Source organism: Lyngbya sp. CCAP 1446/10 (assembly GCF_026130175.1).
Classification (GTDB): Bacteria; Cyanobacteriota; Cyanobacteriia; order Cyanobacteriales; family Microcoleaceae; genus Microcoleus.
Map to the genome: position 1 here is coordinate 1 of NZ_JAIGNI010000002.1, position 57,671 is coordinate 57,671.

Genomic DNA, 57,671 nt, shown 5'->3' on the forward strand with positions numbered 1-57,671 from the left:
GAGAGTGGGAGAGGGGGAGAGTGGGAGAGGGGGAGAGTGGGAGAGGGGGAGACTTTTTCCTTTTTACTTCTTCGCTTTTTCTTCTGACTATTTCCCTCGTCATTCTTCCTCATAATTCTTCCTCATAATTCTTCCTCATAATTCTTCCTTCTTCCCTCTTCCTTCTTCCCTCTTCCTTCTTCCCTCTTCCTTCTTCCCTCTTCCTTCTGACTAATAACTAGCGATTTCTCGACGATTCTAACTTAGACAACCGCTCTTTAATTTTGAGCACATCCTGCTTAGTTTCAATTGCCAAAGTTGCTAAATTGTCAAACATCGGGTCTCCCGAAAGCATTCTAGAATTTGTCCTGCCCGAACCAGGGCGGTTTGGAGACTGAGGCCGGTTCACTCCAGAACCTTGAGACTGCAAACTGTAGATTTGTCCCCGGAGTTCAGCAATTTGACCTTCTAATTGAGTAATCCGAAAGTCTAATTGACTGGTCGATTGAGCTGGCGTAAAAATTGGCGAAATAGTAATTGCTAACAAGCAAGCAAGACACAGAAGACAGATTTTTGTGGCGCGATGGCGAATAATTTTTGGCATAGCTTGAATGATTTAAATTATACCATTTGTACAATAACAAATCGCTGATATTTTTGCTCTCTATCAGAAGTATGTTTTATGCCAACTAGGAACGTATTATTTGCATTAATATCAAAAGTTACCAATATTTTGTCGCTTAACATGAGCCTCTCGATCCCCCCTAACCCCCCTTGAAAAGGGGGGGACAAGAGCTTCAAAGTCCCCCTTAACAACGGGGGGACAAGAGCTTCAAATTCCCCCTTAACAACGGGGGATTTAGGGGGATCTACACTCAGATCAAAGCGAGATTTGTGATGGATTTTAGTCTTAACTTGACACCAATAGCTGTGTCCCTACCTAATTAAGAATCTTCGCCCCAAACTTTTAGCTGAACATAAACTAATATCAAAGCTATAGCCATCAGAAAAGTTGCGGCTGCGGCTGCATAGCCAAAATCAAATTGCGAAAAAGCTTGCTCGTAAATATAATAAACTAGCAAATTAGTAGAGTTCAAAGGGCCGCCGCCGGTGATGACGTAAACTTGCTCGAAACTCCGCAGGGTAAAAATAGCTGTAGTCACCGTAGCGAATACTAAAGTCGGCCGCAAACCGGGTAAAGTGATGTACCAAAATTGTTGCCAAGCATTAGCTCCATCCAATTCGGCTGCTTCGTAACGATTTACCGGAATTGCTTGCAATCCTGCTAAAAATACTACCATATTAAAGCCTAATTGTTTCCAAACACTGAGCAAGATTATGACTGGCATTGCCCAAACTGTGCTACTCAGCCAAGGAATTGGATTTAAGCCGATCGCCCTTAGCATATCATTCACCGGCCCATCGGTTTGAAACAACCACCGCCAACCCAAGCCAACGGCAACTAAAGAGGTAATCGAAGGGATAAAATAAGCGGTGCGGAGAGCTCCGCGCCAAGCAAACGAGCGATTTAGCAAAACTGCCAAACCCAACGGAATGACTAAACTGGGAATGACTGTGGCGGTAGTAAAATAGATCGTGTTTTGGAGAATTTGCCAAAAATCCGGGTTAGTGACTAGGCGCGAGTAGTTGTTCAAACCAATCAAACGTACTCCCGACTGGGTAAAGCTGCCGCTGGTAAAGCTGAGGTAGAATAAATAGGCGATCGGCAAAATCAAAAAAGTACCCAAAAACAGTAAAGCTGGGGCTAGAAATGTCCAAGCTGCGATCGATTCATTGTCCAACCAGTTAAAACGCCCAGATTTCATCGGAACCATTGGCTTATAAATTTTAGCTTTTAGTTTTAAATGGTATCACAATATAGGTCAATCTCACAATGAATCTTCTCGATATATTGGCGAATTTACCCACTATAGAAACTGAAAGGCTCCTGCTCCGAAAAATTACCTTAAACGATGCCAGTGATATGTTTGAGTATGCCTCAAATCCCGAAGTATCAGAATACACAATGTGGTCAACTCATGTCTCCATCGAAGACACTAAATACTTTCTCAAGTCTCTGACAAAAATGTACAAAAAACGAGAGCTTGTAGATTGGGGAATTGTCCACAAAGCTGAGAAGAAATTGATCGGTACTTGCGGATTTGTGGAATGGAGCATGACGCACAGCCGCGGGGAAATTGGCTACGCACTTTCTGGGAGATATTGGGGCGAAGGATACATGAGCGAGGCTGTCAATGCAATTATTGAATTCGGGTTTCGGGAAATGTTGTTAAATCGAATTGTGGGTAGATGTGAAGTTAACAATATTGCTTCGGCGAGGGTGATGGAAAAGGTGGGGATGCAATTGGAAGGGATTTTGCGACAGCAGCTATTTGTTAAGGGCAGATATTGGGATCTCAAAATTTATTCGATTCTCAGGGAAGAGTTTTTTAATAATGTTGTTGTAGAATCTAATTGATTATTTTTGATAGTATTTAAGTTGATCCACCTAATTCAAGGTAAAATACGGATCGCTAAAAAGCTTTCTATGTCTGTCTTCTTCCTTCTTCCTTCTTCCTTCTTCCTTCTTCCTTCTTCCTTCTTCCTTCTTCCTTCTACTTATGACACTTAATCAAGCATCTGCTAATTCCTTCCCTAGCCTGATTTCTCCTGAGATTAGCTTTCCTTCTACCTCTCCGGCTCATCCGCCCTTAAAATTAGGAATTTTAGCTTCAGGTAGCGGCAGCAACTTCGAGGTAATTGCCGAAGCCATCCAAAAGGGACAACTTAATGTTCAAATCCCAGTATTAATTTACAACAATCCCGAAGCGAAAGCCGCGGCCAGAGCCAAAAAATACGGCATTCCCTCGATTATGCTCAATCACCGCGATTGCAAAAGCCGCGAAGAATTGGATACAAAAATTGTTAAAACTTTCCAATCTCATGATGTAGAATGGGTAGTGATGGCAGGTTGGATGCGTATCGTCACCAAAGTTTTGCTCGATGCTTTTCCAGACAAAGTTATTAACATTCACCCCAGTTTGCTGCCGAGTTTCCCAGGAATTCGCGCCGTCGAACAAGCACTCGCCGCCAAGGTGAAAATCACCGGATGTACGGTGCACATCGCTCATTTGGAAGTAGACAGCGGGCCGATTTTAATGCAGGCTGCTGTGCCGATATTGCCTGATGATACGGCTGAAACGCTGCACGCGAGAATTCAGGTGCAAGAGCATAAAATTATGTTAGGCGCGATCGCACTTATTGCCGAATCCCATCAAAAACATTGTGACTAAAAACCTTGCCAGTGCTGCATCTGTCCCCGAATTGCCCGTCAGCGACTCACCCGAAAGTGGCCCGCCGCTGACTGATTCTAATCGCCTGAAATTAATACTCAAAGAAAGGCTGAAAAAGAACATCGGCATCAAGGGAGAATTTTATCTGCCTTGCTTGCCATCAATGTTAGACGACTATTTTAAATTACTCTCAGACTTCCTAAATATCCTCGGACAAAACCTCGACGCTGCTCAATCCGAAAACTTGCGAACATTAATCGCCAACGCCTTAGTAGAAGGATTCAAAAATTCCCCCCACGCTAATCTCATAGTCTCATACTTTCCCGCCAATTCCCAAACCGGTTTAGCAGGCGGCATTACTCTCAATACCAAGATTGAAGTCGAATCAATGGCCCAGAAATATCATAGCTGGCCGGATATTCGTCCCGAACCTTTATTTGGTAGCCATCCTGATGCCAAAGTCATCGCTATTGCCGCCGAATTAGGCCAACCGGGTAAAGCAGCTATTTTAGATGTCGGTGCGGGCCCAGGGCGCAATAGTCTGCCTTTAGCAAGGTTAGGACATTCCGTGGATGCGATCGAGCTAACGCCCATATTTGCCGAAAAACTATCATCCGCAGCCACCGCCGAAAATTTGCCGATAAATGTCACCCAAGGCGACGTTTTAGATCCATTATTGAGGATGCAAACCTATCGGTATAAATTAGCGATTGCTACCGAAGTTCTCTCCCACTTCCGCTATCCCGAACAAGTCCGCTTATTCCTCGGCAAAATGTCCGATGCTGTGTTAAGTGGCGGCTTTATACTATTCAGCACTTTCTTAGCCGTCGATGGGTACGAACCCGATGAGATGGCAAAACAAATGTCTGAATTGTGTTGGTCTTATTTAATTACCAGACAAGAATTGCAAGCAGCAATCGAGGGTTTACCGTTAGAAATTATTTCTGATGAATCGGTGATTGAATACGAACAAAAACATTTGGCTGATTCTGCGTGGCCGCCGACTCCTTGGTTTGTGAGTTGGGCCAGCGGGCGCGATTTATTTCCAGTGCAAGAAACGCCGCCGTTGGAGTTGCGGTGGATACTGGTTAAACGGTTGTAGAGAGTAGTGCCTGTGTCAGATTGTAGCTGCTTGATGATTGATAAAATAACGCACTCGCTCCGCATCATCCGACAAATTTTAGCTAGTAAGGTGCGTCAGATTGTAGCTTGTCGATTTTTGATAAAATCACGCACTCGCTCCGCACCCTACGGCAATTTTTCCTAATCTACCTAGTTTTATTTTTGGTTTTTCTTTAAATATGCTTTTGGCACTAAAGCATCTCTTTCAAACTTGATAAATCAAAATTTTTTGTGCCCTGATAGTCAAAATACTTGCCTTTTCTATCGACTAAAACTGTTTTAATTCCCAACTGCTCAGCTCCCTCAATATCATCTTCCATTGAGTCACCAACCATTAAAACTTGTGATGGTTCTATATTTAAATCATTCATAACAAATTCAAAAACTTTACAGCTAGGTTTGCAAAGGCCAATTTCTTCACTAATATAGATTTTCTTAATATATTGAGCTAGCTTTAAAGCCTTGATTTTATCCCTTTGCCCGTCCGAAGGTCCATTTGTAAGAATAGCAGTATTAATTTCTTTTTCTTCTAAAGTTTTTAGTAAGGGAATCACATCATCAAATAATGTTATTGCGTGATTAGCCTCTTTCATGTAAATAGAATTCAGTGCTGAAGAAAACGCTAAAGGATTTTGGTGAGCGCCTTGTATAACATCAGCATAGCGACGCAACCTATACTCGTCCCTTGAAATAACTCCATTAATAAATTGTCGGAACAACGTAGGTTCTATCAAGCTATAACTATTCCAGAATTGATTAACATCTATCCCAGATAATTCAATAACTCGATTAACAAGACTTATTGCGTTTTTTTTAGCTTTCTGATAATCACAAAGTGTATCATCTAGATCAAAAATGACGTATTTTATTATAGTCAATTATTTCTTCTACCCTAATTGTTCATCCCAAATTATACAAAGTCCAACACCAACTGTTCCCGATCGATATAGCTCGTAGTAGGGTGCGTCAGATCGTAGCTTGTCGATTTTTAATAAAATCACGCACTCTGACGCACCCTACGAGAATTTTTCGAGGTGAAAAATCTAATTCTCAATCTCAGAAGCCCGCAATTGTCCGCAGGCTGCATCGGCTTCTAAGCCGCGAGAATACCGCACACTAACTGCAATTTTCTTCTCCTTCAAAACCGTAACAAAATTGTTGATTCGATTGGGAGTTGGTCGCTGATATTCAGCTTCCTGAATCGGATTGTAAGGAATTAGATTGACGTGACACTGAAAACCGCGCAACTGACTTGCTAACTCGGCTGCGTGTTCCGGTAAGTCATTTACATTAGCTAACAGCACGTATTCAAAGCTTAATCTGCGTCCAGTCGATCGCACATACTCGCGGCATTCTGCCATTAACTCACCCAAAGGATAAGGGTGGGCGCTAGGAATCAACTCTTCGCGCAGTCTTTGATTGGAAGCGTGGAGGCTGACGGCGAGGGTAACTTGCAGTTGATGTTCGGCTAGTTGCGTGATGCGATTGCGGATTCCGACTGTGGAAATGGTGATGTTTCGCTGTCCAATTCCTACGTCTTGATTCAAACACTTGACAGCAGCTACGACGTTATCGAAATTCAGCAGCGGTTCGCCCATACCCATAAATACGATGTGGCTGACTCGGCGGCCGAAATCTTGCTGTACTGTCAGGACTTGATCGACAATTTCGTTTACTTCTAAATTGCGCTTGAAACCGCCTTTACCCGTAGCGCAAAAATCGCAGCCCATCGCGCAGCCAACTTGCGCCGAAACGCATACTGTCAGCCGTTTGTCGGTGGGAATGCCGACGGTTTCAATGATTTGACCGTCTGCTAATTTTAGGAGATACTTTACTGTGGCATCCGGTGCGACCGATCGCAAATGAATAGTCGATCGCCCGATCGGGATTTTAGCAACAGTCTCGCGCCACTGTTTCGAGAATACAGAAATATCGGAGAGCGATCGCGCCCCTTTCTCATAAATCCATTGGTACAACTGCTTTCCGCGATAAGCCGGTTGTCCCTGCTGCTGTACCCACTCCGTTAACTCAGCCAAACTCGCGCCCAGCAAAGGCGGAATTTTACCAGACTCAACAGCCAAAGCAGCAGTCTTGCGAGACTGATTCGCATCCCTGGAATTACCAGAAGAGTACACCTGAGAAACGGAAGTAGAAGGCATAGGTCATCAGAAAATTTACTGTCACTCTATATACTAAAACTTCTCGACCAAAACTGCCGAGAATCCTCCTCAAGGTACTTATGCAGAAGACCGGGCGGTTGAAACCGCGTCTATACAGACAAAACCCGATCTCAGAGGGGTTGAAGACCGGGCGGTTAAAATTGCGTTACTTTCTTCAGTCCCTCTGAGCTCGGACTTCGTTCGTGTAGACGCGGTTTCAACCGTACGTCCTCATTTGTGTAGACGCGGTTTCAACCGTACGTCCGATCTGTCCGCAACCAAGTTAAATTTTGGCAAAATTCCCGAAATATTGCATCTAAATGACCGCAGCCACCTAAAATAAACTCTGTAGTTTGTTAAAGGGTGTGCAAATTTGACAGCTTTCCAACACAATTAATGCAATTTCTATGGCGCTAAATATTCTCGCCCTACCCCTAGGGTTTCAATTTACATCCCCAGGCCCGATTATCTTTCAACTCGGCCCCGTAGCTATCCGTTGGTACGGGCTGTTGATAGCTTCTGCCGTCTTGATTGGAGTCAGTCTGTCTCAATATTTGGCCGAAAAGCGCCGCGTTAACCCAGAATTGTTGGGCGATTTAGCAATTTGGTTGGTTTTGGGTGCTATTCCCTGCGCTCGAATTTACTATGTGGCTTTTGAGTGGCAGCAATACGCCCAGAGGCCTGAAGATATTCTGGCGATTTGGAAAGGCGGAATTGCCATTCACGGGGCGATTTTGGGCGGCACGATTGCAGCTTTAATTTTTGCGAAAATCCAGCGAGTTTCTTTTTGGCAATTAGCAGATTTAGTAGCGCCTTCGGCAATTCTTGGTCAGGCGATTGGACGCTGGGGAAATTTCTTTAACTCCGAAGCTTTTGGCAGTCCTACGGATTTGCCTTGGAAACTCTATATTCCGCCAAACAGCCGCCCGATCGGCTACGCTAATTTTGAATACTTCCACCCCACATTTCTCTACGAATCTTTGTGGAATTTGACAGTATTTGGGTTGCTTATAACTTTATTTTTCCGCGATTTGCAGGGCAAAATTCGCTTAAAAACTGGTGCTTTGTTTTTGGTTTACATCGCAGCTTACAGTTCCGGTCGAGTCTGGATTGAAGGGTTGCGAACTGATAGTTTGATGTTTGGGCCGCTGCGGACGGCGCAAATGGTAAGCTTGACTGGGATTGTTTTAGGATTGGGTGGGTTGGCTTGGCTTTATTTGCTCGATCGACCTTTGCCAGATGTGATATCAGCCACGGGCGATCGGGCAAATTCCACTCACAAATCCCCAGAGGATCAATAAAAAACCCCAGAGAGGTTAGTCTCTAGGGTTCAAACCAGGGTGCATCTACCATCCCTTACTTCCAGCCAAAATAGGTGCATCCGGAAGCGCCGGTAAATTTAGCAAACTTTTTTAGCAGCCATGAGTTTGACAGAGATTCCATCCCTAATTCCAGGGGTATACATTGTAGGTGCAGGCCCCGGAGACCCGGATTTGTTGACTGTTAAGGCTCAAAAACTACTGGCTGCGGCCGATGTCATATTATTTGCCGATTCTCTAGTCCCTGAGCAAATTTTGGAGGGAGTGCGCGCGGATGCTGAAGTGATCCAAACAGCGGATAAGACTCTCGAAGAGATTGTACCTTTGATGGTGGAGCGAGTGCGCGCCGGCAAAAGCGTCGTTCGCCTCCATTCCGGCGATCCCTGTCTCTACGGCGCAGTCGGTGAACAAATGCAGGCTTTGGCTGAAGCGGGAATTGCTTTTGAGGTAATTCCGGGAATTAGTGCTTTCCAACTTGCGGCAGCTAAACTTAAAATTGAGTTGACAGTTCCGGGAGTTGTGCAGACAATTATTTTGACCAGAATTAGCGGCCGCACGGAAGTGCCGGAACGTGAAGAATTAGATAGTTTGGCGGCTCATCAAGCGAGTTTGTGTCTGTATTTGAGCGCGCGCCATGTCGATCGAGCTCAAGCTCAGTTGATGGAACATTACCCATCGGATTTACCAGTGGCGATTTGTTATCGTTTGGGCTGGCCGGATGAAAAAATTGTCCTAGTTCCTCTTGACAAAATGGCGATCGCTACTCGCGAACATAATTTGATCAGAACGACGATGTATGTGATTAGTCCGGCTTTGGGTAAAGAGGCCCAAGGGCGATCGCGCTTGTACCATCCAGAGCACGATCGGCTTTTCCGATCGAAGGAAGAAGGAAGAAGGAAGAAGGAAGAAGGAAGAGGGAAGAAGGAAGATTAATTCCCGATTACCAATTACCAATTACTAATTACCAATTACCCATTACCCATGAAAGATTTAACTCGCAGAGAATTTATGACTATCACCGCATTAACCGCCGGATTTGCCTTAGCAGTTCATCCGATTGCTGCGGCAACTATTACCACAGATACAACTAATTTAGTTGCAGGTGAAGTGAAAATCCCGGTGAAAGACGAGTTCATTCCAGCCTACAGAGCCATGCCCGCTACTGGGAGCAATTTTCCAGTAATTTTAGTAATTCAAGAAATCTTCGGAGTTCACGCCCACCTTCAAGATATTTGCCGCCGTTTTGCTAAATTGGGCTATTTAGCGATCGCCCCAGAAATGTTTGCCCGTCAAGGTGATGTTTCTAAAATCACCGACATTCAAGAAATTATTAGTACAGTTGTCTCCAAAGTTCCCGACGCTCAAGTTATGTCCGATTTAGATGCTACCGTAGAGTGGGCGCAAAAGTCAGGAAAGGGCAATATTGATAAGTTGGGAATTACCGGATTTTGCTGGGGAGGGCGAATTGTTTGGATGTATGCCGCCCACAACCCAAAAGTCAAAGCTGGCGTGGCTTGGTACGGGCGTTTGGTTGGCTCTTCTACGGCTTTGACTCCCAAACATCCGATAGACATTGCAGCAACTTTGAAAGTGCCTGTATTGGGGCTTTACGGCGACAAAGACGAGTCAATTCCCAACGATACCGTCGAGAAAATGCGGCAAGTTCTCAAAACAGGCAGCAGCGGTTACGAAATTGTGCTTTATGCAGATACGCCGCACGGTTTTAACGCTGACTATCGCCCCAGTTACCGGGAAAAAGAAGCTGAGGATGCTTGGAAACGGATGCAAGATTGGTTTAAGAAGCACGGAGTTGTTTGAGAGTTTTAAATGTTGAGTTGTGAGTTAAAATTTACTAGCTTCTCGCTTAAAAATGTTTAGTTAACGAACCGCGAAGACGCGAAAAGCGCGAAGTTAGAGAAAGAAGAGAAAAAGGTAATATTGCCGATCGCTCTTAAGACAGTTGGGTTTGTGAGCCGGACATTGGTAAACTGGGCTGTGTAGAATTATCGATCGACAGGTAAGCCCGTGTTAGACGAACAAGCTAAAAAGACCATCCTCCGCAAAATCCCTCACGGATTGTACATCTGCGGTGTCAAAGACGGGGAGGAAGTCAACGGTTTCACCGCTAGCTGGGTGATGCAATCTTCCTTTACCCCTCCCTTAGTCGTCAATTGCGTCAAGCAAGACTCCAAATCCCACGCCATGATCAAAGCCAGCGGTGTCTTTGCTTTGAGTTTTCTGGAAGAGGGACAAAAAGAGTTAGCCCAGAAATTCTTTAAGCCGCAGCGCCGCGTTGGCAATAAATTTGAGGATGTAGAATTTTATGCTGGGGCGGAAACTGGCTGTCCGATTATTTCGGACTCTCTGGGTTACATCGAGTGCAATGTTGTCGGTGCTGTGGAACACGGGGATCACACGGTTTATGTGGGAGAAGTTATCGGTGCAGGGGTTCACCGCGAGGGATCTCCGTTGCAGTTAGAAACCACTGGTTGGAATTACGGCGGTTAAAGACTTGGCAGTTGGTAACTGGCAGTTGGCAGTTGTCAGTTGTCAGTTGTCAGTTGTCAGTTGTTAAGAAAGGCGAGTTAAAATTAATAAAAAATCGGCGATAATTTTGTCGGCATTTTCTTCTGTCAAAATTGGTACGTGTACGAAAATACATTTGGTGCTAAGTTGAGAATCTGCAAGGTGTTTTAAAACCGCATAATATAGGGCTTCGCATACAAATTTTCCGGCTTCGTGACTGATTTCTGTGGTTGCTAAATCAGCGATTAATGATTCGAGATTGACTGCTGTTTTCAGCATATCTGTATCGCAGCAAGCGCAGGATTCTATGGTTAATTTTTGTCTGCTTTCTGCCATGCCGCAGCAGATAATGGTGTCGGGTTGGATTTGGTTGATTTGGGCGATCGCCAAATTGGGCGCTGACTGAAAATCTACGGGCAGTTTCCTCAAAAAAGTCAGGGAATCAGCCAAAGATTGAATTTGAGAAATCTTGGCTAATAAGTCGTCAGAAGAGTTTGATTTCTGATGGGGAAGCCAAGTATTAAATGATGTTAATAAAAATTTGGTTGTCATAAATGATTGGGAATTGGGAATTGGGCATTGGGCATTGGGCATTGGGCATTGGAAGTAACAAATAACCATTCGACCCTTCGACTACGCGAGCGGGGACAGCACTAATGACTAATGACTAATGACTAATGACTAATGACTAATTACTAATTACTGATGACGTTTTGTGCAATAATACCGCTATCGATCATATAAGGCAAGTAAGTCAATGTCTGTCATCGCAGTAGTAGACTATGACATGGGCAATCTGCACTCGGTCTGTAAAGGCTTGGAAAATGTGGGTGCAGTGCCAAAAATTACGGATTCTCCGGCTATAATCGAGCAGGCGGATGCGGTGGTTTTGCCGGGAGTGGGTTCGTTTGACCCGGCAATGCAGAATTTACGATCGCGCAATTTGATAGAACCGATAAAAAGTGCGATCGCCTCTGGGAAACCTTTTTTAGGCATTTGTTTGGGTTTGCAAATTCTGTTTGAAAGTTCCGAAGAAGGCGTAGAACCGGGATTGGGCGTGATTGCGGGAAAAGTACGCAGGTTTCGCTCGGAACCGGGGTTGACAATTCCACACATGGGATGGAATCAATTGGAATTTGCTCAGCCGAATCTGCCACTATGGGAAGGTTTACCCTCTGAACCTTGGGTTTATTTCGTGCATTCTTATTATGTTGATCCGGTTGATTTGGAAGTGCGATCGGCAATGGTGACTCACGGTAGTCAAAATGTGACGGCGGCTATCGCTAAAGGCAATCTGATGGCTGTGCAATTTCACCCGGAAAAGTCTTCGACTACGGGATTGCAAATGCTGTCAAATTTTGTCAGTCTGGTGAGGGCAAAGGTAGCTGCTTAGGCGATTTGTGCAAAACCCGGTTTGTGGTATGAACCGGGTTTTTAGAGTTTTCAAGGATACCATGATCGAAAAAAAATGCAACTGTAAATCTGCTCCAAACCCATATCCAGTAATTCATCCATAATTCTAAATTTTGAAATAGTAAATCTACCTAATTCAACGTAAAATACGGATCGCTAAAAAGCTTGATGTCTTCTTCCGTCTTCCTTCTTCCTTCTTCCTTCTTCCTTCTTCCTTCTTCCTTCTTCCTTCTTCCTTCTACTTATGAGTCTGAGAATTTGCGGCAACCGCCAAATCAAAACTCTGCCGGGACTGGCAACTCGCCCGACACTGGCGCGAGTCAGAGAGGCTTTATTTAATATTTGGCAGGGGACGATCGCAGATTGTAGATGGCTTGACATTTGTACCGGCAGTGGTTCGATGGGTGCAGAGGCTTTGTGTCGCCAAGCAGCGAGTGTTACTGGTATCGAACAGTCGGCGAAAGCTTGTGCAATTATCCGCGAAAACTGGGAAAAAATAGCAGATTCTTCTCAAGAAGTCCAAATATTGCGGGGAGACGCGATCGCAAAATTGACGGCACTAGCGGGACAGCAGTTCGATCGCATTTACTTCGATCCGCCCTACGCCAGCGACTTGTACGAACCTGTGTTAAATGCGATCGCCAGCCAAGAAATGTTAGCACCACACGGCGAAATCGCGATCGAACACAGCCCGGAGCGATCGACACAACCGATACCTGGCCTAGAAATTTGCCGCCAGAAAGTGTACGGCAATACAGCATTAACCTTCTATAGCCCAATACGGTTCCGATAAGAAGACGGGGCGGTTGAAACCGTACGTCTTATCTTCAGTCCGCGGAGGCGGACTTCGTTTGTGTAGACGCGGTTTCAACCGCCGTCTTATTGTCAACTGAACTGAGCAATCCCCGAAATAAATCGAGTTTACGCTGAAAATAAAGACTTTCAGTTGTAACATAAGTTGCAAAGTGTGAGTGTGAATATTCCTAAAGGAGTGAATATGGTTCAGACACCTTCGCGCCATCGTGGTAGCGAATTTCCGGCTGCTAACTCAGTACAGCCAGCCAAACGCGATAGTATTCTGTTGGGAAATAGCCTCTCCCTACCAAATACTAAACTCTTTGGCACAGACGGCATTCGCGGGAAAGTTGGAGAATTGCTGAATGCACCCCTAGCCCTGCAAGTTGGCTTCTGGGCTGGACAAATTATGCGCCAAAATGCCCCCAACCAGGGCCCGGTTATTTTAGGGCAAGACAGCAGGAATTCCAGCGATATGCTGGCAATGGCACTGTCAGCGGGTTTGACAGCCGCCGGTTTGGAAGTGTGGAATTTGGGATTGTGTCCGACTCCCTGCGTTGCTTATCTGGCAAGCATTTCGGATTCTGTCGGCGGTGTGATGATTTCGGCTTCTCACAATCCCCCAGAAGATAACGGGATTAAGTTTTTTGGCTCAAACGGCTCTAAGCTGTCGCAGCAGTTGCAGGAACAAATCGAAGCGGGAATCCGGGGGGCTAAGGTTCCGGTTGCTAGTTTTGCTTTGGGACAACACTACCACCGCCAGGAGTTGGTGAAAGATTATGCTGCTTCTGTCTCTGATTCGCTGCAACAGATGAATTTGTCGGGAATGCGGGTGGTTTTGGATTTGGCCTGGGGGGCGGCGGCGGGTTTAGCGCCGGCGGTGTTCGAGCAAATGGGGGCGGATGTGATCTGTTTGCACAACTCTCCAGATGGATCTCGCATTAATGTTAACTGCGGTTCTACTCATCTCGAAAGTTTGCAAGCGGCGGTTTTGGAACACAATGCTGATTTGGGATTTGCTTTTGACGGTGATGCCGATCGAGTTTTGGGTGTTGACAACAAAGGTCGATCGATTGATGGCGATTACATTCTTTATCTGTGGGGCCGGCAGTTGCGCGACTCCGAACAGTTACCGGATAATTTAATTATTTCTACTGTAATGGCTAACCTCGGCTTCGAGCGAGCTTGGGAAGAATTGGGGGGCAAACTAACTAGAACGAACGTGGGAGATCAGCACGTTCATGCTGAAATGCAGCGCACGGGTGCGATGTTGGGCGGCGAACAGTCGGGGCACATTCTTTGTCCGCATTTCGGTATCAGTGGCGATGGTTTGCTGACAGCTTTGCATATAGCTTCGCTGGTGCGCCAATCCGGGGAATCTTTAGCGCAATTGGTCAGCGGCAGTTTCCAAACTTATCCGCAGTTGCTGGTAAATGTGCGGGTGGACGATCGCGAAAAACGGCTAAGATGGCACGAGTGCGAACCCATGCAAAAGGCGATCGATCGTGCTAACACTGCAATGGGAGAACAGGGACGGATTTTGGTTCGCGCTTCTGGCACTGAACCCCTGATCCGAGTTATGGTGGAAGCTGCCAACGCCGAATTGGCTAATTTCTGGACTGAAAATTTAGTCTTAGCTGTTCAGAAACACATAGCTATTTGATGGAAGAAGGAAGAAGGAAGAAGGAAGAGGGAAGAAGCCTTCATCGTGTCAACTTAAGTCGGAAATCCTTTGTATTTCTCGTTTATCGCCGAGGCCTGATCCCCCTAAATTCCCCGGATAGTCGGGGAACTTTGAGAATATTCTTGTCCCCCCTTATTAAGGGGTTCCAGGGATATCTAGGCCTCGACAATAAACATTAGGCTAATATTAAGCTTGAGATTAAGTTGACACAAATGGCAAGAATCCTCTAGAGAAATATAGGGAATATTGAAACCAATTTTTCATTCTTATTCCCTCATCCTGATTCCCTCTAGACTAAACAACTAAATCCTTCTTTCTTGATTTCCTCATTTTTGATTTTATGAACAGCAAATCAATTCAAAATGGGCTGGTGCATCGAACTTCGTTAAAACTTTTAATTGTTATCATATTAATAACTGGGATATTTTTTAGATTTACAAACCTCGATCACAAAGTCTACTCTTTCGACGAATCTATCACGTCGCTGCGAATTTCTGGCTATACCTGGACGGAAATGGTACAGCAAGATTTTCAAGGAAAAATAATTAGCGTCGCCGATTTGCAGCAAAAATATCAGCAAATAAATTCCGAAAAAAGTTGGTTGGATACTGTTAAAGGTTTAGCTACAGAAGAACCTCAATTACCGCCGCTGTATTTTATATTAGCCAGATTCTGGGTGCAGTTGTTCGGCCCGCAAGTGGCGACTGTCAGAAGTCTTTCCGCTTGGATTAGTTTGCTAGTTTTTCCCAGCATTTATTGGCTATGCTGGGAATTATTTCGATCTACTTCTGTGGGATGGGTTGCTGTGACAATCACCGCTGTGTCGCCGTTTCACGTCTTGTACGCGCAAGAAGCAAGACCGTACATGATGTTTGCAGTCCTTGTCTTGCTGTCGAATGCGATGCTGCTGCGGGCGATCGCCCTACAAAAAAATCCCGCCACATTTAAATCAAGATCTAAATTGAGCAAGGCTGTTTGGTCTATTTATGCGATCGCCCTGACGCTAGGACTGTATTGTAGTTTATTATTTTTTATAGTAATATTAGCCCACGGTATCTACGTAATTATCAATGAAAATTGGCGTGTTAGCCAAACATTAATAGCTTATTTACTAGCTTCAGCGGCAGCAACACTCATTTTCTTACCTTGGATTTTTGTATTAGTTTATAACTCGCCCAAAATCGCTGCCACAGTAGGCTTGCCCCGTCTTTCTCTCTCGGTCATGTCTTCACTTAAATCTTTGATTCTTATCACCTGCCGTAATTTTGTTGACACGCATTGGGCAGGCGGAATAATTAAATTAGGTGCGAATAATATTAATGATTTACCGAGACTAATTGTAGCAGTTATATTAATGTTGTCGATCGTATATTCAATCTACTTCATTTGCTACTCAACTCCCAAGCGAGTTTGGCTGTTTGTCTTGACAGCCATCGCAATTACAGCGATAGTATTGATAGCAGTAGGAGGCGTCGCCGATCGCTATCTAGTTCCCTATATTTTAGGAATTCAGCTAGCTGTGGCTTACCTGTTTACCGCTAAAATTGTAGCCGCCACCAATCCCCGACAACAAAAGCTGTGGCAGCTCGGCTTAATAGCCCTAATATCAAGTGAAATAGTTTCTTGTGCCGTTAGCTCACAATCACAACTTTGGTGGAACAAGTATCCTTCTAGCACTAAATACAATCCCCAAGTAGCAGCGATTGTCAATCAAGCCCAAAAACCTTTATTAATTAGTCACGGAGGCAACAACCTTACCGGAAAAATAATGTCTATCAGCTATTTACTGAAGCCACAAACACAGCTTTTACTAGCAGTTAAACCAGAGCAAGTCAAAATCCCGGATGGTTTTAGCGATGTATTTATCTACCGAAGCACCGAACTATTGCAATTTGAACTAGAAAAAGTGCAAAAATATAAAATCATACCAATTTACAAACCGGGCGATGTGTGGCTTTGGCGTTTAGAGAAATAACAAAAGTGGCAACTGCGAATGATGATTTCTGTTGTGATACCTACCTACAATCGCGAGCAACCCCTGCGAGAGACATTGGCTGATACGATTCGGCAAAATTACCCGAATTTTGAAGTGTTGGTAATCGATCAAACTCGTACCCACGAATCGGAAACTCAAGTTTATTTAGAGGAATTGGCAAATGCGGGAAAAATTCGGTGGTTTCGGGTAAATTGGGCGAGTTTGCCGGCGGCGAGAAATTATGCCGTGCGACGCGCAGTTGGAGAGATTATTTTATTTCTTGATGATGATGTACAATTGCCGGATGGTTTTTTAGCTGCTCACGCTGCCAACTATTTAGAAAAACCGGATGTGGGTTGTGTGGCGGGTAGGGTATTTGACAGAATGAAATTGGATTTTTCTGGAGGTGATTTGGCGATCGACTTTTTGCCCCCAGAAGCGATGGATGCGGGCATTGCTTGGTATTTTATCGATTTGGTGCATACAGTCAAAGCGCAGCAGGTGCTCTCGGCTAGAGGCTGTAATATGTCGTTTCGCAGGCAGGTTTTTGCCGAGTGGGGTTTGACGTTTGATGAGCGGTTTGTAGGGAGTGCGGTGCGGGAGGAGTCGGATTTTTGTTTGAGATTGCGATCGACTGGCATGAAAATTTGGTACGATCCCAATGCCTGTTTAGTTCATTTGGGGGAGGAGAGCGGCGGATGTCACGATGTCAGCACGCGATCGATCGCATATCAAGTCACATTTTATCACAACCACTTTCTGATGGGATTGAAAAATTTAACGACCTTTGAATGCCTGCGATTTTTCGCCAAACTCTTTGACTGCCACGTTTTGGGGAAGCCACCTTGTCATAAAAGCCGATCGCCCATTAAAATTATTGTTCGACTTACTTTTTATATCCTCGGCTTGATTAGCGCCATCAATACATTAATTCAGTCCCTCTGGAACGACGGACAAATTTACACTCATCAAGATCACATTAACCTTAAATAATTACAATTATCAACTACCAATTACCAATGACTGAACAATGAGAATCTTGGTTGCCAGCCACACCTATATAGTTGACATAAATAGGGAAAAATATAAAATATTAGCCAACCTAGAACCAGGCATTGAAGTAACAATTGTAGTGCCGCGACGCTGGAAACCCGGAGGCGTACAAAATCAAACTATTGAAACCGAATTTTATCAAAAAGGCTCATTTAAAATAGTTCCCATATCCAATTTTAGTCAAAACAATCAAGGATTGCTAACATTTGGCACAGATATAATTAAACTATTGCAGGAATTCCAGCCGCAGATTATCCAAGTCGAACAGGGTTCAAAATCCCTAGCCTACACCCAATTAATTATACTCAATAAATTACTCAAACTCCAAGCCAAAAATATATTATTTACCTGGTGGAACCTGCCTTATAAATTGAAGTGGCCCGTTTCAGTCTTAGAAAATTACAATCTCAATCACACTGACGGAATTATTGTCGGCAACCTAGACGGATCTAAAATTTTGAGGCAGCGGGGCTACACAGGTGCGATGGCAGTAATGCCGCAACTCGGAGTAGATGAAACTTTGTTTCGCCGCACTGGTAAAGACGCTGATTTATCGCTAAAATTAGGCATTGAACCGACCGATTTTGTGGTAGGATTTGTCGGGCGATTTGTCGAAGAAAAAGGACTATTAACTTTAGCTGAATCATTGGCGGGATTGAAAAAACTCCCTTGGAAGTGGCTGTTAGTAGGACAAGGGAAATTGCGATCGCAAATTGTCGAAAAATCGATTAAATGGGGCATCAGCGACCGAATAATCTGGGTAGAAAGCGTTTCCCACGAAGAGGTTCCCGCATATATCAACCTAATGAACTGCTTGGTATTACCCTCGCAAACCAGCTATAAATTCAAAACTTTGACTACTGTGGGTTGGAAAGAACAATTTGGTCACGTTTTAATTGAGGCGATGGCGTGTAAAATCCCGGTTATCGGTTCCGACTGCGGGGAAATTCCCCACGTCATCGGTGATGCGGGCTTAGTCTTCCCGGAGGGAAATGCAGCGGTTTTGCGCGAGTGTTTGCAGAAATTGATGGAGTTGCCGGAGTTGGCGGCTGATTTGGGCGATCGGGGTTATCATAGAGCCATGACCAATTATACAAATCAAGCCTTAGCTGAGCAGTTGTTAGACTTTTACAAAGAATTGTTGTAACTTTTAGCAGTATAATCCAAGTATCAAATCACAACTGTTGCAAATGTCTATTCCTTCCGAAATACGACCTTTGGTTGAGCAGCTCTACGAGGTACTAAACGATACCGAGAGCCTTGCAACGCAGGGACTTTTTGCACTTAGAACAGCAATGTCTCTTTTTCCAGAAAATGAAATACTGATGCAATACTTTTCTTCGATAACTAATTTTCAATTCTGTGTAATAGGTACTCGCTTACAAGCAGAGAACATTGTGAGCAATATATTGATGGCTGGTGTTCCCGATGCAGATGTTCAAAAAGCAGGAGATTATTTAGCAGCCTTGCTACGTATAGCTCCTGAATCTAAAATGATGCTCGAAAAAGTAATTGAAAAATTAGAGGTATTGTCATGAAACAATTACCAGATGAAAGCGTACTGCTGGAAATTCTTGAAATTGTGAAAGCTGCTGAAGCCAAAGCCAGTGAAATGTATGAATTTTCCAAGAAAATATCTCACAATACCCAAATTACAGCAACCAAGAGAGAGGAAGCTGAACAGCTAAACGGGCAGCCTTTTCCAGATAATTAAATTTGTAATGGGAGATGTTGGTATGTTGATGTAAAAAACGATCCTCCATGCGAATTATCCAAATTATTCCCTCAATTTCCCTAAACCCGGGTTCCTACGAGTTTTGCGACGAGTCACGATAAATCACGCAAGAAACCGGGTTTGTGAGGTCTTTTGGTAATCAGATGTATCTAGTGCTAAAATCATTCATCAATCAGGAATAAAACTGTTAAGTTCTTCCACTAGCAGATGCACTGTTGTCAAAGGATTATCACTTTCAGGATTGGGGCGATCGTATTCCAATAAAAGCCGTTTTGCGTGTTTAATCGCATCCTGCTGTTTGCTTTTGAGTTCCTCGTAAATCGTCTCACTGTTTTTCTGATACTCGTGTTCCAATAACTTGGTTAGCATATTTTGATAATGCTTGCGAGAAATTCTAGTATTATAAAAATGGAAGTGTAGTAAATACCAAAGTTCAAAAGCATCATTAGAGTAAGCTACTTTAATGCCGTTATTTTTGGCAAGAGTCATAGCTGTATTAAAATTTTGCGCGTCGTGAGAATTTTTACCGTTAATATCGCGATCGAACACACACCAAAATCTGTCTGTTTCGTCGTATTCTGAGTCATTTTTCAACTCAATAGCTTTTTCTACTAAACTCCTCGTGTTTCTCCCTTCTCCCTTGATATCCAGCTTAATTACCTTTGTGTCTACCGGAAAACTTCTAAAATAGTTTGGTTCTGTTTTCTCACCTTCGCACACAATTAAAAACCATTTTCTACTTTTAACTTTTCGGTTATAGTAATCAATCTTTCTTCCAGACGAACTTTTTTTACCCATGAAGTTCACCTATAAGTTCTTTAAAATTACCAATAAAAGGGATAGCGCCATACTTACCAATAATGTAATCGCGCTCAAATGAGGCATTTTTTCCTACTTTATACTCCACCAAAGAGTACAAATCAGTAGCCCCCTTATTGTCCTTCTCGGTAAACCATATTTGATCCTTGCGAAAAGTCTTGCTGCTGAGCAAGTTTGTGTCGTGTGTCGTGAATATAAGCTGTGCGTTGTGCGGATTAGTCTCATTAGAATTGAATAAGCAGATTAATTCGCGAGTAATCAGCGGATGAAGTCTGGCATCAAGTTCATCTATGAATAAAATTTTTCCTGTCCTCAAAGTATCGAGAAGCAGCCCTGCTAATGCAAACAATTTGTTTGTTCCCTCAGACTCATGTTTTTCGATATCGAATATTTCTATAGCAGTCTGCTTACCGTCAGCATCATATTTTCGATGAACTGTTTTTACGGTTGGTTTGCTTTCAGGATTAAGAGATAAACTACCGCCGTAGTAACTAGCATATAATACCTTATTATTGGAAAGAATAAATCCAGGTTGATTTGTGATTTGGATATCAGCAATACCCAAGTCTAATTTTTTGATGAATTCAATAATATCATGCCTGTGGCGATCGTTCTCAAAAGAGTCTAAAGTTTCCTTGCGGTATTGTGTATCTTGCAAGCCTGATATCAATTGCAAAGTTTTACTGAACCACAGCAGAATTTTGCCAGAAACTTTACCATTAAATTGTGCAACAACAGAAAGAAATAAAGCATTACTTCTGGTTTTATCGCTAATGCCTTGCCCCTCCGGGAAATCATCTAATATAAAATTGTCAAAATCCCGTTCAAAAAGAAGTTTTTCTGCATTGTTATCAGTTTGAAACAACCACTCAGAAACCACCTGCTCAGTGTTTACCTCAAAGCCATATCTAAAGGTAGTGCCTTTGAGCAGGAAAACGATTTCAAAGAAGGATGGCTCTTTTTCTGTCTCTGTACTTAGCCTGAATGCTTCAATATCGATCGCCTCTGAAACTTGCGTTTCTTTGGATGAGTTGAGGACAAACCACTTCATAAAGCGCAGGGCAGCAACAAGATTGCTTTTGCCACTGGCATTGGCTCCATAAATAGCAGCACTTTTAAGCAATTTTAATTTACTACGCTCAATTTCAAAGAGATTGTTTTCGTCAAGCTCTCGATCGTCCTCAGTAATTGACGAAGCTACCATGCTGAGGGTGACAGTTTCTTTAAAAGATTTGTAGTTACCTACGCTGAATCCAATCAGCATAAAGTGCCTCCGCTCGCCTAAATTAGTATAAGGTGCAAAACTTGCACTTATTTCTATAATAACACAACAAGCTACCCCAACTAATAACAAGTGGTAATCATGCGAATTATCCAAATTATTCCCTCAATTTCCCTCGTCTACGGCGGCCCGAGTCAAATGGTATTGGAACTTTCGGCCGCCCTAGCTTCCCAAGGCGTTGATGTCACAATTATCACCACAGATTCTAATGGAGATATCGGTCAACCTCCCTTAGATGTGCCATTAAATCAACCAATCAAACAAAACGGTTATCAGATTATTTATTTCCGCTGTTTTCCGTTTCGTAGATATAAGTTTTCCCTGAGTTTATTACAGTGGTTGAATGAAAATATCGAACAATTTGACCTCGCTCACATTCACGCTTTGTTTTCGCCAGTAACTACTTTCGCTGCTACAATTGCCCGATATCATAAGTTGCCGTATATTATCCGTCCCTGCGGTATGCTTGATCCCGCAGATTTGCAGAAAAAAAAGTGCTTGAAACAGATTTATGCTGCACTTTTAGAACGCCCTAATTTGGCAGGTGCGGCAGCAATTCATTTCACTAGCAAACAAGAAGCTAAAATTTCAGAAAGATTTGGTTTGGAGAGCACAGGCAAGATGCCTGTGCCACAGGATTTTGTGCCACAAGATAGCACAGGCAAGATGTCTGTGCCACAGGATTTTGTGCCACAGGATAGCACAGGCAAGATGCCTGTGCCACAAGATTTTTTGTCACTAGATTTGGTGATTCCATTGGGAGTGACGGCAGATTTTTCTCCTGAACTATTGCGGAATTCTGAAATACCAATCATATTATTTATGTCGCGGATCGAACCAAAAAAAGGATTAGATTTGCTTATCCCGGCACTGGAAAGTGTTTTAGAAGATGGCATAATATTTCATTTTATTTTGGCAGGCTCCAATCCGCAAGATGCTGATTATGAAACAAAAATTAAACAAAAAATACAAAGTTTAAGTTTAGGAAAATCTACCATAATCACTGGCTTTGTTAGCGGTGATTTAAAAGCGGAAGTGTTGAGAAAGGCAGACTTATTTGTGTTGCCTTCCTATTATGAAAACTTTGGTATTGCTGTAGCAGAAGCGATGGCGGCTGGTGTACCTGTTGCTATTTCCGATCGCGTACACATCTCCGACGACATCCAGCAAGCAGAGGCTGGGTGGGTTGCGCCTCTGGAGGTAGGGGCGATCGCCTCCACGATCAAATCAGCACTCCTGGCACCACAGGAACGCCAGCGCCGGGGCTTGAACGCGCAAGCTTATGCCAAAAAGCACTACAATTGGGAGGCGATCGCCCAACAAACCATCGAAGCTTACCAGCACATTTTGGCATCGATTAACTAACGTAACTGAAATTTACCTTTTACTTCTTTTCCTGCGGCGAGTTTTTGTGCTGCTGCTATCAGAATCTGTCGGCGATATTTGGGCATCGCTGCTTTGAAGCAGTGTTATTGCTATTTCAGCTACAATACTTGTCAACAAAACTCTGCAATCCAGCTTGATATCCTTCTCCTACCGCCTGAAATCTCCACTCTCCATTCTTTCTATACAAACGACCAAATTCTATAGCAGTTTCTCGCGTAAAATTCTCTTTTAATTCATACCGAACAAGTTCGATTCCCGTATCCAAATTGACAATCTTGACAAAAGAATTTATGATATTGCTAAAATTTGCATTAACTTTCTGTGCTTCGTGAATAGTGACAACAAAAGTTATTTCCACAATTTCAGGATTAACTTTTTCTAAGATAACGCCGTAAATAGTCTTATTTTCTTTACCTGGGTTGTTGTTTTCAGGAATCGATTGCAGTACCGAACCGTCACTGGATTGCAGATTATTGTAAAATATCAAATATTTATCGTTAGGTACTTTGCCGTCAGCACCTAGCATAAACGCAGAGACATCAATCTCGTAGCTTTTTCCTGCCTCTGTCAACTGCCAACCGAGGGCGATCGCCATTTTTTTTAAATCCGGCGCTTCTTTAGAGATATTAAATCTCTCACCCTTACTTAATTGCATTGCCATCTGCTTATTTGTCAAACATAAACTTTTATAGTACCAATGTTAATATTAAGTGGCACAAGAACTTTTCATCTTTAATAAAACTTAATATTTTGCGTCTCAGAGCGGGCTTGATTAAAAATATGTGCTGCCTGTATCCGAATTTATTGAGATTGACTTACATAAAATTACGTAAGTAAAAACCGGGCTTTATCCAAAACCCGGTTTCTACAATTGAACTTAATTTGACTCTACTTTTGAGCATTTTCAGAACTAGGTGGCAGGGTAACAAAATTCCCAAAAGCTCCAACTGTTTGATAGCTTTTTTTGCCCAGTTGAGTTGTGTAAATGCTGACAATGCCTAAGTTCTGACGTTCCGTTGTATTGTCGAGCAAGTGTTCGATCGATCCGCGCTGCGAAGTCAGCAAAGTCTCTGCAACGCCACTCAAAGCTTTGGGTACGCGAGAATCATTGCGCACAGTGTTTTTAAACTCGGTTTCGAGCACGCCGGAAGCATAAGTTAGGTATTTGTCTCTCGGAGGATTTGTAAATACCATGCCAGCAGCCAGAACAGTTAGGGCGATCGCAACTTTGCCCACATTACCGAAAAAATTAGAAGTTGGTTTGTTAGTATTCATGGCTTTATCAATAATCATTTTTTCTTAGCCCGGTTGAGTTATAAGCTGATCTTAATTTAAACTACACCTCCTCAGAAACAGATTTCAGAAAGGAGAGGACAGTTTTTAGATTGGAGGCCAGTTGCGAGTAAGTCTCTCACTAGCCTGTCTTCCTTATACTTTCCTCCCTCACCCAAATCCGGTAAATTTTCCCAGACTTACGCAAACAGTGGTTGAAGGCGCTAATTATAGCCGCTAGGTGCTTGCGGCACACACTAAAGTTATTTTTGGTTAGATTTTTGTCGATCGATCTCCCGCTGCAATTCTTCAATCTGACGGCGCAAAGCCTCCGTCTCACTGTTAGATGTTTGGGACTTCACATCAACCGCACCCTCAGCCACAGCCCGCTTGTAGTTTCCCAGCTTAATTTGGCGATATTCTTCCGAACTCGCCCAATCTCGCAAATACCGCAAACGTTCCACCGGGAAAGGGTGACTCAGCATCACACCTTGGCCGCCGTTGTAAAGTAAAAATTTATACACTTGATTGAGATTGTCGCGATCGAGTTCTTGATAATTGTCAGACTGGCGGATAAACTCTTGCAAACTGCATTGGTCAGCATATTTACTGCTAACTCCCGCAAGTTTCATCATCGTCTTCATCACCCCGTTCAAATCATCCGTCACCAACAAAGCCGCCCGATCCGCCGACAATTCCGCCTTGCGCCGCCACTCATAAAAAGCAAAAATTAAACCGCTACCGACAATATTTCCCAGCCCAAAAGTCATCTCACCAATTGTCGATGCAATGCTCATCGCCCACATCGCCATTTGATTTAAAGTTGGATGCCCGCATTTAATGTGTCCCAACTCGTGAGCCAGCACTACCTTGATTTCTGCCTCGTCCAACAAGTCTAAAAGACCTGTGTTTAACACTATGTAGGGCTGATTTTTTCCGAGAGCATAGCTGTTAACGGCGGGATTTTGAGAAACAAACAAACCGGGTTCTGGAAAAATATCTAAGTCCTGCACGCACTCCCGAAAAATGTGATAAATGCTGGCATATTGGCGCGGGCCGACTTGGATGCTATTTCCCATTAGGTAAACGAATTGCGGTCGTTCGTAGACAAATTCTACAAATTTGCTGGCAATTAAGTCAAATCCAGGTACGCTGCGTAATGCTGTCTCGGCTTGGCGATCGAGCGGATGCTGAAATGCTTCGCTAGAAATTCCAGTATAAGTAGGCATAGTTGTTGCAAAAATTACATGAAAAAGGTCAGTATGGCGATCGCCCGGTGCAGACAGACACCTAACTTATCAATCTTATCGCGACAAAATTGAACTCTTGTCGAACAGGCCGTTGGTGTCTGTGCAAATCAGAGTTAAAATGGTTTTTCAGCGGCAGGCGCGATCGACAAAGGTATTTCGCCGTGTCTGTTTATCAGAAAATTGGGTCTAAAACCCCGTCCTTTTAGGACGGCTTTGCGTTAAGATATTGATGGTCACTGACCCGCCCGGATTTAAGATACTTCAAAACAAATAACAAGGTTGAAAGTCCTGTCAAAGTTGCGATCAGAAACAGGGGAAGCAGAAAGGGCAACGGTGGAATCCGACCTTGGATGCAATCAAGTATTTTACTTGAGCTACAAAAACGATAGTCGCCATAGGGCATTGGGAGACTTAAAACGAACGTAGAGGCTGGATAAGACTTGCTTGCAAGCGTCGGTCTGTGAAGCGTTAAGAATCACTGCGCCTTTAGGACAGTGAGTATGTCAACGCCAAAAATTGGAACGTGCAAAAATGGCTATCCTGCGACACGAAAACGGTACAACCTACACTCAACTCAGCGACATTACCCGCGAACTCGCTCCCTTAAACATTCAACTCAACCGCTGGCCAGTGGGTGAGAGTCCAGAAATTCACAATTTGTTAGCGAAAGATGCGCTTAGCGACACCGAAAAAGAGCAAATCCTGCAAGCCCTCGACGGCTACTTCCAACAACTCCAGGAAACCGCAGGCTATCAAGAGCGCGACTTAATCGTACTGCACCCAGATATTCCCAACATCGACACCATGCTGTCCAAATTCAACAAGTGCCACATCCACGCTGACGATGAAGTGCGTTATATCGTAGCAGGCGAGGGCATTTTCGGCTTCGTGCGGCCAGATGGCAGCCAAGTCGAGCTCACTGTGCAGCCGGAAGAATTTATCAACGTACCGGCGAATACGGAACACTGGTTTTATTTGACAGCGGCCCGGAAAGTTAAAGCTGTGCGATATTTTACCACTACGACTGGCTGGACGCCGGAATACACGGATACGGAAATTCGATCGCGCTTAGCTACTGTTTGAAAAGGTTCGCAGTATTCGTAGGGTGTGTCGCCATGATTAATCCCTAAATTCTCTCGACAATCTCATGGCGACGAACCTTACAGATGGCAAATTAAACTTGAATTGTATAAGTAGTCGTAGAGTGTGTCGCCTGCGATCAATCGTCGCATTAAATCGACAATTGCACGGGCGACGCACCTTATTCGGGCGATTGCAGATATCAGGTGCGTCGCTATCAGATTGTGGAATTTTATTCAGAGATTTATCGCAAGCGACGCACCCTACAACTCTGATTTTATGCGGACTGAAGTCCTCACTACGAACCACTTTTATTGAGGTTTTTTAAATTTAAACTTACATCTAAATTTTGTGATTTGAAGATTGCAAAATACTCAAAGCCACAGCCTCCGCTACCTTAATTCCATCAATCCCCGCCGACAGGATTCCACCCGCATATCCCGCACCTTCCCCAGCCGGATAAAGACCTTCTGTATTCAAACTCTGATAATCCTCCTTGCGCTTAATCCGAATTGGTGAAGAAGTGCGCGTTTCCACCCCAGTCAAAACCGCATCATCCATCGCAAATCCTTTAATCTGTTTGTCAAAAGCCGGAAGTGCTTCGCGGATGGCGGCGATCGCATAATCCGGCAAACTTTCGCTCAAATCAGTCATCACAACTCCCGGCGTATAAGACGGCTGCACGCTTCCTAGCGCGATCGAAGGGCGATTCGCTAAAAAATCTCCCACAAGCTGCCCCGGCGCGTTGTAAGTGCCACCTCCTAACTCAAATGCCCGTTCTTCTAGGCGACGTTGAAGCTCAATTCCCGCCAAGGGATGACCGGGATAATCTTCCGGCGTGATACCCACGACAATCCCACTGTTAGCATTGCGTTCATTGCGAGAATATTGACTCATCCCGTTAGTGACAAGTCGCCCCGGTTCCGATGCAGCCGCCACTACCAAACCACCGGGACACATACAGAAACTGTAAACAGAACGGCCATTTTGGCAATGGTGCACCAGTTTGTAATCGGCGGCACCTAAAAGTTTGTGGGCCGCGCGATCGCCAAAACGACAGCGATCGATCAACTGCTGCGGATGTTCCACCCGAAAACCAATAGAAAAAGGTTTAGCCTCGATGTAAACACCGCGCGAAAATAACATTTCAAAAGTATCGCGGGCGCTGTGTCCCACCGCTAAAACAATATGATTACTCGCAATATATTCTCCGCTGGCTGTGGTAATTCCCTGCACTTTGCCATTTTCGATGTGGATATCTTCGACACGAGTTTGAAAACGAAATTCTCCGCCTAACGATTCAATTTTTGCCCGCATACTTTGGACAAGTCCCACCAGCTTAAATGTACCAATATGCGGCTTATTAATATATAAAATTTCCGGTGAAGCTCCCGCATTCACGAGTTCCGTTAGCACCTTGCGCCCGTAATGCTGGGTATCTTTAACTTGGCTGTAGAGTTTTCCATCGGAAAAAGTACCCGCACCACCTTCGCCAAACTGAGCGTTAGATTCTGGGTTAAATTCGATTTTTTTCTTCCAAAATCCAAAGGTGTCAACTGTGCGATCGCGCACTGCTTTGCCGCGTTCTAAAAGGATGGGGCGAAATCCCATTTGTGCCAGCATCAGCCCTGCAAAGATACCGCAGGGCCCCGTACCGATCACAATGGGGCGGGGAATCGTCAAATTGCTGGGGGCTTGCGCTACATAGCGATAACTCGTGTCTGGTGTTACCATCACATGAGGATCTTTTTTGAAGCGTTGGAGAAGTTGTTTTTCCTGTGTTGCCTCTACATCCACAATATAGACAAGGAGGATTTCTGCTTTTTTGCGAGCATCGTAGCTGCGCTTAAAAATGCTATAGCTGAGCAATTCTTCGGGGAGAATTTGCAGCTTTTTGACTATGGCGCTGGCGATCGCACTTTCAGGATGATCTAAGGGAAGTTTGATTTCGGTTATTCGTAACATATGGTAGTTGTCTGTTGTCTGTTAACTGTTAACTGTTAACTGTTGTCTGTTAACTGTTGTCTGTTAACTGTTGTCTGTTAACTGTTGTCTGTTGTCAGTAGAAAAATAGACTAAAATCAGTCTAATAAAAGTATTTAAGAATTATAGCCTTTCTCACATTCGTGAGGTACGAATTTTGACATAAAAAGCTTGCTATTGTAAGGGTTGTAGCATAACTCAGCATACCTCATCTTTCTGAGAAACGCTATATGCACTGGTAGCTAAAAAGGGTTTTTTTCGTCCAAAACCCGGTTATGAGAGTCGGAGTGCGATCGCGAAGTTTATTATAACTATTTGACTTGAGATAATTGCAGAAGCGTTATAATAAACAAAAAATTAAGTTTTGTAAAGACCCTTGACTGCAACATTTACACCCAAAAACAGCCAAACCTGGCACGCTCTCAACCCCCTGTGGAAAGGAGCAGAAGACGCAGTACAGAAGGGTTTGCCCCACACTAAGCTAGCGCCGGCATGGCAAATACTGCTCCTGGGCGACGGTTCCCCCACCCGTCACCTGCAACTGCTGACAGGGGAACGGACAGAAGTAGACGTAATCGATATGTCCTTGGTGGGTGACGATGCAGACGGCGCGCCCCAGCAAATTGTCGCGGTTCCGGGGCCCCGCCTGCGCCGCCAAGTGTGGCTGCGGACAGCTTCGGGACAGCGCCTCGCCTACGCGACTTCTTGGTGGGAAGCGAGTCACGTAGATGAATATTTAGAAAATAAATCTTTGCCAATATGGGCTAGTTTAGGGCGGCTGCGGACAGAGTTGTATCGCGACGTACAAGGCATTTATTTCGGCGATTCGGCGGTTTTGGAGTCTGCTTTTGAACAATCGGGGCCTTTTTGGGGGCGACATTATTTGTTTTGGCATCACGGAAAGCCATTGACTCTGATTTATGAGGTGTTTTCGCCTTATTTAACTAAGTATTTGGGGCCGATGCAATTGGATGTTGATTGAGACTGAGATCTTGCACCATTACCAATAAGGCTTTCAGGGCGGGCTAGGAGCAACGCCCCACAAGAAAATTTACCCGATTGTGGAACAGGCATCTTGCCTGTTCTTAAGAATAGTTCCGCCGAAACTTCACTCGCAAACCGTCGCGAGGATGAGGCATCGGTATTGTGATCAAATTCAAATCTTGATCCGGTAACAGATCCCACTCGTACTCCCGAACCATCTTTGCTGCAAACAACTTCATCTCTAATCGGGCAAATTCTTTGCCCAAACATTCTCGCAAACCGCCGCCAAAGGGCACGTAACTGAAAGGTTTAGCCGATCGCTCCGAGCTAAATCGATCGGGGTCGAATCGCTCGGGTTCAGGATAAAGTTGACTATCCTGATGGGTTTGAGTAATCCCAGAAACCACGCTCCAACCCTTGGGAATTTCATAGCCGCCGAACTCACAAGCATTAATTACTGTCCGAAAAACACCTCCAGCCGGTGGAACTAAACGCAGCACTTCTCGCATAACCTGTTCTAAATAAGTCATTTGTTTGAGCTGTTCCAATGTTAGGGGTTCAGTTGCGGGGAACTGCTGCTGTTCGGCCCGCACTTTTGCCATTACATCGGGGTTTTGAGCCACGAGAAGACAAAAAGAGGCGATCGCCGAAGTTAAAGTTTCGTGTCCCGCAAACAACAGCAACAGCACTTGATCTTTTAACTCATCCAAACTCAAACTATTTCCCTCGTCATCGCGAGCCGAAATCAGCAAACTCAAAGCATCATTGCCGCTAGGGGTTCCTTGTTGGCGATCGCGAATAATCTTTTCCAGTTCTGCTAACAGTAACTTTCTGCTATTTTTCGCTTTGCCAAACAGAGTCCAAGGCAGATCTAAAGGAATCGAAAATAAACCCTTAGACCAAGTTTCAAAATAATGTCCTAGCGCCGTTTCCGAACCCTTTTCTATCCCTACTAACAACTTACCCGCCACATCAAAAGTATAATTTTTCAGTTCAGGATACCAAGTCATGGTTTCCATTTTGACCCATTTTTCCAAATAGCGCTGAGTGATATCTTCCATCGCGCCGATGTAGCCGGCTAAAGCTCGTGGCTGAAACGCTTGGTACAGCAACTTGCGCCGATTTTGGTGGTTAGCACCCGTTTGCAGCGACAAGGAAAGCGGCCCTAAAAGCGCTTTCGTGCTCGGAGGAAAACTCACAACAAAATATTGGTTGTCATTGCTTAAAACAAACAAATTCGCCTCTTGGCCACGCACAAACACGGTAGGCTCTCCGAAAATGCTAGTTTTGAAAATGGGCCCGTACTGCTGGTGGCGTTTTTTGGCAAATTGGGAATCTTGCAAAAAGTTGAGGGTATCGCCAATTAGGGGTAAACCTAAACTGCCGGGAGGTAATGCCATATCTGATTTGTGATTTTTGATTTGTGATTTTTAATATCATATCAATTTTAGTTGGAGAGTGGGTAATACGCACCAGACAAATTTATGGTAAAATAACTTTTATCTGTTGGGAGCCTGTAGGGTGCGTCAGTTTTAAGGTTAGTACCAAAAAATCGGGTTTTCCAACTGACGCACCTTAGTAATTTTGCCGACAAACCAATTTAATTCTCTGTCCTTTTAATCGGAATCTCGATCGCAAATTCAGTACCTTTCCCGATCGCCGAAAAACAGTTGATTTTACCTTTGTGTTTTTCGACAATAATTGAATGGGAAATTGCTAAACCCATTCCCGTTCCCGAACCGATCGGTTTTGTAGTATAGAAAGGGTCGAATATCCGCTGCTTGATTTGATCGGCGATACCTGAACCGTTGTCAGCAATTCTAATCGCAACGCAATTACCTTCTACCTCTGTACGAATGCGGATACTTCCCGGATTTTTGGGCGGATGTTGTAAAGCATCGATCGCGTTAGCGATAATATTCATAAATACCTGATTCAACAGTCCGGCGTAGCACTCCACCAGCGGCAATTCTCCGTATTCTTTAACGAGTTGAATGGCTGGGCGATCGGGCTGAGCTTTCAGACGGTGTTCTAAAATCATTAATGTACTGTCGATGCCTTCGTGAATGTTAACATTTTTCATGTCAGATTCATCGAGACGAGAGAAATTTCGCAAACTCAGCACGATATCCCGAATACGAGTTGCTCCTACCTGCATCGAAGATAGCATTTTTGGCAAGTCGTCTAGCAAGAAATCCAGATCTAAAGCCTCTATTTCCTGCTGAATAACTTGACCAGGTTGCGGGTATTCATCTCGATACATTTGCAACAGTTTCATCAGGCTTCCGGTGTATTCTTCGGTGTAGGTAAGATTGCCGAAAATAAAGCTGACCGGGTTATTGATTTCGTGGGCAATTCCTGCTACCATCTGACCGAGACTCGACATTTTTTCTGCTTGCACGAGTTGGGTTTGAGCTTGCTGGAGTTCGCACAGAGTTGCTTCTAGTTGGGTAGTTTGTTCTTGCGCTATCCGGGCTGAATCGACGCTTTGTGTGTAAAGTTCCGCTTGATTAATGGCGATCGCCAATTGATTGCCCACCGCCACTAATAGTTCCACTTCCTCATCGCTCCAACACCGCACAGCGCTACAAGCGCTACAGCAAATTGCCCCTATTTTACCTGAAGATGTCTGAAGGGGAATCTCCAGCAGAGACTGTAATCCTATACACCTGAAAAAATCCCGCTCTACTGGATCGGGAACAGTCTCAAAATCATCGATACGAATTATTTCTAAATTGGCAATTCGCTCGGCTTGAGAACCAGTTGCACTAATAGGAAATGCACCTAACAGCGAAGATAAATAGGCATTTTTTGCTTCGTATTGCACGTCCCAAACAGGCGGCGAGGTGTCTGGGATATACCAAATAAACACGCAGCGATCGAGCATCAGCAAGTCGCGAATTTGCTGCACGGTTGTTGCCAAAATAGTATCTAAATCCAAAGATTGGCGGATGTTGCTAGCTAGTTGGTTAAGCAATGTTTCCTGCTCCGCTAATTTGCGAAATCTCGCTTCCGACTCTTGCAACTGTCTTTGAGATTCTTTTTGTTTTGTAACGTCCAAACCCAAACCTATCAAGCCGATCGCCCTGCCACAATCATCTTTTACCTGAGTTTTAATTGTCTCCAAGTGGTGATACTCGCCGTCAGCCAACTGGAGCAATTCTTCTGAATAACAGGGAGTATCTTGGCTCCACGCTTGGATGTCAGATTCCATGCAGTTAGCAGATGCTTCTAATCCTAAAACTTCGGAATAGTGAGAGGCTGCCAAAAATTTATCTTCGGATACAGCCACATCTTCGCAGAAAGTTTTGTTGACTAATAACATCCGCCCGCTAGGATTTGCCATCCACACCCAGATCGGAGCGTTGTCAATAATTGTCCTCATAGTTTGCTTTTGGGCGGCGAGAGCCATTTCTGTTTGTTTGCGCTTGATTCCCAGGGCGATCGAATCAACACTTGATGCTAAAGCAATTAGTATTGATTCCTGCAACTCATGGCGAGCAAACATCACGATTACTCCAAGCAACTGATTGTCAACAATTAGCGGATATCCAGCAAAAGCTACCATTCCTTCTCGTTTCGCCCATTCTTTGTCACTGACTCTGGGATCTGTTTCCACAGAATTAGTGATGTGAGGTTTTCGCTCTCGGGCGATTAAACCAATCTTGAACTGGCCGACAGCAATGCGGCTGTGAGCGCCGTCAATGTGAGTATACATCCCCCCGCTTGCTTGCAATTCCAAGACATTTCCCTGTTCGTTCAGCGTCCAAATCCGAGCAAACGCAGCATCCAAATGGCGCACAACTGCATCGGTGCATTTTTGCAAAGTTGCAGGTAAACTCTGGTTTTGAGTGAGAGCAATTCCAATATCTGCTGTGAATAAAGAAATTTTCAATTGTTCTGCTAAACTTTGTTCTGCTTTTTTGCGATCTGTAACATCCGTAGCAGCACCGAGACGCTGCTGGATTTTTCCCTCTGCTGTTCTGCTAAATATAATTTCGCGGCTGACGAACCAGTGCCAATTATTTTGTTTGTCGCGCACCCGATATTCGTATTCAACAACCTCGTCGTCGGGAGTATTTTTTAATTGCTGCAAATATTCGGGAAATTGAGCTAAATCTTCAGGGTGGATAATGGTCGGCAACAGATTGCTGCCCATTGTGGCAACTTCTTCGAGGCTATAGCCTAGAGTGCCAGCAAGTTCGCGGTTGCTGTAGACATTTCGCTGCTCGATATCATCGTAAACATAGAGAATATTTGGAGTGGCATTAGCAATGCGCTCCACAAAATGCTGGCTCTCTTGCAGGGCTGTTTCTGCTTGTTTGCGATCCGTAATGTCGATCGAATTACCAATTATGCGGTAGATGCTGCCAGAGGCATCCCGCAGCGGTGTCAGAGTGACGATATACCAGCGTTCTGCGCCTTCTAACTCGGCGCTGGTTTCGTAAGCAATCGAGCTGCCGGCTGTCAAACAATCTACGTAACTTTGTCGAAAAATTGCTGCTATTTGCGGGGGAAAAATTTCTTCTGGGGTTTTGCCTTTGAAATCGGCACTCACAATACCTGTAGACGCTTCTGCAGCAGCATTCCAGCCAGCGTAGCGAAACTCTCCTTCTGCGCCGACATCTACTACGAAAATAGGTTGATTAGAGCCGTTATAGATGCTGTTTAAAAATTCTTCTTGTTCGCACAATTGTGCTTCGACTTTTTTGCGTTCTGTAATGTCGGTGGAACTGCCGACAACGCGATAAATTTTGCCGGAGGCATCCCGCAGGGGAGTCAAAGTTGTCATAAACCAGAATTCTGCACCGTCAAAACTAACGGGATATTCGCGGGAAATCGAGCTACCTTTTTCCAAACAGTCGATCAAATTCTGCCGGAACCTTGCTGCTGTAAATGGATCGAAAAATTCTTCGGGAGTTTTGCCACGTCCGAATTCGCTGCTGATGCCGCTGAGTAAGTCGGCTGCTGGGTTCCAACCGGCGTAGCGAAATTCTCCGTCTTCGCCGATATCTATTACGAAAATACTGTACTCTACGCCGTCGTAAATGCTGCCCAAAAATTCTTTTTGCTGCAGCATTTCTTGTTCTGTGATTTTGCTCTCTGTAATATCCGAGTGTATTCCCACCCACTGGCGAACGCTGCCGTCTGCGTTCAATAGGGGCACAGCGCGCACCCTCATGTACCTGTACTCGCCGTCGTGCCGCAGCAAGCGGTGTTCTATTGCGAATAAAATGCAGTTGGCAACTGCATCAGACCACATCCTGGCAGTATATTCTCTGTCGTCTGGATGGACGTGATTGAGCCACCCCCAGCCTTTAAGTTCGTGGTAAGTCGCTCCTGTGAATGCACTCAATCCTGTTTGTTCGCCGATAACTTCGCCGGCGGCTGTAGTATCCCAAACAATTTGGGATGTGGCTTCAATTAAGCAGCGGTAGCGTTCCTCGCTTTCTTGCAGGGCTTGTTCTGCTTGTTTGCGATCGCTAATATTGCGAGTAACTCCGACTACACCGATGATGTTTGCGGCTCGATCGCGCAAAGGACTTTTGGTAGAAAGAAATGTCAGGATGTTACCATCGCTATCTTTTCCTGCTTCCTCGATCGTTTCGTCAATCCCCGATTGCCGCACCCGGCGGTCATTTTCCACCAGCATATCTGTAATCTCCGGCGGAAATAATTCTGCATCTTTTTTGCCAATAATTTCCGATTTTGGCAAGCCAATAATGGCTGCTGCCTGAGAATTTACCAATAGGTGGCGGCCCTGAATATCTTTGACAAAAATGCTGTCGCCTGTACTTTCGATGACGCTTTCAAATAGGATGTTTTTCTCTAGTAGCACTGCTTCTATTTCTTTGCGATCGCTGATGTCGCGAGATATGGCAACTAGGCCGATAATATTTTCCTGAGAGTCGCGCCAAGGGTATTTCGCTGTTAGAAACGTTCGCACAGCCCCGTTTTGTGGTATATCTTCTTCATAAGTCAAACATTGTCCGGTAGCAGTCACTCTGCGGTCTTCTTCGATAATTTTAGTGGCTATTTCAGCGGGAAATAATGCTGCATCGTCTTTGCCTATAATTGCCTCGATCGGTTTTCCTAAAAATTGAGTTCCCGCAGAATTTGCGATCGCGTACCGGCCTTGAATATCCTTGACAAAAATGAGATCCGGCGTACTTTCTATCACGGAACGCAAAATAGAATTGCTCTGCTGGAGCGACTCTTGGACTTGTTGGCGATCGGTAACGTCGCGACCGATCGCATACATCAATTCTTCCTCGCAGAAAGGGCTAGCATTCCAGGCTATCCACTTGTAAGACCCATTTTGACACCGCCAGCGGTTTTCAAACCCAACGGTATTGTTTCCCGTAGCAATGCTTTCAGCTTGTTTTAAAGTAGTTTCGCGATCGTCTGGATGCACGAATTCAATGAAGAGTTGGCCAACCATTTCGGCTGGGGAATAGCCGAGGATTTTTTCGGCTGCTGGGTTGATGCGTTTGAAATAACCGTCAAAACCAATGACGCACAGCATATCTGGCGAGAGACTAAAAAAGCGATCGCCACCGTCGGATTTGCCCGATCGGCGATCGTTTTTCTTAGCAGCAGAGGCTTTCCATCCCGCCGCCGCTGCCGCCAGCAGGACAATATTTGCTATTGCCAAAAATGCCAGGGCGATCGGGCGATCGTACAAACCACAGGCACCGCCAGCTACCAGCAACCCATTTAGTACAAGCAGTACAACTATCAAAACTGAGAATGCGCTGCTGCGGGCGATCGTCCCTAAGCTAATGTTGTTTTTATACAGCATTCTGGATTTGGTCTTTTGTTTTCTGTTGACTGCCGCAGCCGTGATTTCTCTCAACCGCATTTGCAGAAAGTGCAACAATTTATTATTTGTTTTTTTGATATAAACTGAATCTGTCATTTGTTCACTCCAAAATTAAGAGGAATATTGGCTGTTGAAAACTTACAATAAAAATGTTTAAATAGTGTAAAATTTTTTAAAATTGCGAATTTTAGCATTGTAAGTCTTACCTAAATCTCAGCACTCCAACAAGCAAATTCAGTATATTTACGCAATTAGCTAGTGATTTTTGATAGCTAACTCACAGATTTTATAATTTTTTCAACAGGCCTAGAGGGTTTATTTCTCATCATGCACTAAACATTGGTGTCAGTCATTGGACATTTGGCCTAATATAGCTAGTCCCGACACAAAAATTAATTATCTACAGTAAATTAGAAGCGCATTATTAAATGATATCATGTCCGGTCGATTACCAAAACAAAAAGGGTTCGTAGCGCGGAATGCGAGTCCGCACTACGAAAGCGGAATGCGAGTCCGCACTACGAACCAAATCTTATCGAGGTACGCGGGTGAGAAATTCCCGATAAAATTGCCAATCGCAGGCAGATATTGAAATAATCTGCGTTAATCTGTGTTAATCTGCCTTAATCGGCGGTAAACCTCGCGATCGCAGATTTGGCACTCTTGTCTGCTGCTTCGCGCCCTAATTGCTGTTGCCGAATTCGTTCCAAATTCCCGGCGGGAATAGCAGCTATAAGTTGCTTGGTGTAAGCTTGTTGCGGTTGGCGGTAAATGCGCTCGGCTGTGCCAATTTCCTCGATTTTACCTTTGTTCATGACGATCGCGCGATCGCTCATAAACTTAACCACGCTCAAATCGTGAGAAATAAAAATATAAGTCAGTCCAAACTCTGTTTGCAACTCCTTGAGCAAATTTAAAACTTGCGCCTGCACCGACACATCTAATGCGGAAACCGACTCATCGCAAATAATAAACTTAGGATTCAAAGCCAAAGCTCTAGCAATACAAATGCGCTGCCGCTGTCCGCCAGAAAACTCGTGAGGGTAGCGCCGCATAATATCGGGATTCAAACCCACTCTATCCAACAAATAAGCCGCGCGATCGCGCTGTTCTTTCTGGTTCTTACCAAAGCTGTGAATTACCATCGGTTCCATCACCGCATCCCCAACACTCAGGCGCGGATCGAGAGAACTAAAAGGGTCTTGAAAGATAATTTGCAAGTCGCGTCGTAGCCACCGCAATTTGCGATCGTACTCTTTTTTGATTCGATAATTAGCCATCCACTGCAATCCCGAACTACTTTTCGCAGGAGGAGTAATTTCTTGACCTTCAAAAAATACTTGACCGCTGGCGATCGGAATTAATTGCAACAAAGCTCTCGCTAAAGTTGATTTACCGCAGCCGGATTCGCCCACCAAACCCAAAGTTTCGCCAGGGTAAACCTCAAAAGAAATATCGTTTACCGCTATAAACAAACGTTTAGTTTCGCCAAACATTCCCTGCATGGGAAAACCTACTCGCAAGTTATTAACAGCTAGCAAAGGCTGGGAAATATTCGGCAGCCGGGGCGGTTTTCCGGCGACAAAAGCGGAAAGTCCGCCGCTGCTGTCGCCGTCTAAATCGATATTTTTCTCGACAATTACCAATTCGCCGCTGGCATTTGTGGTGACATCCATAAAATCGGAAACCGTCGGCAAGCGGCGCATTTGCCGATCGAGAGTTGGGCGGCAAGCTAGCAGACCTTTTGTGTAAGGATGTTGGGGATTGCTGAAAATTTGTTCGATCGCACCACACTCAACAATTTTGCCTCGGTACATCACCGCCACGGTATCGCCAATTTCCGCAATGACACCCAAATCGTGGGTAATAAAAATCATTGCCATGCCTCTAGAGTCCCGCAACTCCCGCAGCAAAGCTAAGATTGTTGCCTGCACGGTTACGTCTAAGGCGGTTGTTGGTTCGTCAGCAATTAATAAAATTGGATTGCAGGAAATGGCCATTGCAATCATCACGCGCTGGATTTGACCGCCGGAGAGTTCGTGGGGATAGCGATCGAGCATAGCTTGTTTTTGGCCGTTGATGAGCTGCATCAAATCGCGATCGTCCTCCCGAACAGCTTCTTGCCGCCGGGCCAAACAGGTTTGCCGGAGTTCTTCGTCGCCCGGTAGCAGCTTCACCTCTTGCAGCAGCGAAGCAGCTTTGCGCCGCGCTGCTGTCTGAGACACCTTTTGGTGCAGACAAATGGCTTCTGTGAGTTGAAATCCGATCGTATAAACAGGATTCAGCGAACTCATCGGTTCTTGAAAAATCGTTGCAATCTGGCTTCCCCGGTAGGTTTGTTTTTCCCGATCGGGCATTTCCAGCAGATTAACCGGCCCATTGCTAGCGCCCTCTGTTGTCGGAGAAAACCAAATTTCGCCCTGGATTTTTGTTGACGAACTCGACAGCAAACCCATCACAGCCAGGGATGTTACGGATTTTCCTGACCCCGATTCTCCCACAATTCCCAGAGTTCGCCCTCGCTTCACCTCAAAGGAAATGCCGTCAACAGCTTTGACTGTTGCGGACGCATTGCCTGCGTCCGCAGATTGAAATTCAACCCGCAGGTTGCGAACTTCTAGGACGGTTTCACTCATGAGGTCTACTGCAAAAATTAAAGGGAGATTAAATGGATTGTAGCAGGGTCGATCGAACGAAGAAGGAAGTTCGGCAACGAAGCAGTGTACGGGATGTAACGGAGGTCAGGAAGAAGGAAGAGGAACTTTTTTGTTGGAACTCCAAACAAGGAAAATTCTTGAATTCTGCCTTCTGCCTTTTTCCTTCACAAGCCTGTTGCCGAATGCCTTCAATAACCGATGAGTTGAGTGTCGGCGGGCAGTGCAGTGGCCTCGGAGACCTTTTTAAACACCGTTGCCTGTTCGTTTAACGAATTAGGCCGCGCCTGTCCGGGATTCGTGCCTTGCAACTGAAGGCGCATTTGACCTTCAGGAGTTAACTCAAAAACAGTTTCAACGGTTTCTGTGCTGCTGAGGCCGACATCCAAGTGCATCGGTTTTTCACCGAGATTAACTTTGTACCTCATTTCTTTGGCGCGGGCAGCTCCGTCGGGGCCTTTAGCCATGAGGAACAATTTGCCTTCTGGGGCAAAGACGAAGGTGAAAGACTGACCGGATGGGACTGTGCCTTGCCATTGACCTAGGAGTTGCTTGTCGAGGTTGCTAGCTGCCGGAGCTGCTGCTTCAGCAATTGTTGGTGCTGCTGCGGATGCGGGGCCTGGCGTGGCGTTTAAGCTGGCTAGGATGCCGAAGCAAATGCCACCTGCGATCGCTTTACCAATCATTTTTGAATTAGACATGAGACCGATATCAAAATTGGTTGTTTGTTTTGTACACTGTAGCCGTAAAACCGTACTTTGTTTAATTTGAATCCCTTTTGGGAAATAAAATTTATTTAGGTAACATTGCATACAAACCGCTGCAATTTGGGGGATTTGCCGAAAAAGTCGCCTCCAATCTGCTCGTTCGCGATGATTGTGATGGTTCGCCGATGCGTTAGCAATTGCTTGTCTTTAGAGCAAAGCAATCGCGCTGTTTTCGCAGCGGCGGATGTCTAAGATTCTGGTTGAGATTCGGGTTGAGATTCGGGCGTAGATTTCTGTTCTTTTTCAGCGCGTTTCGTTCGCTCCAAAGCCTCTGCGTAAGACCAAGCCACGCTCACAATCAAAGCTTTCCCTATACCGTCCAATTTTTTTTTCAAATCCTCGTTATCCGGCGTTTGGGCTTTTGGGTTGCCATCGTTGGTCATATTTTTGTTTTCTCCCGGGCTGGTTTTTCTGGCGATTTTTTGCAGTGTGCGATCGATACCCACAAATTATGATTTTCATTGCACCCTACTTATCTTTGAAGGTATGACCTTGATTACTACGAATAATATCATAAATACGCTGATTGGATGAGCGAATCAGAAAGAAACCTTAACTTCGCTGGTCGTCCGCAGCACTGACTCCTGCTGAAATCTGCGCTTATAATTTTCGATAATTTCCTGAATAGCTCGATTATTTTTCTGGCTGTTTTCATGAATCAAAATAACTATTTTAGACTTTTCTCGAATCAGAATTCCCGAACTGTTAAGAAACTGCCCGGAGCCGTCTAATACCGTTAGTCCTTCCCGAAAACTAGGGGTAATAACTTCCTTGACAAAATCCTGCCACTCTGATTCAGCAATTGTCTCGCCTCCGGGTTTATTTAAGCCAAAATACAGTTCATCTTTGAGGAAGGTTTTTGGGCTGGCGTTAGTATCGGAAGTTTCGGGAATTTGAGCGCGGGCAATTGTCCCCGGACAAACAGGCACGATCAACAGCAGGCTGGCCAAGCAAAGACTGTTAAGATGTTTGTTCTTCATGTCATTATTTTCACAAATAAGTAGTAGGGTGGGTGAGTGCGATAAATCTTCAAATCTCTACTCTGAGAGTATTGACGCTCACGCACCGTCCCAACGATCGCACAATACGGATGCTATCGTTCGCGATATAATTTAACATAAAATTATGCCAACTCAAAAACCCAGTTTCTCATGAGAAACTGGGTTTTTGAGCGTCAGTCGTAGTTTATTTGCGATCGTCTACTTGCTGGCGTCTGGGGTATTATCCTTCAATTCGCGGATACTTCTATCAGCAGTGTCTTGGTACATCTCCCCGAATTCTTTCACGGCTGCTCCCGCCTCTTGCCCAATCTTCTGAAATCTTTCGCCCGGAGAGTCAGAGGTTTCGCGAGCTTCTTTCCTCCATTCCCGAGTTGTTTGGGGTCTTTCGGGATTGTTTAGCTCCGCGTTTGAACCCAGTTGCGTCCCATAAGCTTTGTTACTTCCAGAATCAACATTTGCCGTCAGCAGCATAAAACCGACTAGAACAACACTCAAAAAACTCTTGATTTGAAAGCCCTTAAGCAGGGAACTGATGCGAGCGATAGCTGTAGAAATCAAATTCATCTCGGTAATACTCCCTAAGTTAATTGGTGATAATTTTCAACATTTTTTCATCTAATTGACTCGCTCTAGAATCAGCTAGCGCCAGGGCAAGCCAAACTTAACTGCCACTTGCCATTAGCCACATCAATAGAGTCATAGGTAAGCGATGAATCTGGTAAACACTCAACCAATGTGTCAGTCAATTAGTTTTTTCAAACACAAGTATCACGTTAACAGCAGCAAAACACTTCTACCTCTTACTAAAGTCATAACTTAATTAGAAGCAGAAAATCTATTTTTCAGCACAGGGTTAGACTATTTTCAATCAATCATGTTATATATGGCAAATTATTATTGCAAGCGATCGCCAGTTTTGACATCAAACCAGTGCAGCAAGTGAGGCGGAAACACCAATTCGACAATTTCTGAACTCCACTGGCGGTCATTTGGCAGCAAAACCCGCACAGTTACTGGCTCCAAACCCTTAACTCGGACACTAACTAAATTTTGCATTCCCAAGTTTTCCACTAAATAAACCTCACCTTTAATTGCTTCTGGATTGGGCATCTTGCCAGTCTCTGCATCTGCAAAGCTGAGGTGTTCGGGGCGAATTCCCAAGACGATTTCTGGTGGGACAGTGGGCAGATTTGGCAAAGGAACCCCAGAATCGCCCAACATTGCAAAATTGCCCTGGCATTTAAGCACTAGCAAATTCATTTGCGGGCTGCCCACAAAACCCGCTACAAACTGATTGGCAGGACGGTTATAAATTAAGTGTGGCGGATCTAGTTGTTGCACGCTGCCATTATTAAGAACTGCGACTTTTGTTGAAAGTGTCATTGCTTCGGTTTGGTCGTGAGTAACGTAGACTACAGGGGCTTTTTGGGAGGAAAATAATTGTTTGAGTTCGGCCCTAACTTTTTCTCGCAATAATGCGTCTAGATTGCTCAAAGGTTCGTCGAGCAAAAATACTTCCGGTTGGCGGACTAAGGCGCGTCCTAGGGCTACTCTTTGCCGCTGTCCGCCTGATAATTTCCCTGGTTTGCGATCGGCTAATTCGGTCAATCCGAGGGATGCTGCAACTTCTGTCACTAACCGATTGATTTCGCCGGAGGAGATTTTGCGAAGTTTGAGGCTCGATGCCATATTCTCGTATACTGTCATGTGCGGATATAGCGCGTAACTTTGAAAAACCATTGCAATATCCCGATCGCCCGGTCTGAGATATGTCACATCGCGATCGCCAATTCTAATCTCGCCGCGAGTCGGCTGTTCCAATCCTGCAATCAACCGCAGTGTGGTAGATTTGCCGCACCCAGAGGGCCCCAGCAATGTCAGAAATTCGCCCTCGCTGACTTCTAAGCTAATGTCTTTTACTGGTACAACTTTGGGGCTGTAGGTTTTATTGAGGTTTTTTAGTTGCAGTTTTGCCATGATTTTTATAAGAAGGAAGAAGGAAGAAGGAAGAAGGAAGAAGGAAGAAGGAAAGAAGGGAAGAGGAAGAAGGAAGAAGGAAGAAGGAAGAAGGAAAGAAGGGAAGAGGAAGTGTTTAGGATGCTAGGATTATTTAGAGTTACAAATCATCCTTTGACTGCCCCGGCTGTTAAACCTTGAACTATGCGCCGCTGGAACACCAAAACTAGCAAAACCAAGGGTAAGGTTCCTAAAACTGTGGCTGCTGCGATCGGGCCATAGGGAATATCAAAGACTGACACACCGCTGAGTTGAGCCGTAGCAACGGGAATTGTTTTCATGGATTCGCGAGTTATAAATGTCAGGGCAAATATAAACTCGTTCCAAGCTGAAATAAATGTCAAAATCCCGGTTGTGACTAAGGCGGGAAATGTCATCGGTAGCACGATTTGCCACAGCATTTGAAAAGTGTTGTATCCGTCAACTTTAGCCGCATCTTCTAAATCTTTTGGTAATTGTTGAAAGAAACTCCGCATTACCAAAATTGTCAAGGGCAAATTGATAGCTGTGTAAGGAATAATCAAGGCTAAATAATTATTTCCTAAACTCAAAGCTTTGACTATTTCCAACAAACCCAAAAATAGCAGCACTGCCGGAAATAGCGTCACAATCGTCACAATTGCCAAAATGATTCTCTCGCCCCACAGCCGCAACCGAGCTAAAGCGTAAGCTGCGGGCGCGCCTACAGCTAAACACAGAAATGTGGAAGTAATGGAAACAAAAGCGCTATTTAAAATGTAAAGTGCAAACGGGCGGCGCTGGAACAAGGAGATGTAATGCTCGAAAGTAATTCGTTTGGGTATGTAGACGTTGGGAATTGCTGAAATATCTGCATTTACTTTGAAAGATGTCAGTACCTGCCAGATGATGGGTGCGAGGAAATATGCGACAATTAATATCGCTGAGATGGGCAAGATTAATTGCCGGATGTTAAATGTTTTTTTTCTGGGGTGTTCGCGGGCGATCGACATAATTTTTTGTACCAATGAAAGGAAAGCGATCGGCTATTCGGCATTTAGATTGAATTTTTGGGGTGTGCGGGCGACAAATCTACAATTGACTGGCGCGGGCTCTGGATAATAGATAAGCGGCGATCGCAACTGCGGCCACTAACAGCAAAAAAGTACACACCACCAAAGCCGCCCCGTACCCAAAGTCTAAATACCTCATTACCGTGCTGTAAATGTAGATAGAAACCGTCTCCGTCGCCCCCGCCGGCCCCCCTCCCGTCATCACCTGAATCAAGTCAAAAATGCCGAAAGCTTGGGCAAATCGAAACAGCAAAGCAATCACAATTTGGGGCATCAACAGCGGCAATGTAACTTGACGGAAACTCTGCCAGCTACTCGCGCCGTCAATCGCGTGGGCTTCGTACAAATCACCGGGAATCGATTGCAATCCTGCTAGCAAAAGCAAGCTGACAAAGGGCGTAGTTTTCCACACATCCGCTGTAATCACTGCCATCATTGCCAAAGTCGGATCTCCCAGCCAGCTAATACTATTTTTAATCAATCCCAAGCGTAGCAAAATATCATTAATTACGCCGTATTGGTCGTTAAAAATCCACGCCCAAGCTACTCCCATCAGTGCAGTTGGTAGCGCCCAAGGCAGCAGGGAAATTGTGCGGACAATGCCACGCCCTGTGAAAGATTGATTCAAAACTAAAGCAATACCCATGCCGAGAATTAATTCCAGCACAACGGAAGCGCTAGTAAATACTGCGGTATTCCCTAAAGTTTGCCAGAAACGCCCGTCACCTACAATTCGACTGTAGTTAGCAAAACCAGAAAAAACCAGTTTTAATTCAGTACCGAGATTTTGGGTAAATAAACTCAGCCAAAAAGCACGCAATATTGGGTAAGCAAATACTAGCAGCAGAATTATCAATGCTGGTGCTACTAATATCCATCCGGTTTGTTGTTCGCGCTGTCGCATCTTGTCTAATTGCATATTTCTCACCTTTAATTTATTTTTGGGCGGGCTAGGAGCAACGCCCCACAATTGAATTAACTTTTTGTGGAACAGGCATCTTGCCTGTTCGGGCGGGCAAGATGCCCACCCCACAATAAAAAAATTCACTCTTTGTGGAACAGGCATCTTCCCTGTTTCTGACAGAGGCAAGATGTCAAACTTACGAAGCTTTGGCTGGTTTCAAACTGCCTAATAAATTGCGAGTTTCGCTAGCTGCTGCTTTCATTGCTTGTTCTGCACTCATTCTCCCGGTAAAAGCAGAACTCAAATAGCGCTGCAAAATATCAGAAGCTTGAGCGTATTGTGCGATGGGCGGGCGCAAAACTGGCTGTTCCACTACTTTTAGCAGTTGCGGGTAGTGGGGATATTTTGCGACTATTTCTTTGTCTGTAAATAGAGATTTGTAACTGGGAACTAAACCTGTTTCTAAAATAAATTTACGCTGGGTTTCTTCGCTAGTAAGGTATTTAATTGCTTTCCATGCTTGTTCTGGATGTTTTGAAGTTTTGGCGATTCCCCAGCCCCAGCCGCCCAAGCAGGAACCGCCTGTTTTACCGATACTGCTGAGCATTGGCTCGATCGCAATTTTGCCTCTCACCTTAGATCCCTCAGCATTTGCTAGCTTCCAAACATAGGGCCAATTTCGCAAAAACAGCGCTTTCCCATTTTGAAACAACAGCCTAGTTTCTTCTTCGCCGTAGGTAGTAACACCCGGTGGAGAGATGCCAGAGGCGATCGTATTTTTGAGAAATTCCACTGCTTTAATTGCCTCCGGTTGATCTAACCCAACTTCAAAAGTTTGAGGGTTAGCCCAAAAGCCACCGAAACCGGAGAGCACTTCGACAAACATCGCAGATACTCCCTCGTATTGTTTGCCTTGCCACAAATAACCCCAAGTTATTTTTCCCTGTTTCTGCAAATTTTGAGAGATTTTTACCATTTCTTCAAAGGTTTTCGGCGCTGGAATTCCCGCTTGTTTTAAAATGTCTTTGCGGTAATAAAGCATTCCGGCATCGGAAGCGTGGGGAATTCGGTAAAGTTTGCCTCGATACCGCCCGCCTTCGACGTTACCTGGGATGAACTTTGAAAGTTGTGCGGGGGAAATTCTGTCTGTTAAATCCATTACCCAACCTGCGGCGGCAAATTTGGGAACCCAAACAATATCCATGTTGATAATGTCGTAGGGCGAGTCGCCTAAAAGAAAGGCAGATGTATAAAGATTTTCTACCAGGTTTGTGTCAAATGGCCCTTCTACGAGATTGATGCGAATATCGGGGTTTTTCTGTTCAAATTCTTTGACAAATGGTTTCCAGTTAACAATGTCTTGGCCTTGCATTAACATGGTGAGCACGACGGGCTGTTTAGTCAGTGCGGGCAGAATGAATACAAACAAGACGGCGGCTAATGTGACGGCGAATAAAGCTAAAAGACGGGGGTGTTTTTGCCTTCGCTGGGGCGGAGAATTTATTTTTGGCATTGGCTTTTGAGAAGTGGCTGTGCGATCGCCTTATTGATTTCATAACTTGCTTTCTTTTGTTTCACGAGATTTAGCGAGTTTGTTCAATAAAAATTTAAGTAAACTTTAGCTTACTTAATAATCGTTGAGTGAAGAGTGCAAATTTTGATTTAACGAGATAGCTCGCGAGTTGAATCAACATCTATCTACAGACAGATATTGAGAGCATTATCAAATATCGTTTCCGCTGGCATTTGGCATGGGCATGATTCAATCGTTGGGGCGGTGCGTGAGTGATAGTATCGGGGTCTGGATTTAAAGATTTCTCGCCCTCACGCACCCTACAAATCAATAATTCTTCTTCCTTCTTCCTTCTTCCTTCTTCCCTCTTCCTTCGGATACAAAAAACACCGCTCCTCAAAACAGGAGAACGGTGCATAGGGGGTGTTATGGGTTGTTGTCTGGGATTAACCTTAACAAATCATGATCTGCTCAGGCTATGCCTTGTGATGGTTAAAAAATTGGCACAAACCTGCACAGCTACCCGGATCGCGATCGACCATTACTGTTAGCCCAACCACTCCACAACAGCATCTTCCTTGGTATTGGTGTGGCGTTCTGGGGTTTCGCGCTCGAATTTCATGTGGACAGCGCGGTTTTGTTCGCCGTCTGCTGCTACTGCAAAAATCGGATAGTCGATTAAGCCGTCTTGGAAAGACATCTGGAAGCGGAAAGTACCGTCAGCATTGAGTTTAATCGGCTGTCCGCCTACATAGACGGTGGCGTCTGGTTCGGTAGCGCCGTAAACTATCAGTTCAGCGTCAGCAACTAACCAGAACTGGCGGGGGCGCATCGGGGCGGCAAAGCCAACTCCCGACATACCGACACCGGACATACCGAAACCCGACATGGTGAGGCCGGACATCCCGACACCGGACATGGTGAGGCCGGACATTCCGACACCGGACATACCGACACCCGACGCGGTGAGGCCGGACATTCCGACACCGGACATTCCGACACCGGACATGGTGAGGCCGGACATCCCCGCCCCAGCCCACATTCCAACGCCGGAGGGGAATACGTAGGAACTCAAAGCTTGTTCGTGAATGCCGACTTGCTGGATGGAACCGGCGACGTGCTGCATGGAACCGGCGACGTGCTGCATGGAACCGAAGATGGAACCATCTACACGCATGGATTCTGCCGATTCTGCCATGCCGAAGATTTGTTCGTAGATGGCGTTGCCGGTGCTGTAACCAACACTCGCGCCGTTGGTTTGTGCGATTTTCTTGGCAGGGGGAACCAGTTCGGCGAAGGTTTTGCCCGCTAAGTCTTCTTCCCATTCGAGGGTGATGAATTTGTCTTCAATCCAGTCGCTGGGATAGATGGGCGGGACTCGGACTTCGGCCGATCGCGCTAATACCAACCAGCGGCCGTCTGCACAGCGGTAGCCGATGTCGATCGCATAATCCCGATCGCTGACTGGGATTGGCACGTACCATTCCCGCGCCAGTTCGTCGCAGGGATATTCTTGAATGCTGTGGGGGCTTTGGATGTCGAGGTTAACATCTGTCACGTCGTAGATCCGCAGGGCGAGTTGCTGTCCGCCTTGGCGGCGCAATTCTTGTTTGCGATCGTTCGAGATGTCCCAATAAGTGTAGGCCCATTCTGGATCGCGGGGCATCAAAACAACTCGACTTTCGCCGTAGCCGTTGGGCAAATCTGCTAAACCTTCATCTACAGACGACAAGGAACCGCCTGTTCTATCTTCTTGACCGAGTTCAAACTTTGCTGCTTCCACTGCTTCTTGTGCCTCTAGTTTGCGAGATGGACTGTATGAAAATTTGTTGCGCTGAATTTCTTGAATTGATGCCAGAAGTTGCGATTTCCGCATCCGGCTGTAGCGAGACACTCCACATTCGCTAGCAACTCTGCGGAGTTGTCGCAAAGTCATCTCTTCTAATGGTGGGCGTTCTTTTGCCATGAGTTTGTTCTCCTCTAATTTGGGATGGCGGGTTAGATTTTTCGTTTCAACACAAATGTGTTGACTTTTCGAGCTAGAAACTCTTTTAAATGCAAATATTATCGAGCTTCTGGATCTCTCCAACCTTTGAAGCCTTGCTGGTTTTTAGCTTGTCTTGTCCCCAATTGCGATCGGGGTTTGTGACTTTTTGGGCTTCTGCGCGCACCGTCGGATCTAAATAAAGCTTTATCTGTCGATTCTTGATTGACAAGATCGATTTTGCGAGTGCGATCGGTGCTGCTAGCAACGCTGTGCCGGCAGCACACGCGCTATTTGACTCCCAGAGTTGCTCAATCAAAGCATTTCTTTGGGATCGCTTTGTCATGACTCAATGTTGCAGACAACTTGCGATCGGGTCAAGGGGTCTTTTGCCTCAATCATGGGTACTTATACGCATTTTGGGGCATCTGGGGATCAATATGTCAAAATTTGATGACAATAGAATGCTTATAGGGCTCTATCACGAACAAAATGTCAAGGTTTCATGACAAAATGCTCCCAGGGGGCGATTTCCTTTGGGATAGTTCCGTTTCAAGGGTTTGTTGATGAGTCTGGGAGTAGCTGTAGGGTGCGTCGCCATTCACAATCCCTTGCATAAAAATCGACTTTTCGAGTAGCGACGCACCAGTGCCATAGCCGCCGAGTATAAACAAACCCAAAAATTATGTTGTAGCAAGACTTCAGAGAAATGGCATAGCTTGATATTTCTGATTCATTGCGGATTGTCTAGCTGATCAAACAGTTGATTAAAAAAATCTTCTACTTTTTGCCCTTGGCCTCGATCCATTTGTTCCAAACCCAGTTTAATTCCCTTTAAAGTCTCCAATAACTCAACCGCATCTAAAAGTTTCTGATAGGATTCAGCATCTTGAACAACTAACTCTGCTTTCCCATTGACAGTTAGAACTAAAGGATGTTTTGTTTGCTTGAGGCGCTGCACAAACTCAGTCGTATTACGTTTGAAATCGGTGAGAGAATGTATGTCTCTTGAAAGGTTTATCATAATAACATTAAATTAGCATCTAATTCAATGTTATATGGTATTTGCGGAGTTTGTTAATCAAATTTTGATAGTAAAAAAAGACTGTGATATAATAGAATAGGTAATAGCCGATCGCGAGGCCGCACAGTATGCTCAAAACTACCATTACCATTCCCCAGACCTTCAAAGTAACTCACGAACAGTTCCAGCAAATTGCGGCCGTCAACCGTGACTTAAGGCTAGAGAGAACTGCTACAGGAGAATTAATCATTATGGCACCCACTGGAAGTGAGACAGGCAATCGAAACCTAGATATTGAAGGACAACTCTGGCTGTGGAATCGCCAAACCAAGCTGGGAGTAGCATTTAACTCTTCTAGCGGTTTTAAACTGCCCAATGGTGCCGATCGCTCCCCAGACGCTTCCTGGGTTAAATTAGAACGGTGGCAAACTCTCACACCCAAAGAACAAGAAGGCTTTGCTCCCCTTTGTCCAGACTTTGTTGTAGAATTGCGATCTAAGTCCGACAACATGGAACCATTGCGAGAAAAAATGCGAGAATACATCGCAAATGGAGCTCGTTTGGGTTGGTTAATCGATCGCAAAAACCAGAAAGTCGAGATATACAGACAAAATCAGGATGTGGAAATATTAAATAACCCCAGCACTTTATCCGGGGAAAATGTATTACCGGGATTTGTCTTAGATTTAACAGATGTTTGGTAATCCTTCTAAATCCTGAATAATTATCTCTTACTCTTAGTCTGCGGAGGCAGACTTTGTATGTGTAGACGCGGTTTCAACCGCCGGGTTAATTTGTGTGTGTAGACGCGGTTTCAACCGCCGAGTGTGTGTAGACGCGGTTTCAACGACCGAGTTAATCATATTTGGTAATAACATCAAAAGATTCACCAACCGCAATATAATAAATTACAGTAGTACATCAATCCCAAATCCAAAATCCCATGCCCCTAACGCTTTACAACAGCTTGACCCGCCGCGAATCACCTTTCGAGCCCCTCGAACCCTCAAAGGTGCGGATGTACTGTTGCGGCGTTACGGTATACGATTACTGCCACGTCGGCCACGCCCGCGCCTACATTGTTTGGGATATGGTGCGCCGATATTTGATGTGGCGCGGATACGATGTGCGCTACGTTCAGAATTTTACAGATATTGACGACAAAATTCTCAACCGCGCCCGCGAAACAAATTCCACAATGGAAGCCGTAGCCGAACGCTTCATCAAGGCATATTTGGCCGACATGGACAAACTAAATATTCTCAGGGCTGATGAATATCCCCGCGCCACACACTCAATGGACGGCATCAAACGGCTGATTCACGAGTTAGAAAACAAAGGCTTTGCTTATGCGAACAGCGGCGACGTTTACTACAGCGTCCGCAAGTTTGACAACTACGGAAAGCTTTCTGGCCGCAAGTTAGAAGAAATGGAATCCGGGGCTAGCGGTAGAATAGAAACCGCCGAAATAGAAGCTCAAAAAAAGCAAGATTCATCAGATTTTGCCCTGTGGAAAAGTGCAAAACCCGGTGAACCTTTTTGGGATTCATCTTGGGGAAAAGGTCGCCCCGGATGGCACATTGAATGTTCGGCGATGGTGCGCGATTGCTTGGGGGAAACAATTGATATTCACTGCGGCGGTTCCGATTTAATTTTTCCGCACCACGAAAACGAAATTGCTCAATCTGAAGCCGCGACTGGTAAGTCTCTGGCTAATTATTGGATGCACAATGCTTTTGTGACTGTCAATGGCAGAAAGATGTCAAAGTCTTTGCACAATTTTATTACTATTCGCGATTTGTTGGAGGGGAATTGGTCGGGCGATTTGGAATCTGACCCCCCCCAGCCCCCCCTTGCTAAGGGGGGGAGTAAGAGTGATAAGTCAAAAGCGGTGGAACCGATGGCGGTGAGGCTGTTTGTTTTGATGGCGCAGTATCGCAGTCAGATTGATTTTACTGAAGAGGCGATCGCTAGCGCTCGAAATGGCTGGCATACTCTTGAAGAAAGCCTCGCTTTTGGTGATTCGCACGGTTCCCAATTGGGCTGGGATTCAGAAAAAACTCTGAAATTGCCCATAATGGAGAGTGAGGCTGTACAGCAATTTAGAGCAGCGATGGATGATGATTTCAATACTCCTAATGCTTTAGCTGTTCTGTTTGAATTGGCGAAGGAATTGCGGCGCGAAAGCAATATAATTGTACATGGGGGAAAAACGGAAATACCTTCGGAAGTGTTGCAACAAAAGTGGCAGAATCTGGTTAAGTTATCCGAAGTTTTAGGATTTAGAAAACCCAAACTCGTCCCGCTAAGTGCGACTATCAATATCCCTTCCGCATCTTTCAGTATTAATACATTTGAAATCATTAGCGGATTAACTGATGAGGAGATTGAGGTGATGATTCAGCAGAGGAAAGATGCCCGAAAAGCTAAGAATTTCGCTGAGGGCGATCGCCTTCGTGATGAACTTAAGGATAATGGGATTACTCTAATCGATCAAAAGGATGGTACTACCATCTGGCACCGTGGTTGAAACTCAATTCATAGTCTGCGGAGGCAGACTTTGTTTGACAAAAAGCGGTTTCAACCGCCGAATTCTAAACACGCTCTAATATCTTCCTCCGTCAACTCTGGAAAGTCGTCGATAATCTCTGCATGAGACATTCCCGCAGCTAGCCAACCTAACACATCATATACCGTAATTCGCATTCGCCTGATGCAAGGCTTTCCACCGCGTTTACCTGGTTCGATCGTAATGATGTTGCGATAGCTCATGACAAGACCGAGTTGAGTACACTTTTCTTTAAGTTTAGCTTAGTCCTGGAAAAGTTATATCGGCTTTAACTTATTCGCAAATTCGGCAACAGCCTCGACAAATTCTGCGGTTGATTCGTAGGGTAAAACGTTGCGCCCCGGCATTAATAAACCCTCTGCGTTGGAAAAGTTAGCCAAATATTGCGCTAGTCTTTCCTCCGGTTTTTCCTCTTTACCCGATTGACTGATGCTTGAGGCTTTTTCCCCCATGACAACGAGTACGGGAGGTTCAAATTTTTGAATTGTACCGCTGTAATCCTTGCGCCAAAACCCCGCCAAAAACGAGTAAACTGCGTGGCGGCTGTCAGGATTTGCCGCCCCAGCCTGCAAAGCCTCCAACCATTCGCTATCAACATTTGCCGCATCGCCAAACAGTTGTTTAACAGAAAAAGATCGCAAAAATTCAGCGCGTCTGGCGTAGCGATAAAAAGCGTTTCCCAAGGGAGAATCTAACAAATTCCAGACGATTCTTTGCTGTCTCTCTGTCGAATGTTTGTTCATCACCGCCCAAGCTGGAGGCCCGGCGAGGATTAATCCGTGGATCAAATTAGAACCGCTTTCCTGCTGGATTTTGGCTAATTCCAAGGCTACACACAGTAAAGCACCTTGCACGATTACGATCGCAGGTTTTTTTACTACAGTCTCCAAGAAAAACTGCAACTGTGCCGCCCAATCGTCAGGATAGCAAGCCACAGCAGGCATTTCGGAATCGCCGCATCCCAAAAGATCGGGATTGTAAATCGGATTTGTGTTCCCCGATGTGTACCAATTTTCGCAAAATCTCTGCCAAAATACTTTTGACAATCCAACTCCTACGGGATGGATTAATAACAAAGGAATGCTATCTTCTGTCGCATTAGTTGGTTGATAAACATCATAAGCACAGCGATAATTTTGCCATTCGTAAAACAGCGTTGGTGATTTTATAGACGAAATGGGAGATAATTGTGGGGTTGAATATTGGGGCTGCATATTAATCTTTTAATTTTTTATGTACTATGCTAGGACAATGCGAGTTTGACCTTGGACATTTGGTTGCGAGTGGGCAATACGAATCTCTACATTGCTGCCGAGTGCGTTGATAAAACGAAATAGGCTTTCTATAGAGAAGTCGGATAATTTGCCGCGCATCAATGCTGATATCTGGGGTTGAGTGATTCCTAAAATCTTTGCTGCTTCAATCTGGGTTACTTTGCGTTCCGAGATTAACTCACTGATTTGATGAGCTAGTTCTGCCTTAATCAATAGTTCATCAGGATTCGGGAGCCCTAAGTCAGCAAAGACATTCCCACTGCTTGAATGCACTTTCATTGTCTTATTTATAATTTATATCGTATAGTTTATTATAACATCAAGGGTAACAGATTCGGCAACAATATAATTACTCAATCATGTCAGAACAGCGGATTACAATTTCCATACCAAACTTGCTGCTCATTGTAGCATCGTCCTTGCTGCTAGTGCTGCTGTGGCAATTACGCAGCCTGCTAGTAATTTTGATGATATCAGTCGTGCTCGCCGCTTCGATCGTCCCGATCGTCAATTGGGCCGAAACCCTGCGCCTCCCCCGCTGGCTGGCGGTAATTCTGGTTTATCTAAGTCTGATTGGCGGATTCAGCGGGACTGTAGTGTTAATCGGCCCGACAATCATCGAACAAATCCAGTTACTCGTGCGACTGTTACCAGTTTATACTGAAAGCCTGAAAACCTTAGCAACTAATCTATTGAGTCGCTTAACCGACGACGCCCCAACCTTGGTTGGTCAGTTTGTGGACACTCAATCGCTGACGAATTGGCTGATTCGATCGAGTCAACAACTGATTTTGCGATCGTACAGTTTAACTAGAGGCATTTTAGGAGGTGTTTTCAGCTTAATTTTGGCATTATTTATTTCAGGTTATATGGTTGCTGATAGCAACACATTAATTAAAAGTTTGGTGCAGTTTTTCCCGAAACCTTGGGATGAAAGATTAGCCGCCCAAGCAACTCCCATCGGTCAAAGAATGGGGAGTTATATTCGGGGACGGGTGTTAGTTTCGGGAATTTTAGGGATATTTATTACCACAGGTTTGAGCGTTTTGGGAATGCCGGAATTTGCTTTGGGCTTAGGTGCGATCGCAGGTGTGACAAATCTGATTCCCTTCATCGGCCCAGTTTTGGGCGCAGTACCAGCATTAATCGTAGCGTTAGCTAAAGGCGGCTGGATACTTTTGTGGGTATTGCTCTTATTTGTATTTATCCAAAACTTGGAAACTTACGTGCTCGATCCTTTGCTGGTTGGTTCCTCGGTTGGCGTGCATCCCTTATATCAATTGTTGTCCGTCCTCGGAGGCGTGCAAGTATTGGGAATTATCGGCGCAATAATTGTGCCGCCTTGGTTTGCGGGAGTGGCGGCTTTAGTTGAGAACTTGTATTTAAAACCGAAGCTGAGGAGTGAACATCGAGAGACAATAAATCAAGCTAAAAATAATTCTGACTTACCGTCTATAACACCTTGAACATTCAACACAGTAGACTTGAATTGTCAGAATTCACAAACTATATTGAAATCATCTGCGTTGATCTGTGTTTATCCGCTCATATCTGCGGTCGATCTATCAATCAAAGACTTAGGAAATAAGTCTAGTATCTAGAAGCCCGCTAACTAATGACGTAAGGATTCAGGTGACTGAACTCCTTGCTGGGCAAAGACTTTAGATCTGGAGCTTGATACTAAATCAATCTCTATTCTCAATAAGCCGCGAAAAACTGTCACTTTTCCTCGTTTATTGACAATTAACCACGAAAGACAAAAACCCTTATTTTGCCCTAAAACCCTCACCAGACAAGCGTTGGAGCCGCAAGTTTTTAGACCTGAATCCTTACCTAATGACCAATGACTAATGACTAATGACCAATGACTAATGACTAATGACTAATGCCCAATGCCCAATGCCCAATGCCCAATGCCCAATGCCCAATGCCCAATGCCCAATGACTAAGGACTAATTGCCACTTCAATGCGGCGGTTGCGCTGCCGATTGATATCAGAACTATTATCCACCGAAGGGCGACTTTCCCCGTAGCCGATCGCCACCCAATGATAACTCTGACCGAGGACACCAGACAAATACTGCACCACAGCCTGAGCCCGCGCCAACGAGACATTGCGATTTTCCGCCTCTTCCCCCACGTCGTCAGTGTGGCCCGCAACCCGCACCGTCGCCCCCTCAGAACTGCGCAACTCCGCCACCAAATTGTCCAAAATCGCACTGGTTCCAGCCCGCAGAGAAATGCTGCCCGTATCAAACAAAACATCGCTGGGGAGAGTTACCATCAGCCCATCCCCTCCAAACGGATTTTTCGCATTCTGCGGCTGCGCGTTGGCATTTCCAGGGCTTAATGTGGGTAAAGCCAGAGGAGAAGCGGTTGCAGTTGCGGTTGCAGCCAATTCCCGCGACATCAACTGCAACCGCTTTTCCAAAGTTTCCGTCGGGCGACTGCTACCCAACTGACTCTCTAAAGCCGCTGTGCGCCCAATTAGCGCGTTGAGCTCGCCCTGCAACTGTCTCAAATCTCCTTGCAATTTCTCTCTTTGGGCTGGGCTAACTTTTGACTGGGGAGTGGGTGTAACGGTTGGTGTTGGAAGCGCCGGAATTTGCTTTGCTGGGGCGCGTTTCGGGCTGGGGGTCAAATTTTGAGTTAGGCGCAGCAATCTCTCGGCGATCGGCATTTCCGTGGCGCGTGAGGGGTAAATTTGGGCGATCGTCATCCCCAAAACCCACGCAAAACCGCTGCCTACTCCCAGCAGCAGCAATCGAAATATCAGCGACAGTACAAGCAAGCCTTTTCCCCGCGACTTGGAGGCGCGAGTCGGGGGGATTGAAGGTATTTGTTTAGAAGTTCGCGTCATGTTACCTCCCTCTCGGTGCACATACCAGATTAATTTCGATACTATCCTATCTGATTTGAGATTTGAGATTTGAGATTTTTTCTCCAATCTCAAATAGACAAGATTGCAAAAGTAGCTGGGACGGGATCTCCGGCCCATCCCACAAAAATCTTTCTTTCTTGTGGGATGGGCTTCTAGCCCGTCCTAAAATTTAATTAAAAGGACTTTTGCAAGATGTCTAATCTAAAAAAGAAATCCGGTTTCTAGAAATCTGGGGTTTAGCCGCGCAGCATCTGCTGAGAAACCGGATTTCTAGTCCCCCGCGTGTAAGCCTAAATCTGTTAGATAATACTGTAGACCTTCTGGACAAAAAACCGATGACCGACCCTTTAAATAGCGCCTATCCCGTTCCTTGGGAATGGATTAGTGACACTCACGCTAAGGTTAGTTCAACTAGCGGCACGGGCCTCCGTTACTATCGCAGTCCTTCCTTAGTTTCAACTAACGGCCAATACGCGGCTTACAGTCGAATTGAGTTGCAAGTACAGCCGGAATTAGCCGAGTGTCGGGTTAGTAGCGTCATGTTTGTGGAAAATCTCAAAACCGGGGAACTGCAAACGGTGGCGGCTGCTTCGCCGCTGGCGGAAAGCGGAATGTATGCTAGCGATGACACAGATATGTCCGGGACGATCGCCATTTTAGTGCCTGTTTCTTGGAATCAAGACGGTTCCCGCGTTCTCGCCCGCGAATTTGAAGCGCTGTTCAACTCTTCCGATATGTCCGACTACGCGGTCATTTGGGATAAAAATGATAATTACACTTATACCGTTGCTCCGGCTCGCAGTCTTTACACTCATGCTGTATTGTTGGGTTGGAGTCAAGTTTGTCCGGGACAAGTTCTGTTCCGTGCCGGCAATTTGGGCGATCGATCTTGGCCTCTTTGTGCAGTCGATATCACTGGCCAAACAGTAGCTGTCAGCGAAGACAAACCCTTAGTTTTCGGCACTCAAGCCAGCACAGACTGGATCGAACCTAAAACTCGTTTTTAGATATTATGGCGGCATCTTCTTCGATCAAACCCACAATTCTTTTACTTGCAGGTCAATTTTTCGAGCAATTTCTTTTGACTCTGCTGCTGACTGTTTTGGCTGTTGTTTTCGGTCTAACAGTTTTTATTTGTATTCGGATTTTTATCAATTGGTTGCAGAATAATCTGGAGGAAAATCGCCATTCTTTTAGACCAAAATTAGCCAAAAAATCGCCATATTCAAATGCCAATTTTACCGCAAGTAAAAACGTTTTTTTAGAGCCGCAGTTTGTTGAAAATGATGCAAGTTATACGGCGGCTTTTTGGGGAGGAGAAAGCGAGATTTCAGAACCGCTTGAGCCAGAGATCGTCTGCGAAGATTCAGCAGCAGTTGCCTATCTATACAACCCGATCGCACTTTGGCATGGGCGCTTAATTTTACCATTAAGCGAACAGCGCGAGACCTATGGATCAGTATTTTTTGAAGTAATAAATGCACCAAAAAAATATCAAAATTTTATTGGGAAAATAGCATTGTTGAAGTGGAGTACAAATCGTCAAGTACAGTTTTTTGTCCACGCCGTCAGTCAAGATATCAGTTTCACCAAGCAAACTCAAAAAAGTCAAAAATCAGGCAACATTCATCCAGATAGATTGAACGGTTGGCGAAATGTCGGCCCTCTAGAAACTCTAGCAGGTAGCAGACGCGAAGACAGCGTGACTGTGATGCTACGCAGGCCAGTGATTGTCATCAACGACAGCAGCAGCGATCGGCAAGAACTAATTATCGATCGCGAACCAGTACAAATTATCGGACGTTTGTGTGCATTAGTCTCAATTTTACAGCGCCAAAAACCCGACAGCGACAAATTTATTGTCCGGCATTTCAGCAAAACATCCCAACAATTTGACGGCGCGGCCGAAATCATTCGGATTCCGCAAGTACAGCCAGATAAAAATGGCATAGCGAGGTCTACCAATCACCTGATCGAACAATCGCCATTAAATCCAGACGGCTGGTACATTTACGGCGAAAGAGACGAAGACAGTATTTTTGTAGTGCAAGCAATCGAGCCTCGCAAAATTGCCCAATTAACACCGGATGAAACACATTTCGGACTGAAAAAATCTCTCGC

Annotated in this window: 55 protein-coding genes (1 of these 55 running past the window's edge); 24 read left to right on the top strand and 31 right to left on the bottom strand. The window is 45.0% G+C overall.

Annotated elements, in window-relative coordinates:
• Positions 1–217: 217 nt before the first annotated feature.
• Both K4039_RS01160 and K4039_RS01165 read right to left on the bottom strand, forming a co-directional pair.
• A complete protein-coding gene (locus K4039_RS01160; protein WP_265233285.1) occupies positions 218–583 on the bottom strand; it encodes a hypothetical protein in 366 nt (121 codons plus the stop codon).
• A gap of 340 nt (positions 584–923) precedes the next feature.
• Positions 924–1,814: a carbohydrate ABC transporter permease gene (locus K4039_RS01165; protein ID WP_265233286.1), complete on the bottom strand. Its 891-nt coding sequence runs from the start codon at positions 1,812–1,814 to the stop codon at positions 924–926.
• A gap of 59 nt (positions 1,815–1,873) precedes the next feature.
• On the opposite strand from K4039_RS01165, the gene K4039_RS01170 reads away from it, so the two are divergent.
• From K4039_RS01170 to K4039_RS01180, 3 genes are all read left to right on the top strand, one after another.
• The gene (locus tag K4039_RS01170; RefSeq protein ID WP_265233287.1) at positions 1,874–2,458 is read left to right on the top strand and encodes a GNAT family N-acetyltransferase; all 585 of its coding nucleotides are present in this window, start codon (positions 1,874–1,876) and stop codon (positions 2,456–2,458) included.
• 142 nt (positions 2,459–2,600) lie between these two features.
• Entirely contained in the window at positions 2,601–3,272 is a 672-nt protein-coding gene (gene purN, locus K4039_RS01175; protein ID WP_265233288.1) for a phosphoribosylglycinamide formyltransferase, read from the top strand.
• Positions 3,265–4,374, top strand: a complete 1,110-nt coding sequence (locus K4039_RS01180; protein ID WP_265233289.1) for a bifunctional 2-polyprenyl-6-hydroxyphenol methylase/3-demethylubiquinol 3-O-methyltransferase UbiG — start codon at positions 3,265–3,267, stop codon at positions 4,372–4,374. Before purN ends, K4039_RS01180 begins: the two co-directional genes overlap by 8 nt.
• A gap of 211 nt (positions 4,375–4,585) precedes the next feature.
• On the opposite strand, the gene K4039_RS01185 is transcribed toward K4039_RS01180, so the two are convergent.
• Together K4039_RS01185 and rlmN are read right to left on the bottom strand one after the other, a co-directional pair.
• Complete coding sequence (locus tag K4039_RS01185) at positions 4,586–5,272, bottom strand: HAD family hydrolase (protein WP_265233290.1); 687 nt, start codon at positions 5,270–5,272, stop codon at positions 4,586–4,588.
• Between the two features lie 165 nt (positions 5,273–5,437).
• Entirely contained in the window at positions 5,438–6,553 is a 1,116-nt protein-coding gene (gene rlmN / locus K4039_RS01190; protein ID WP_265233291.1) for a 23S rRNA (adenine(2503)-C(2))-methyltransferase RlmN, read from the bottom strand.
• A gap of 407 nt (positions 6,554–6,960) precedes the next feature.
• On the opposite strand from rlmN, the gene lgt reads away from it, so the two are divergent.
• The 4 genes from lgt (at position 6,961) to K4039_RS01210 (ending at position 10,380) form a co-directional block, all read left to right on the top strand.
• Positions 6,961–7,854: a prolipoprotein diacylglyceryl transferase gene (lgt, locus tag K4039_RS01195; RefSeq protein ID WP_265233292.1), complete on the top strand. Its 894-nt coding sequence runs from the start codon at positions 6,961–6,963 to the stop codon at positions 7,852–7,854.
• 120 nt (positions 7,855–7,974) lie between these two features.
• Positions 7,975–8,805, top strand: a complete 831-nt coding sequence (cobM, locus tag K4039_RS01200; RefSeq protein ID WP_265233293.1) for a precorrin-4 C(11)-methyltransferase — start codon at positions 7,975–7,977, stop codon at positions 8,803–8,805.
• A gap of 48 nt (positions 8,806–8,853) precedes the next feature.
• A complete protein-coding gene (locus tag K4039_RS01205) occupies positions 8,854–9,690 on the top strand; it encodes a dienelactone hydrolase family protein (protein ID WP_265233294.1) in 837 nt (278 codons plus the stop codon).
• A 207-nt stretch (positions 9,691–9,897) separates the two neighbouring features.
• Positions 9,898–10,380, top strand: a complete 483-nt coding sequence (locus tag K4039_RS01210) for a flavin reductase family protein (protein ID WP_265233295.1) — start codon at positions 9,898–9,900, stop codon at positions 10,378–10,380.
• A gap of 63 nt (positions 10,381–10,443) precedes the next feature.
• On the opposite strand, the gene K4039_RS01215 is transcribed toward K4039_RS01210, so the two are convergent.
• Positions 10,444–10,950: a peptidase C15 gene (locus tag K4039_RS01215; protein WP_265233296.1), complete on the bottom strand. Its 507-nt coding sequence runs from the start codon at positions 10,948–10,950 to the stop codon at positions 10,444–10,446.
• Positions 10,951–11,155: 205 nt separating this feature from the next.
• Between K4039_RS01215 and hisH the strand changes: the two genes are divergently transcribed.
• Complete coding sequence (gene hisH, locus K4039_RS01220; protein ID WP_265233297.1) at positions 11,156–11,791, top strand: imidazole glycerol phosphate synthase subunit HisH; 636 nt, start codon at positions 11,156–11,158, stop codon at positions 11,789–11,791.
• A gap of 176 nt (positions 11,792–11,967) precedes the next feature.
• Here hisH and K4039_RS01225 read toward each other — a convergent pair whose 3' ends face one another.
• A complete protein-coding gene (locus tag K4039_RS01225; protein ID WP_265233428.1) occupies positions 11,968–12,192 on the bottom strand; it encodes a hypothetical protein in 225 nt (74 codons plus the stop codon).
• Here K4039_RS01225 and rsmD point away from each other — a divergent pair.
• The 7 genes from rsmD to K4039_RS01260 all read left to right on the top strand — a co-directional run bounded on the left by rsmD (position 12,104) and on the right by K4039_RS01260 (position 19,032).
• Positions 12,104–12,604: a 16S rRNA (guanine(966)-N(2))-methyltransferase RsmD gene (rsmD, locus tag K4039_RS01230; RefSeq protein ID WP_265233420.1), complete on the top strand. Its 501-nt coding sequence runs from the start codon at positions 12,104–12,106 to the stop codon at positions 12,602–12,604. The two genes, K4039_RS01225 and rsmD, sit on opposite strands and share 89 nt — an antisense overlap.
• Positions 12,605–12,808: 204 nt before the next feature.
• A complete protein-coding gene (gene glmM / locus K4039_RS01235) occupies positions 12,809–14,269 on the top strand; it encodes a phosphoglucosamine mutase (RefSeq protein WP_265233421.1) in 1,461 nt (486 codons plus the stop codon).
• Positions 14,270–14,630: 361 nt separating this feature from the next.
• On the top strand, positions 14,631–16,265 hold the full coding sequence (locus K4039_RS01240; RefSeq protein ID WP_265233298.1) for a glycosyltransferase family 39 protein: 1,635 nt from the start codon (positions 14,631–14,633) through the stop codon (positions 16,263–16,265).
• A gap of 18 nt (positions 16,266–16,283) precedes the next feature.
• Positions 16,284–17,258, top strand: a complete 975-nt coding sequence (gene hpsN / locus K4039_RS01245; protein WP_265233299.1) for a hormogonium polysaccharide biosynthesis glycosyltransferase HpsN — start codon at positions 16,284–16,286, stop codon at positions 17,256–17,258.
• Positions 17,259–17,295: 37 nt separating this feature from the next.
• On the top strand, positions 17,296–18,465 hold the full coding sequence (gene hpsO, locus K4039_RS01250) for a hormogonium polysaccharide biosynthesis glycosyltransferase HpsO (RefSeq protein ID WP_265233300.1): 1,170 nt from the start codon (positions 17,296–17,298) through the stop codon (positions 18,463–18,465).
• 43 nt (positions 18,466–18,508) lie between these two features.
• Complete coding sequence (locus K4039_RS01255; RefSeq protein ID WP_265233301.1) at positions 18,509–18,856, top strand: hypothetical protein; 348 nt, start codon at positions 18,509–18,511, stop codon at positions 18,854–18,856.
• Positions 18,853–19,032 (top strand): hypothetical protein, encoded by a 180-nt coding sequence (locus K4039_RS01260; RefSeq protein WP_265233302.1) that lies wholly within the window; start codon positions 18,853–18,855, stop codon positions 19,030–19,032. The genes K4039_RS01255 and K4039_RS01260 overlap by 4 nt, the downstream gene beginning before the upstream one ends.
• A 189-nt stretch (positions 19,033–19,221) precedes the next feature.
• Here the strand turns inward: K4039_RS01260 and K4039_RS01265 are convergent, their stop codons facing one another.
• Positions 19,222–19,851, bottom strand: a complete 630-nt coding sequence (locus K4039_RS01265; protein ID WP_265233303.1) for an RloB family protein — start codon at positions 19,849–19,851, stop codon at positions 19,222–19,224.
• Positions 19,844–21,136, bottom strand: coding sequence for an ATP/GTP-binding protein (locus tag K4039_RS01270; RefSeq protein ID WP_265233304.1), 1,293 nt, complete (start codon positions 21,134–21,136; stop codon positions 19,844–19,846). The genes K4039_RS01265 and K4039_RS01270 overlap by 8 nt, the downstream gene beginning before the upstream one ends.
• Positions 21,137–21,235: 99 nt before the next feature.
• On the opposite strand from K4039_RS01270, the gene hpsP reads away from it, so the two are divergent.
• The gene (hpsP, locus tag K4039_RS01275) at positions 21,236–22,519 is read left to right on the top strand and encodes a hormogonium polysaccharide biosynthesis glycosyltransferase HpsP (protein ID WP_265233305.1); all 1,284 of its coding nucleotides are present in this window, start codon (positions 21,236–21,238) and stop codon (positions 22,517–22,519) included.
• Positions 22,520–22,634: 115 nt separating this feature from the next.
• Here the strand turns inward: hpsP and K4039_RS01280 are convergent, their stop codons facing one another.
• The 3 genes from K4039_RS01280 to K4039_RS01290 form a co-directional block, all read right to left on the bottom strand.
• The gene (locus K4039_RS01280) at positions 22,635–23,195 is read right to left on the bottom strand and encodes a TerD family protein (RefSeq protein ID WP_265233306.1); all 561 of its coding nucleotides are present in this window, start codon (positions 23,193–23,195) and stop codon (positions 22,635–22,637) included.
• Between the two features lie 233 nt (positions 23,196–23,428).
• A complete protein-coding gene (locus K4039_RS01285) occupies positions 23,429–23,833 on the bottom strand; it encodes a DUF4359 domain-containing protein (RefSeq protein WP_265233307.1) in 405 nt (134 codons plus the stop codon).
• 242 nt (positions 23,834–24,075) lie between these two features.
• The gene (locus K4039_RS01290; protein WP_265233308.1) at positions 24,076–25,041 is read right to left on the bottom strand and encodes a M48 family metallopeptidase; all 966 of its coding nucleotides are present in this window, start codon (positions 25,039–25,041) and stop codon (positions 24,076–24,078) included.
• 552 nt (positions 25,042–25,593) lie between these two features.
• Between K4039_RS01290 and K4039_RS01295 the strand changes: the two genes are divergently transcribed.
• Complete coding sequence (locus K4039_RS01295; protein ID WP_265233309.1) at positions 25,594–26,145, top strand: acireductone dioxygenase; 552 nt, start codon at positions 25,594–25,596, stop codon at positions 26,143–26,145.
• Positions 26,146–26,484: 339 nt separating this feature from the next.
• Here K4039_RS01295 and K4039_RS01300 read toward each other — a convergent pair whose 3' ends face one another.
• Positions 26,485–28,107, bottom strand: a complete 1,623-nt coding sequence (locus K4039_RS01300) for an NAD(P)/FAD-dependent oxidoreductase (protein ID WP_265233310.1) — start codon at positions 28,105–28,107, stop codon at positions 26,485–26,487.
• Between the two features lie 394 nt (positions 28,108–28,501).
• On the opposite strand from K4039_RS01300, the gene K4039_RS01305 reads away from it, so the two are divergent.
• The gene (locus tag K4039_RS01305; protein ID WP_265233311.1) at positions 28,502–29,107 is read left to right on the top strand and encodes a chorismate lyase; all 606 of its coding nucleotides are present in this window, start codon (positions 28,502–28,504) and stop codon (positions 29,105–29,107) included.
• 103 nt (positions 29,108–29,210) lie between these two features.
• On the opposite strand, the gene K4039_RS01310 is transcribed toward K4039_RS01305, so the two are convergent.
• The 8 genes from K4039_RS01310 to K4039_RS01345 form a co-directional block, all read right to left on the bottom strand.
• On the bottom strand, positions 29,211–30,509 hold the full coding sequence (locus tag K4039_RS01310; RefSeq protein ID WP_265233312.1) for a cytochrome P450: 1,299 nt from the start codon (positions 30,507–30,509) through the stop codon (positions 29,211–29,213).
• 200 nt (positions 30,510–30,709) lie between these two features.
• Complete coding sequence (locus K4039_RS01315) at positions 30,710–36,028, bottom strand: PAS domain S-box protein (RefSeq protein ID WP_265233313.1); 5,319 nt, start codon at positions 36,026–36,028, stop codon at positions 30,710–30,712.
• A gap of 527 nt (positions 36,029–36,555) precedes the next feature.
• Positions 36,556–38,568 carry an ABC transporter ATP-binding protein gene (locus tag K4039_RS01320; RefSeq protein WP_265233314.1) on the bottom strand — a complete coding sequence of 671 codons (2,013 nt, stop codon included), beginning with the start codon at positions 38,566–38,568 and terminating at the stop codon, positions 36,556–36,558.
• Positions 38,569–38,777: 209 nt separating this feature from the next.
• Complete coding sequence (locus tag K4039_RS01325) at positions 38,778–39,287, bottom strand: hypothetical protein (protein ID WP_265233315.1); 510 nt, start codon at positions 39,285–39,287, stop codon at positions 38,778–38,780.
• Between the two features lie 254 nt (positions 39,288–39,541).
• Complete coding sequence (locus K4039_RS01330; RefSeq protein ID WP_265233316.1) at positions 39,542–39,799, bottom strand: hypothetical protein; 258 nt, start codon at positions 39,797–39,799, stop codon at positions 39,542–39,544.
• Between the two features lie 93 nt (positions 39,800–39,892).
• Positions 39,893–40,333 (bottom strand): DUF3574 domain-containing protein, encoded by a 441-nt coding sequence (locus K4039_RS01335; protein ID WP_265233317.1) that lies wholly within the window; start codon positions 40,331–40,333, stop codon positions 39,893–39,895.
• Positions 40,334–40,552: 219 nt separating this feature from the next.
• Positions 40,553–40,918: a hypothetical protein gene (locus K4039_RS01340; RefSeq protein ID WP_265233318.1), complete on the bottom strand. Its 366-nt coding sequence runs from the start codon at positions 40,916–40,918 to the stop codon at positions 40,553–40,555.
• A gap of 330 nt (positions 40,919–41,248) precedes the next feature.
• Complete coding sequence (locus tag K4039_RS01345; protein WP_265233319.1) at positions 41,249–42,331, bottom strand: ABC transporter ATP-binding protein; 1,083 nt, start codon at positions 42,329–42,331, stop codon at positions 41,249–41,251.
• On the opposite strand from K4039_RS01345, the gene K4039_RS01350 reads away from it, so the two are divergent.
• Positions 42,330–42,458: a hypothetical protein gene (locus tag K4039_RS01350; RefSeq protein WP_265233320.1), complete on the top strand. Its 129-nt coding sequence runs from the start codon at positions 42,330–42,332 to the stop codon at positions 42,456–42,458. The two genes, K4039_RS01345 and K4039_RS01350, sit on opposite strands and share 2 nt — an antisense overlap.
• Before the next feature lie 19 nt (positions 42,459–42,477).
• Here K4039_RS01350 and K4039_RS01355 read toward each other — a convergent pair whose 3' ends face one another.
• The 7 genes from K4039_RS01355 to K4039_RS01385 all read right to left on the bottom strand — a co-directional run bounded on the left by K4039_RS01355 (position 42,478) and on the right by K4039_RS01385 (position 48,826).
• Positions 42,478–43,341, bottom strand: a complete 864-nt coding sequence (locus tag K4039_RS01355; protein WP_265233422.1) for a carbohydrate ABC transporter permease — start codon at positions 43,339–43,341, stop codon at positions 42,478–42,480.
• A 79-nt stretch (positions 43,342–43,420) separates the two neighbouring features.
• Complete coding sequence (locus K4039_RS01360; protein ID WP_265233423.1) at positions 43,421–44,320, bottom strand: carbohydrate ABC transporter permease; 900 nt, start codon at positions 44,318–44,320, stop codon at positions 43,421–43,423.
• Positions 44,321–44,501: 181 nt separating this feature from the next.
• The gene (locus tag K4039_RS01365) at positions 44,502–45,818 is read right to left on the bottom strand and encodes an ABC transporter substrate-binding protein (RefSeq protein ID WP_265233321.1); all 1,317 of its coding nucleotides are present in this window, start codon (positions 45,816–45,818) and stop codon (positions 44,502–44,504) included.
• Between the two features lie 181 nt (positions 45,819–45,999).
• A complete protein-coding gene (locus tag K4039_RS01370; RefSeq protein WP_265233322.1) occupies positions 46,000–46,236 on the bottom strand; it encodes a hypothetical protein in 237 nt (78 codons plus the stop codon).
• A 129-nt stretch (positions 46,237–46,365) separates the two neighbouring features.
• Positions 46,366–47,784, bottom strand: coding sequence for a DUF4912 domain-containing protein (locus tag K4039_RS01375; protein ID WP_265233323.1), 1,419 nt, complete (start codon positions 47,782–47,784; stop codon positions 46,366–46,368).
• Between the two features lie 85 nt (positions 47,785–47,869).
• Positions 47,870–48,148 (bottom strand): hypothetical protein, encoded by a 279-nt coding sequence (locus tag K4039_RS01380; RefSeq protein WP_265233324.1) that lies wholly within the window; start codon positions 48,146–48,148, stop codon positions 47,870–47,872.
• 387 nt (positions 48,149–48,535) lie between these two features.
• Entirely contained in the window at positions 48,536–48,826 is a 291-nt protein-coding gene (locus K4039_RS01385; RefSeq protein WP_265233325.1) for a type II toxin-antitoxin system Phd/YefM family antitoxin, read from the bottom strand.
• Positions 48,827–48,954: 128 nt separating this feature from the next.
• Here K4039_RS01385 and K4039_RS01390 point away from each other — a divergent pair, with 128 nt between their 5' ends.
• Together K4039_RS01390 and cysS are read left to right on the top strand one after the other, a co-directional pair.
• Complete coding sequence (locus K4039_RS01390) at positions 48,955–49,530, top strand: Uma2 family endonuclease (RefSeq protein ID WP_265233326.1); 576 nt, start codon at positions 48,955–48,957, stop codon at positions 49,528–49,530.
• A gap of 239 nt (positions 49,531–49,769) precedes the next feature.
• Complete coding sequence (gene cysS, locus K4039_RS01395) at positions 49,770–51,356, top strand: cysteine--tRNA ligase (RefSeq protein ID WP_265233327.1); 1,587 nt, start codon at positions 49,770–49,772, stop codon at positions 51,354–51,356.
• A gap of 50 nt (positions 51,357–51,406) precedes the next feature.
• On the opposite strand, the gene K4039_RS01400 is transcribed toward cysS, so the two are convergent.
• The 3 genes from K4039_RS01400 to K4039_RS01410 are packed head-to-tail and all read right to left on the bottom strand — an operon-like array spanning position 51,407 to position 52,948.
• Positions 51,407–51,598, bottom strand: a complete 192-nt coding sequence (locus K4039_RS01400; protein WP_265233328.1) for a DUF433 domain-containing protein — start codon at positions 51,596–51,598, stop codon at positions 51,407–51,409.
• A 54-nt stretch (positions 51,599–51,652) separates the two neighbouring features.
• Complete coding sequence (locus tag K4039_RS01405) at positions 51,653–52,609, bottom strand: alpha/beta fold hydrolase (protein ID WP_265233329.1); 957 nt, start codon at positions 52,607–52,609, stop codon at positions 51,653–51,655.
• Between the two features lie 24 nt (positions 52,610–52,633).
• On the bottom strand, positions 52,634–52,948 hold the full coding sequence (locus tag K4039_RS01410) for a helix-turn-helix domain-containing protein (protein WP_265233330.1): 315 nt from the start codon (positions 52,946–52,948) through the stop codon (positions 52,634–52,636).
• Between the two features lie 80 nt (positions 52,949–53,028).
• Between K4039_RS01410 and K4039_RS01415 the strand changes: the two genes are divergently transcribed.
• Positions 53,029–54,135 (top strand): AI-2E family transporter, encoded by a 1,107-nt coding sequence (locus tag K4039_RS01415; protein ID WP_265233331.1) that lies wholly within the window; start codon positions 53,029–53,031, stop codon positions 54,133–54,135.
• Positions 54,136–54,614: 479 nt separating this feature from the next.
• On the opposite strand, the gene K4039_RS01420 is transcribed toward K4039_RS01415, so the two are convergent.
• The gene (locus tag K4039_RS01420; protein ID WP_265233332.1) at positions 54,615–55,529 is read right to left on the bottom strand and encodes an OmpA family protein; all 915 of its coding nucleotides are present in this window, start codon (positions 55,527–55,529) and stop codon (positions 54,615–54,617) included.
• A 356-nt stretch (positions 55,530–55,885) separates the two neighbouring features.
• Here K4039_RS01420 and K4039_RS01425 point away from each other — a divergent pair, with 356 nt between their 5' ends.
• A complete protein-coding gene (locus K4039_RS01425; RefSeq protein WP_265233333.1) occupies positions 55,886–56,557 on the top strand; it encodes a hypothetical protein in 672 nt (223 codons plus the stop codon).
• A gap of 5 nt (positions 56,558–56,562) precedes the next feature.
• Positions 56,563–57,671, top strand: the 5' portion of a protein-coding gene (locus K4039_RS01430; protein WP_265233334.1) for an abortive infection protein. The gene runs 970 nt beyond the window's last position; 1,109 of the gene's 2,079 nt are visible here — the first part of the coding sequence; it begins with the start codon at positions 56,563–56,565; the stop codon falls past the right edge of the window.

Coding starts and splice junctions, on each gene's coding strand:
- K4039_RS01300 (WP_265233310.1), bottom strand. CDS start 28,107: ATGTTACGAATAACCGAAATCAAACTTCCCTTAGATCATCCTGAAAGT.
- K4039_RS01285 (WP_265233307.1), bottom strand. CDS start 23,833: ATGATTATTGATAAAGCCATGAATACTAACAAACCAACTTCTAATTTT.
- hpsO (WP_265233300.1), top strand. CDS start 17,296: ATGAGAATCTTGGTTGCCAGCCACACCTATATAGTTGACATAAATAGG.
- K4039_RS01360 (WP_265233423.1), bottom strand. CDS start 44,320: ATGCAATTAGACAAGATGCGACAGCGCGAACAACAAACCGGATGGATA.
- K4039_RS01425 (WP_265233333.1), top strand. CDS start 55,886: ATGACCGACCCTTTAAATAGCGCCTATCCCGTTCCTTGGGAATGGATT.
- K4039_RS01355 (WP_265233422.1), bottom strand. CDS start 43,341: ATGTCGATCGCCCGCGAACACCCCAGAAAAAAAACATTTAACATCCGG.
- K4039_RS01370 (WP_265233322.1), bottom strand. CDS start 46,236: ATGCACCGTTCTCCTGTTTTGAGGAGCGGTGTTTTTTGTATCCGAAGG.
- hpsN (WP_265233299.1), top strand. CDS start 16,284: ATGATGATTTCTGTTGTGATACCTACCTACAATCGCGAGCAACCCCTG.
- glmM (WP_265233421.1), top strand. CDS start 12,809: ATGGTTCAGACACCTTCGCGCCATCGTGGTAGCGAATTTCCGGCTGCT.
- K4039_RS01325 (WP_265233315.1), bottom strand. CDS start 39,287: ATGTCTAATTCAAAAATGATTGGTAAAGCGATCGCAGGTGGCATTTGC.
- K4039_RS01340 (WP_265233318.1), bottom strand. CDS start 40,918: ATGAATTTGATTTCTACAGCTATCGCTCGCATCAGTTCCCTGCTTAAG.
- K4039_RS01385 (WP_265233325.1), bottom strand. CDS start 48,826: ATGATAAACCTTTCAAGAGACATACATTCTCTCACCGATTTCAAACGT.
- K4039_RS01315 (WP_265233313.1), bottom strand. CDS start 36,028: ATGACAGATTCAGTTTATATCAAAAAAACAAATAATAAATTGTTGCAC.
- K4039_RS01295 (WP_265233309.1), top strand. CDS start 25,594: ATGGCTATCCTGCGACACGAAAACGGTACAACCTACACTCAACTCAGC.
- K4039_RS01410 (WP_265233330.1), bottom strand. CDS start 52,948: ATGAAAGTGCATTCAAGCAGTGGGAATGTCTTTGCTGACTTAGGGCTC.
- hisH (WP_265233297.1), top strand. CDS start 11,156: ATGTCTGTCATCGCAGTAGTAGACTATGACATGGGCAATCTGCACTCG.
- K4039_RS01290 (WP_265233308.1), bottom strand. CDS start 25,041: ATGCCTACTTATACTGGAATTTCTAGCGAAGCATTTCAGCATCCGCTC.
- K4039_RS01255 (WP_265233301.1), top strand. CDS start 18,509: ATGTCTATTCCTTCCGAAATACGACCTTTGGTTGAGCAGCTCTACGAG.
- purN (WP_265233288.1), top strand. CDS start 2,601: ATGACACTTAATCAAGCATCTGCTAATTCCTTCCCTAGCCTGATTTCT.
- K4039_RS01320 (WP_265233314.1), bottom strand. CDS start 38,568: ATGAGTGAAACCGTCCTAGAAGTTCGCAACCTGCGGGTTGAATTTCAA.
- K4039_RS01160 (WP_265233285.1), bottom strand. CDS start 583: ATGCCAAAAATTATTCGCCATCGCGCCACAAAAATCTGTCTTCTGTGT.
- K4039_RS01225 (WP_265233428.1), bottom strand. CDS start 12,192: ATGTCAAGCCATCTACAATCTGCGATCGTCCCCTGCCAAATATTAAAT.
- lgt (WP_265233292.1), top strand. CDS start 6,961: ATGGCGCTAAATATTCTCGCCCTACCCCTAGGGTTTCAATTTACATCC.
- K4039_RS01375 (WP_265233323.1), bottom strand. CDS start 47,784: ATGGCAAAAGAACGCCCACCATTAGAAGAGATGACTTTGCGACAACTC.
- K4039_RS01240 (WP_265233298.1), top strand. CDS start 14,631: ATGAACAGCAAATCAATTCAAAATGGGCTGGTGCATCGAACTTCGTTA.
- rlmN (WP_265233291.1), bottom strand. CDS start 6,553: ATGCCTTCTACTTCCGTTTCTCAGGTGTACTCTTCTGGTAATTCCAGG.
- K4039_RS01265 (WP_265233303.1), bottom strand. CDS start 19,851: ATGGGTAAAAAAAGTTCGTCTGGAAGAAAGATTGATTACTATAACCGA.
- K4039_RS01350 (WP_265233320.1), top strand. CDS start 42,330: ATGATTTTTATAAGAAGGAAGAAGGAAGAAGGAAGAAGGAAGAAGGAA.
- K4039_RS01420 (WP_265233332.1), bottom strand. CDS start 55,529: ATGACGCGAACTTCTAAACAAATACCTTCAATCCCCCCGACTCGCGCC.
- K4039_RS01380 (WP_265233324.1), bottom strand. CDS start 48,148: ATGACAAAGCGATCCCAAAGAAATGCTTTGATTGAGCAACTCTGGGAG.
- K4039_RS01270 (WP_265233304.1), bottom strand. CDS start 21,136: ATGCTGATTGGATTCAGCGTAGGTAACTACAAATCTTTTAAAGAAACT.
- K4039_RS01405 (WP_265233329.1), bottom strand. CDS start 52,609: ATGCAGCCCCAATATTCAACCCCACAATTATCTCCCATTTCGTCTATA.
- K4039_RS01215 (WP_265233296.1), bottom strand. CDS start 10,950: ATGACAACCAAATTTTTATTAACATCATTTAATACTTGGCTTCCCCAT.
- K4039_RS01310 (WP_265233312.1), bottom strand. CDS start 30,509: ATGGCATTACCTCCCGGCAGTTTAGGTTTACCCCTAATTGGCGATACC.
- K4039_RS01280 (WP_265233306.1), bottom strand. CDS start 23,195: ATGCAATTAAGTAAGGGTGAGAGATTTAATATCTCTAAAGAAGCGCCG.
- K4039_RS01400 (WP_265233328.1), bottom strand. CDS start 51,598: ATGAGCTATCGCAACATCATTACGATCGAACCAGGTAAACGCGGTGGA.
- K4039_RS01415 (WP_265233331.1), top strand. CDS start 53,029: ATGTCAGAACAGCGGATTACAATTTCCATACCAAACTTGCTGCTCATT.
- K4039_RS01165 (WP_265233286.1), bottom strand. CDS start 1,814: ATGGTTCCGATGAAATCTGGGCGTTTTAACTGGTTGGACAATGAATCG.
- K4039_RS01335 (WP_265233317.1), bottom strand. CDS start 40,333: ATGAAGAACAAACATCTTAACAGTCTTTGCTTGGCCAGCCTGCTGTTG.
- cysS (WP_265233327.1), top strand. CDS start 49,770: ATGCCCCTAACGCTTTACAACAGCTTGACCCGCCGCGAATCACCTTTC.
- K4039_RS01345 (WP_265233319.1), bottom strand. CDS start 42,331: ATGGCAAAACTGCAACTAAAAAACCTCAATAAAACCTACAGCCCCAAA.
- K4039_RS01365 (WP_265233321.1), bottom strand. CDS start 45,818: ATGCCAAAAATAAATTCTCCGCCCCAGCGAAGGCAAAAACACCCCCGT.
- K4039_RS01205 (WP_265233294.1), top strand. CDS start 8,854: ATGAAAGATTTAACTCGCAGAGAATTTATGACTATCACCGCATTAACC.
- K4039_RS01170 (WP_265233287.1), top strand. CDS start 1,874: ATGAATCTTCTCGATATATTGGCGAATTTACCCACTATAGAAACTGAA.
- K4039_RS01260 (WP_265233302.1), top strand. CDS start 18,853: ATGAAACAATTACCAGATGAAAGCGTACTGCTGGAAATTCTTGAAATT.
- K4039_RS01390 (WP_265233326.1), top strand. CDS start 48,955: ATGCTCAAAACTACCATTACCATTCCCCAGACCTTCAAAGTAACTCAC.
- cobM (WP_265233293.1), top strand. CDS start 7,975: ATGAGTTTGACAGAGATTCCATCCCTAATTCCAGGGGTATACATTGTA.
- hpsP (WP_265233305.1), top strand. CDS start 21,236: ATGCGAATTATCCAAATTATTCCCTCAATTTCCCTCGTCTACGGCGGC.